Here is a 57,671-nt window from a genome sequence, read left to right on the forward strand (position 1 = left end):
ATTGAGCATTTAGCTGACGAGGTAGGTAAAGGCTGTAAGCCACGTAGCCAAGCTGATTACCAAGCGCTTGCAAGTTATGCCGCAACCTTAAATGCTGACATAGTCGCACTGCAAGAAGTGCAGTCAGAAAAAGCGCTTAAGCGCGTTTTCCCTGAATCACAGTGGCAGTATGTGATTTCAAGTCGTGCCGATAACGAGGCGTATGAGTGTCGTGGTCACGATGGTTTGTTTTCAACGCCGCAGCGTACAGCATTTGTTATTAAAAAAGGTATTAACTTCATCGCTCAAGATGACTTTAAAGCACTTGCCCTTGATAACCCAGGGTTACGCTACGGTACCTCAATTAGTCTCAATAATGGTCAACTAGAACTACTGAACGTGCATATGAAAAGCGGTTGCTTTGTTAGTGACTACCGCAAAGATACTAAAAAAGCCTGTACTACTTATCAGCAGCAAGGGCCTATTTTAGAAAAGTGGGTTAACCAGCGTGTTGAAAACAAGCAAGCGTTTGTTGTACTGGGTGATTTTAACCACCGTTTAGTTGACCAAAACAATCGCTTTTGGCAAGAGCTAAGCAAAGAAGACGGCGAACGTATTTTGTTAAGCAGCATGCAAAACTTAAAAAGTTGCCATCCTAAATACAAAGCACCAATCGATCACATTATTACTGGCCCAATTTCAACTCAGTGGATTGTTGATGGCTCTCAAAAAGTAGATGCGTTTGGTAAGCAAGGCGAGCTAGATTACAAAGATATGTTAAGTGATCACTGCCCAATAAGTTTAACGCTATCAATTAAATAGTTGAAAGAAAGCGCACGATAGTGCGCTGTCTTTTCTTTCAAGCCTTTCTCTACTCTTCGCATATAAATAAACCTGTATACCCAAGCTAACATCAAACTGGTGTTATATTGCTTGTTTTTTAGCTATCAGTTGAGCCAATATAATACGTACATAACGTGATTGGGCTTTTACATGGATGAATCTCAACTAAATCAAGCGGATGCTCAGCAGAGGGTGGATCAGATACACGCCTTTGAATCTGAACTGGCGCAATTACAACATGCCGGCGTGATCACCATGCCAGTTGAGCAGCAACAGGCTGTTTCTCAGTATCATCAGCAGCTTCTCACTCAGTTAGCCAAGCAATTTGACGTTGATACGACAGCTCAGTCTAAGCACCTAACATTAGGTATGAAAATCGCTTCGCTGTTTGGTGCCTTGGCGATGGCGGTGAGTTTATTCTTTTTGTTTTATCAATTTTGGGGCTATTTAAGCACAAGTGTGCAAGTGGGTATCTTGGTTACTACGCCCATTGCATTGTTCTGTGGTGCGATAAAGTTAGCTGAAAATGAATCCCACGGTTATTTTGCCAAAATAGCGGGTTTGGTTGCGTTTGCGGGGTTCGTACTTAACGTAATGCTGCTTGGGCAGATTTTTAATTTAACCCCATCTCCTAATGCGTTTTTGATTTGGGCCGGACTCGCCTTTATTTTGGCGTATGCTGTTAACGCACGAGTATTGCTGTTTTTTGCAATTGTGAATGTGTGCAGCTTTATTGCAATGAAGGTGGGCGCATGGAGTGGCATGTATTGGATCAGTTTTGGCGAGCGCCCTGAAAACTTTATTGTGCCGAGTATATTACTGTTTTTAGTCCCGCATTTTATCAATCAGCGTGCATTTAGTGGCTTTGCTGCAATGTATCGTGTTTTGTCTCTGATCATACTGTTTCTAGTTGTACTTATTTTGTCAAACTGGGGTGGCGTAAGTTATTTCAATTATGATGATGACCTTGTTGAAGGCGTGTATCAAGTTGCTGGGTTTGCGTTAAGTGCAGCGGTGATTTGGCTTGGAATTCGTAAAGAGTGGCCGGGCGTTGTGCAAACTGGCAATGTATTTTTTGTACTGTTTCTTTACACCAAGTTCTTTGATTGGTGGTGGGATTGGATGCCTAAGTATCTATTTTTCTTTGTACTTGGGTTATGTGCGCTGCTTGCATTATTGGTATTTAAGCGAATTCGTAAGTTAGCCAAACACACGAGGACAAGCGCATGAAAAAGTACTTAATTTGCGGTATCGCGTTAATTGTTTTTACCAATATTTTTATTTTAGGTGGTGTTTTTTATAATCGCTCTGGTGAGCCAACGGCTCAGCTCGTTTTATCTGAACGAGAAGCACGCTTGCCATATTTATCTGGTTTTGAAAAAGAAAACTCGGGCGTAGGGCTTTCAATCTCTTGGCGTGCATTGGCAAACAAAAAAGACGAGCTTGCTTATTACAACAACCGCAGTATAAACCTAACCAAGCAGCAGTTAATAGCGTTAGGGTTTACTGAACTTGAAGTCTCTGAAGATGGCTGGGCGCAGGAACGTACGTTATTTTTTGCGCTTGAATATAATGGCGAGCATTATCAAAAGTCATTAGCAAATGCGCAGAGTTATTATGAAAAAGCGCTTGCTCGTTTTGAGTTGGATACTAATGATGAACAGCTCAAATACGCCAAAGAGCGAGCTTCTGAGGCATATCAACAAGAGTTGCATCGCAATAGTCGTTTGTTCTTTTTAGAAGCGGCACAAGACTATAAAACACTTGCAACTAAGTATGCAGCGCAAAGCAATATCGTTATCGTAAAAGGAAATGCGAAGCCCTACTTTAATGATTATAGCAAAGATCACTCTTTGCATTTGCGTGCGCTATTGGTGAACAGAATTAATGTACCTGCTCATTTCGTAGAAACTTTGGCAAACCTAAAAACATCACGAGGACAAACAAAACCAGGCTATAGCGTGACGGTTAATTGGGGCAAACGTTTGGAGCCTTGGATTGTAGATATACAGATCAACTAATACAGTTTTAAAGCGTATCTCTAATAGCTTGTTAAAAACGCAAAATACAGTGCGGCTGCAAAGTTACGGCAGCCACATGTTTATTGTCATTTTCTTGCCGCAAATGTGACACTTAACTGTAGTCAGTTCTCAATATCGGAACGGTATATTTTCTCAAGGGACTATTACGCATCGGATGCGCCAATTCACAACTGAGAAAATATAACAATGAAAAGAGTAATTCTATTAAGCTTATTGCTGCCTAACGCACTATTTGCTGCACCCGAAGTTCACTATCAAGAATGTAAGACAACCTTTGACTATGCGCTGGCAAAATACCAAGGTACAACCGACAAAAATAATAGCGGTAGCCAGTGGTGTTATTTAAAATCACCGAAAGACGGTGAAAGTTGGGGCAATGTGCGCACTGAGTCTATTCCTGAGTTTAAAACCGTTTCAGGTAAAACGTGTTTAGCACCGTCTAGTTATCAAGGTGAAAAATTCTATGGCTGTACCACCCGCAATCATTCATCGCCATGGTGTTATGTTGCTGAAGGTGACTGGGAAGAATGTGACGCGCCAGCGCCTGAACCGCTGTTAACTCATACACAACCACAGCAAAGCAAACGTTTAGACAGAGTAGCATTAGGTAGCTGCTTTAAAACTAAAGGGGATATGCCAGCAGCATTAGCGCGTTTGATAGGTCATCAACCTGACCTATTTTTATGGTTAGGCGATAATATTTATGCCGATACCACTGATATGGCCTTAATGCGTCAGAAGTACGATGATAAAAAGCGTAACCCTGATTATCAGCAGTTTTTAAAGGCCAACATCCCAGTTATGGCAACATGGGATGATCATGATTTTGGGCGCAACAATGATGGTAAATATTATCAAAAACGTGCAGAGAGCCAGCAAGAATACTTACGTCACTTTGATGTTGAAGCATCGGATCCGAGACTTAATGGTCAAGCAGGTATTTACGAAGCTAAATTGCTCGGGCCAAGTGGTGAGCAAACTCATGTGATTACACTTGATGCACGATACTTCCGTTCACCCACTTTTAGTAACTATGGCACCTGCGAAGGTGATAACAGCACGATTTTGGGCGAACAACAATGGCAGTGGCTTGAAGCAGAGCTCAATAAACCGAGCGAAATTAAAATTATTGCCAGCGGTATTCAAGTATTACCTCCGCTACACAAAGGAAGAAGCTTAAATAGCTACTGTGCATATGGAAATGGCAACCAGTTTAATCAAGCGATTGCCAATTTAAATGAAGAAGCAATGTCTGGCACTAGTTACGAATCATGGGCAGAAATGCCCGCTCAGCGAGAAAAGTTGTTACGACTTGTGCAAAAGTCGGTAAATTCAGGCAAGACGAAAGCGGTTATTTTCTTATCAGGCGATCAGCATTGGGGTGAATTGTTACAAAAAGAGATACCGGCTAGTCCAGAATTTGGTGCACCCGTTACCGTATACGAAGTGACTGCATCAGGCTTTGGTCAAAATTGGCCGTATCATATTGAAAACCCGCTACGCTTGCCGATTTATGCCGATTCGCAAGGTAACGGTGACTATTCAAAACAATGTAAACTACCTTACAAATATGCGCTGGTTGAATACCATGGGTGTATTACACGTGATCACGATAAACCTTGGTGCTATACCGAAGTGGATGAGAACGGCAAAGGTATTGAAGGGGCGTGGGGTAACTGCGCACCAAGCGGCGCTGAAATTCCAACCGGTAAGGTTGGCGTTGTGAGTAGCAATATTAGTTCACTAACAACGGGTAATCGCCATTTGATTAATAAGTCGGGCAGCAACTACGGCATGCTTGATATCGATTGGCAAAAACGAGAAATAAAACTGTCAATTCAAACAGCCAAAGAAGAAGCCGTTTCTACGATAGTGACGTTTTAATACTGCTTAAAAGGGCAATAAAAAAGGCGCGAATGCGCCTTTTTTGAATGTAAAAATGCTTACTCAACCGTAACTGATTTTGCCAGGTTACGCGGTTGGTCAACGTCAGTACCTTTAATTACTGCTACGTAGTAAGACAGTAACTGCAGTGGGATGGTGTACACAATTGGTGCTAGTACATCGTCAACTTGATTGACGTTAATAACACGCATTGTGTCATCTGAGACAAACTCAGATGCTTTATCAGCGAATACATAAATAATACCGCCGCGTGCACGCACTTCTTCAACGTTTGATTTTAGCTTTTCCAGTAGCTCGTTATTTGGTGCAACAACAATGATTGGCATATCGGCATCAATCAGTGCCAATGGACCGTGTTTTAGCTCACCTGCTGCATACGCTTCTGCGTGAATATATGAAATTTCTTTAAGCTTAAGTGCACCTTCCATTGCGATAGGATATTGATCGCCACGACCTAAGAAAAGTGCGTGATGTTTATCTGCAAACTCTTCAGCTAAGTCTTCAATGCCTTCAGCAAGAGACAGTGACTCTTCAAGCTTGTTTGGTAACGTTTTAATAGCGTTAACAATTTCAGCATGCTCAAGGCCTTTTTCTTGGGCAATTGAAGCTACTAACATTAATAAACCAACAAGCTGAGTGGTAAAGGCTTTTGTTGATGCAACGCCAATTTCAGCACCCGCTTTGGTCATAAACGCAATATCTGATTCGCGCACTAGCGAGCTGCCAGGTACGTTACAAATAGTCATTGAGCTCATGTAACCTTGCTCTTTAGCTAAACGCAGGGCAGCTAAAGTGTCGGCTGTTTCACCTGATTGTGAAATGGTTACAAGTAAGCTGTTTTCATGAACAAACGATTTGCGATAGCGGAACTCAGAAGCAATTTCAACGTTACAGCTAACACCGGCATATTGCTCTAACCAGTAGCGTGCAACCATACCTGAGTGGTATGAGGTACCGCAGGCAATAATTTGCACATGCTTCACTTGTTTGAAAATAGCAGGTGCGCTATCGCCAAATGCGTCAACTGCAACTTTATCGCCATCAATACGCGCTTCTAGCGTATTGCGAACCGCAACAGGCTGCTCGTAGATTTCTTTGAGCATATAGTGACGGTACTCACCTTTGCCTGAGGCATCTTGGGTGATGTTAGATTCAACTACTTCGCGTTCAACAGCGTTGCCATCGATGTCGAAGATTTCAACTGAATCACGAGTAATACGGGCAACGTCGCCTTCTTCTAGAAAGATAAAGCTGCGTGTTACAGGTAGTAACGCTAATTGGTCAGAAGCAATAAAGTTTTCACCTAAGCCCAAGCCAATCACAAGTGGGCTACCAGAGCGAGCCACGATAATTTCATTTGGGTTTTCTTTATCAAAAACTACCGTGCCGTAAGCACCTTCAAACTCTTTTACCGCTGCTTGTACAGATGCAAGTAACGAATCATGACTTTGACGAAGCTGGTGGATTTTATGCACCATCACTTCGGTGTCGGTATCTGATAAAAACTCGTAGCCGTCACCGCGTAGTTGTGTGCGCAATTTATCGTGGTTTTCAATAATACCGTTATGTACAAGCGCAAGCTGTTGACTTGAAATGTGTGGGTGAGCGTTGGCTTCAGTCACGCCGCCATGGGTTGCCCAGCGAGTATGCGCAATTCCCGTTGTGCCTTTTACATCTGCATCGGTAAGTGCTGCATCGAGGTTGGCAACCTTACCTACTGCTTTTACAGTGTTAAGTGTTTTGTCGTTGTTGCCTAATGCTACACCTGCTGAGTCGTAGCCACGGTATTCAAGGCGCTTTAGGCCTTCAATTAAAATTCGGTTAACTGGGCGTTCTGCCACAGCGCCAACAATGCCACACATAATAATCTCCTTAAATTGCACGGTATGTGAGCGTTAAATGGGTTACAGGTTTGTTGTCGGAACCTGCAAATGCGTTATTTGGAGCAAATAACAGTAACCTGATGTTGTTCAATTGCCTGCTTAGTGTTGTCGTCTAAGCTATCATCCGTTACTAAATAATTTACTTGCTGCCACGGTATTTCTAAATTCGGTATTTTTTTACCAATCTTGTTCGATTCAACAAGCACAATTACTTCTCTTGCTGAATCAGCCATAACGCGACTCAAACCGATCAATTCATTGAATGTAGTAGTACCTCTATCAATATCAATGCCATCGGCACCAATAAACAGTTGATCGAAGTCGTAAGAGCGCACAACTTGCTCGGCAACTTGCCCTTGAAAAGATTCCGAGTGTGGATCCCAGGTGCCGCCAGGCATTAATAACGTTGGCTCATTTTCCAATGAAAGCAATCGGTTAGCTACGTTGATGGCGTTAGTCATAACGACTAAACCACGCTTGTGTGAAAGCTCAGGGATCATAGCTGCTGTGGTGCGACCGCTATCAATAATAATGCGGTTATGATCTTTAATCAGATCTGCTGCGGCTTTTGCTATTTGCATTTTGCGAATTGGATCAAGCTTTTCGTCGCTATTTGCAACGATCTCTTGCGGTAATGCCATTGCACCACCATAACGGCGCAGCAAGAGGCCGCTTTGTTCAAGTGCGGTAAGATCTTTTCGAATCGTAACTTCTGACGTTGCAAATTGTTCTGCGAGTTGTTCAACGCTCACTTCACCAAGTTCATTAACTTGCTGCAAAATAGTATGGCGTCTTTGTTGGGTGTTACGTTTCGTCATTTGCTTAATAAGTTTCGTTTCGAAAGTTATGATATTTTAATTGAAACTTAGTAGATCGCAAGCGCTTATTTTATGAGTCTGTTTTGCATCTAAATCCTGCTTGTGTGAAAATATTCAATGGAAGTAAAAAATTACAAGGAATCATAATGTTAAATGGATTTAAATCGATATTTCTCATCGCGTTATTATACTTATCTCCTAATGCACTTGCTGGTGCAACACAATGGATGGACTTTAAGTTAGAGCATGGCCATATCAAAGTGCCAGTAATTGTTGGTGGTGTTAAAGCACATGCTATCTTAGATACAGGTGCTAATGTAAACGCAATCAATGGACAGTTTGTTAGACATCATAATTTAGACCTAAACAAAGGTTCGAGTATTTATGTCAAAGGTGTTTTCGATACTGAAAAGCGTAAAACTTATAAAAATGTCCCGATCAACTTATTTGGCACCGATATTGAGTTAGACGATATGGTCGACTTTCAATTAGGCCCATCTGATGATGCTATTTTGCTTGGCTCTTCATTTTTTTCCCTTTTTATCGTTCAAATTGACTATCCCAACAATAAAATGCGTTTGCTAACGCGAGATACTTTTGACTTAAAAAAGCTAAAAAATATTGAAATGCATAATCAAAAGGGAACAGGTCTGCCTATCGTTAAAGTTAATTTCAATAAAAATGATTCTGCATGGCTGTTGTTAGATACCGGTAATACTGGCGGTATTATGGTTGAACGTAGCTATGCAAATAAGTTGGAATGGTTGGAAAGCTATCAGACAGAAACAGGTTTAGTTATTGGGGTAAATAAAATAAAAGGAACTGAAAGCTTTCGCATTGATTCACTGAAATTTGGACCTTATACCCTTGAAAATGTGTTGGTGACAGTTCCAGCAGAAGGAGAGCGAAGTAATTTGGAAAGTCGCTATGAGGTGAGTACAGGTTCTCGTTTGAGAGGAAGAAGAGTTAGAGGTTTGCTTGGGTACGACATTTTAAAGCATTTTGTTTTGACGATAGATTATAAAACAGGGTCTGCACATATTAGTTTACCAGAAGAATAGTCTGAAATATCAGATAGCTGAACATTGTAGTTATACAGTGATTTATTTATAGTGCGTAAAGCGTTAATAAAAACAACAAGATGCTATGAAGGAAAAAAAGCAATCCAACCTTCACTTTTCGCAAGATAAGGTGAATCTATTTTTGGCGCTATGCGCCATTATTATTTCAGCAGCCTCATTTTATGCCACTTTTTTACAAGCCAATGCGGCAGAAAAGCAGGTAAAAGCGGCAACTTGGCCTTGGATGCAGTTCGTTTCTGGTAATGCGAATATGGAAAAACGCAGCCAAGAGATTACCTTTACCTTAAAAAACTCTGGCGCAGGGCCTGCTCTTGTTAAATATTTGAAGTATACCTACCAAGGTAAAGAGTATTACGATGTTTATGACTTTATCACTGCATGTTGTTTTGACATTAAAGCCTATGAAACGGCGCTGCAAGAACTGCAAAAAAAGTCCCCGAAGGTCAATTTCTTTAGAGAATTTGGCTGGATCACCACCTCGTTTGCGCAAAACGCACTTGTGCCACCGGGAGGCTCAATTAGTCTTTTAGCGCTTGAAAAAACCAAGTACAACGAGAAATTTTGGCAGATTCTTGATAAAAAACGCTTTAAAGTAAAAGCTGAGGTGTGTTACTGCTCCATACTCGAAAACTGTTACATCAGTAATGGCAAAGGTGATACCCAAGAAGTTGAAGTGTGTCCAGCAATTGTTGAATCAAAACCAATTGTAAAAACCACACCCGTAGAAACAAAAAAAGCCGCAAATTAGCGGCTTTTTTAATATTATTGCTCTTAGCCTTTCTTTACAGGGCGCTGCCAACCATCAATGTTGCGTTGTTTGGCGCGTGATACCGCTAGCTGCTGATCCGCAACATTGGCTGTAACTACTGAGCCTGCGCCAATAGTGGCTGTTTGACCAATTTCAACAGGTGCCACAAGCGAGCTGTTTGAACCAATAAACGCGTTATCGCCAATAATGGTTTTAGATTTGTTTACACCGTCGTAGTTGCAAGTAATAGTGCCAGCGCCAATATTCACTTTTTCGCCTACTTCGGTATCGCCTAGATAAGTTAGATGATTCGCTTTAGAGCCTTTACCTAAGCGGGTCTTTTTCATTTCGACAAAGTTACCAATGTGCGAGTCTTCTTCCATAATGGCACCTGGACGAAGGCGTGCAAATGGGCCAAGTGTACATTTAGCAGCAACTTTTGCCTCTTCAACAATAGAGTTAGCTTTAATCACCACGCCATCGCCAATTTCGCAGTCTTTTAGCACGCAGTTCGGGCCAATAACAACATCGTCACCAAGTACTACTTTGCCTTCAAATACTACGTTAACATCAATTTGTACGTCTTGACCTGTGGTGACTTCACCGCGTACATCAATACGCGCAGGGTCAGCTAAACTTGCGCCATTTAGCATTAAATCTTCAGCTTGCCACGCTTGATAAGCGCGCTCTAATGCAGCTAGTTGCACGCGATTATTAGCACCTTCCACTTCCATTAAATCGCTTGGTTGGGCAGAGGTAATTTCAACGCCATCAGCGTGTGCCATAGCAACAATATCCGTTAGGTAATATTCGCCTTGTGCATTGTTATTTGATAAGCGACCGAGCCAATCACGTAACAAACCGCCGTTAACTGCCATAATGCCTGAGTTGATTTCAGTGATTTTTAGTTGCTCTGGGTTGGCATCTTTTTGCTCAACAATACCCACAATATTGCCATCTTTACGCTCAATGCGGCCATAGCCCGACGGATCATCTAAGTTGACGGTTAAAATAGCGAGGCCTTTACTTGGTGTTACATCAAGCAGTGCTTCTAATGTTGATTTTTTAGTAAGTGGTACGTCGCCGTATAGGATTAATACGGTATCGTCATTCGCGATATGCTCTTTTGCCTGTGCCACCGCGTGGCCAGTACCAAGTTGCTCTGCTTGTAATACCCAGTTCACATCGTTATGCGCTAGGTGCTCTTTTAATAACTCGCCGCCATGACCGTAGACTAAGTTAGTGGTGTTAGCGCCAAGCGATAATGCATTATCAATAACGTGTTGCACCATAGGCTTATTGGCAACAGGGTGCAGTACTTTCGGCAGTTTTGAACGCATACGAGTGCCTTTACCCGCAGCGAGAATAACAGTGGTTAATGCCATTAAATTAATTTCCTTTTTTCACATCGATAACAATCCAACATGGTTAGCGTTAAATAAACCCACTCCCTGTGCCGATTAAACTCACGTTTTAAGATGAGTACCTAAATCATACTGAATTGTAAAAACGGCGGATATTTTAACCTGCATTGCAATTAGTTAAAACAGTGTAAGCGTAATAATAAAACTCAGTATAAAATCGTATTATTGTCTTAATTTCACCATTTCTTTTTTAATTAAATACTTATTAATCGTTTGTTAAATACTGATTTTAAATGCTTTTTTAGTAATTTTAGATGTTGAAAGCCTAGAGCAGATACTTTAACCTTAATGCGAGTGCGAATAATTATCGTTAAGGAAAATGTAAATGAACTTCTCTCGTACGCTAGTTTCAACAGCCATTATTTTAGGCTTATCTACCACAGCGTTTAATGCACAATCCCAAAATAACAATGAAAAATCAGCAGGTGAGCAAGATATTGAAACGATTTCAGTATTTGGTCACAAGCTAACAGTTGCAAAGCATGATGCCGCTGCATCAATCTCACAAGTTAACGACGAACACATTAAGCGTAACCAAGAAGCTGAACTAAGCAATATCTTGAAAGAGTTACCGGGTGTTGATATGGCTGGCAGTGTAACGCCACTTTCAGGTCAACCAGCGATTCGTGGTTTATATGGCGAACGTATTTTTGTATCAATTGATAATGTGAAACGCAAAACAGAATCAGATGGCGGCAGCAATATTGCAACTATTAATAGCTTAGGTATAGACCCAGCCCAATTAAAGCAAGTTCAGGTACTGCGTGGCGCAGATTCGTTAACTGTAGGTTCTGGCGCAGTAGGTGGTAGTATTCGTTTGGTCACTAAAGATGCAAGCGATTACTTAAATGGTGAAGAAGGTTTTGGCGCTCGCGCTCAGGTAATGCACCAATCTGTGTCTGACTCGAATAGTTTTAGCGGTTCTTTATTTGCATTAACTGCGCACACAGACACGGTTTTACATGCCTCTTATGTTGAATTTTCAGATATTGATGTTGTACCAAGCGACGATAAAGGCGACGAAGTTGGCGAGTTAGCCAAATTGGAAAAAATCAGTAACGACTCAGCTAGAACCAACGCAACAATTAAAAACACGTGGTATTTCGCACCAGATCATAGCTTACAAACTAAATTAGATTGGAGTGAAACCGAATCGCTTAATCAGCCTTATGGGCAGCGTTTAGATTTAGCGCTGCGTTATCCTACATTGTCTGAAGACTATAAAAATGACTACATTGAATTAATGAGTAGTTATACCTATCAGCCAACCTCACCGCTTATCGATTTAGATGTGCAGGCGGTGTTCTCAAAGAAAAGTTACGATGAAGTAACCATGGGGTACATTGTAAATCGTGGTAATAAAATAGCGTTCGATAAATTAAGCGATGGCAGCAACACACGCACAGGCTTAAGGATTGCTAACTTATCTGAATTTGAAGGCGTGATTAATCACAAATTAGCGCTTGAGTTCAATTTTGAATACGAAGAATTTGAACAAAATGAGCTTGAAGAAGGTGTCAGCTCGACGTTTTACGGTAAAAGTGATTCAACTAATTTCTCATTTGCAGCAATTGACCAAGCCAGCTTTTTAAACGATACATTACTGACCACAGCAGGCTTGCGCTATGATGTCTTTGATCGCAGTAGTAACACATTTGATGATTACGATAATAGCGATAGCGGCGAGTTATCCAGTGAATTAGGCGTAACTTATAAAGCGACTGATTTCCTTAATTTTTATGCAAAATATGCAGAGGCATTCCGCGCACCTTCGGTACAAGAGCTGTATAAAAAAGATGAGTGGCGCTGCCACATTGGCGGCAAGATTTGCTATCAAGAACCGCAGCCTGATCTAAAGCCAGAGCTTTCAGAAAATATTGAAGTGGGCTTTGGCTTAGATTGGTCTAACGTTGCTTTTGCCGATGTGTTCACTGTTAAAGCTATGTATTTTAATAACGATATCGAAAACTTTATCGATAACGTACCGTTTATGTATTACGTCGACGAAAATGGCAATAAGCAGCTGGGTTCACCGGGCCCTAACCCTAGCAATGGTGTGCCGGTTGCCACGCACCGTGATTACAGTGCGAAAAATATTGGCAAACTTGAAAGCAGCGGTGTTGAATTAGAACTGCATTACTCGCTTAGTAAATTTGATGCGTATTTAGGGTATTCTACAATTGAAATGGATGCGTACGGCGTACCTAACTTCTTTTTAGGTACCATTGAAAATGACAAACAAGCCTACACAGAAGCGCCTGCAGATAAATTAACGCTTAATCTAAATTACCAAGTGCTTGATAGCCTTAATGTGGGTGTGCAGATGCTTGCATATGCTGAACAAAAACGCTTGCCAGAAGCCTATTTAGACCGAGGCTGGGGCACAGATTCATACCAACTTTATAATTTAAATGCGAGCTATCAAGGCGAAGGTGTGCTTTCAGGGCTAGGCGTTGTTGTGGGGGTGGATAATATTACCAACGAACGCTATTTACGTGCACCAGCGAGTAATGCAACAGATGCAGGTGAACTAGGGCGTAACTATAAAATTACGTTAAGTTATCAATTCTAATATAAAAAAGCAGGCACACAGTGCCTGCTTTACTTGTCTGTTTATAGCTTAGGTTTTACAAACTTAAGCGTGAAACGGTTACTTTCACCAATAGCTAGGTACTTGGCTTTGTCTTTATCACCTAGTGCAAGTGTTGGTGGTAATGTCCATACGCCTTTTTCGTACTGCGCTTGATCAAGCGGATTGGCATTCACGCCCGAACTGGCAACCAATTTAAAGCCCGCTTTTTTAGCAGCCGCTTCAACTACACTTTGTTTAATGTAACCCGATTGGCGAAAGGCTTCGGTGTCTAGGTTTTCAGGTAATTTGTGATCGACGACACCTAAAACACCGCCAGGTTTAAGCGCTTTAAATGCAGCATCAAGTGTTGATTGCATCATCTCGTCGCTAGTCATATAAAAATTATGTAAGTTTCGGAAAGTTAGCACCATGTCGGCACTGCCAGCAGGGGCCATTTCTGGGCTAAATTTAGGGTGAAATTCGGTGATTTCAGTTTTACTGAGTGCCGGTGTGTTTTTAATTTTTGCCTGATACTTTGGTAAATGTTTATTGAAGTAACCAATATCTGTACCTGACGGAAAATGCGCTGCAACAAACTTACCTTTTTCAGCCACCATAGGCGCAATAATTTCGGTGTACCAACCGCCGCCTGGCCAAATTTCTACCACATTCATATCTTTGCTTAAACCAAAGAAATTTAGCGTTTGTTGTGGGTTACGAAATTCATCACGTGCTTTATTTTTATCGCTGCGCACTTCACTTTTTACTGTGTCTTGTAGCGTTGTTGCATGAGCGACCGTGATAGATGCGGTCGCAATTGCTGCACTAATCGCTAGGTTAAGTAAGGTTTTCATGTTTAGTCCCTAAAGGTAAATTATCGGTACAAGCTAAACATAAAACTGTTGATTGTTTAAGCATTTTACGTTGTAACTTGTTGCAAAATATTTCTATTTAGCCAATTGCTAAATTTTTAATCGATTTTTTAGGTGGTTTTAACTCAAGCAAACTAGCTAATTAATCACGATTTTGTTTCAATTCGTTACAGAATAAACGTGACAACTAGAAGACTCCGAGATGAAGCAAATATTGAAGACCTCACTTGCGATGGCAGTGAGCTTAGCGTTGTGCTCACAGGCAGGCGCAGAAGAAGCGAAAAAAGAAGAGAAAAAAGAGTGGCAAGTTGAAGCGCCACAAGGTGAATTTTTAGATGCCAACATCAAAGTGCAACAAGGTACTTGGATGAACGTAGATGTAAGCCCAGATGGAAAAACACTGGCGTTTGATCTACTTGGTGATATTTACACAATGCCAATTTCAGGCGGTAAAGCAACTAAGCTAACGTCAGATATTCCTTGGCAAATGCAGCCGCGTTTTAGCCCAGATGGCAAAAAAGTCGCGTTTACGTCAGACCAAGGAGGCGGCGACAATATTTGGTTAATGAACATTGATGGTTCAAACCAAGTTGCGGTAACCAACGAAACATTTCGTTTATTAAATAGCCCTGTATGGAGCCCTGATGGTGACTTTATTGCTGCGCGCAAACACTTTACGGGCACACGTTCACTTGGCGCTGGTGAAGTATGGCTTTACCACAAAGCAGGCGGCAAAGGTGTACAGCTAACTAAGCGTGCAAATGACCAAAAAGATTTAGGTGAACCAGCATTTTCACCTGATGGTCGCTATGTTTATTTCTCACAAGACGCGACACCAGGTAAAACGTTCCACTACTCAAAAGATTCAGTTGCGGGCATTTATAAAATTAAACGCTACGACCGTGAAACTGGTGAAATTGAAACCATTATTGAAGGCATGGGTGGCGCAATTCGCCCAACACCATCACCTGATGGCAAAAAGCTTGCTTATGTAAAACGTGACGATTTCCAATCAAGCCTTTATGTATATGACTTTGCTACGGGTGAACACACAAAGCTATATGGTGCGCTTGAGCGTGATATGCAGGAAACATGGGCAATTCACGGTGTTTATACGACCATCGCTTGGACCCCTGACAATGAAGAGCTGATCTTCTGGGCGGGCGGTAAACTTCACAAGCTGGATGTTGAAAGCAAGAAAGTAAGCGACATTCCATTTGAAGTGGAAACTAGCAAAAAGCTACAAACGGCATTACGTGTTGCACAAAATCTTGATACCAAAGAATTTGACGTAAAAATGCTGCGCAATGTGCAAGTTTCACCAGATGGTGAAACTGCGATTTTTGAAGCTATGGGTCATATCTATAAGCGTGATTTAGAGTCGGGCAAAGTAAGACGCCTAACTAAACAAAGCGACCACTTTGAGTTCTTCCCGTCGTTTTCTCGCGATGGTAAGAAGATAGTGTACGTTACTTGGGATGATAACGAGCAGGGCACTATTCGTGTGGTGTCAGCACGTTCAGGTCGCGGCAAGGACATTGTTGAAACTAAAGGTAAATACGTTGAACCAACCTTTAGTCCAAATGGCGATACTGTGGTGTACCGCAAAATTAAAGGCGGTGCGATTCTAGATCCAAGTTACTCGGTAAAACCGGGTATCTATGCTGTAAGCAGCCGTGGCGGTGACGAAGAATTTATTACCAAGCATGGTATTCAACCGCAATTTGGTGCTGAGAACGACCGTATTTATGTAATGCAAGCATGGCCAAAACCATCGCTTTCTGTGGTTGAACTAGCCAGCAAAAAAGAGCGCAAACTATACGAAGCAAAACACGCGACTGAATTCCGTGTATCGCCGGATGGCAAGTACTTAGCGTTTGCTGAGCGTTTTAAAGTATTTGTAACGCCATTTGTGGAGCGCGGCAAAACCATTAATATCGGTCCGAAAGATAGTCAGTTCCCAGTGGAGCAGCTATCAGTTCGCGCTGGTGAAAACATTAGTTGGAATACGTCAGCTGATAAACTTTACTGGTCGCTAGGTCCTGAGCTTTACCATGCTGACTTAAACGGTGTGTTTGATATTGCCAAAGATGAGTCAAAGTCGTTTAAAGTTGAAAACGGCCAAAACATTGGCTTTAAACAAAAAATGGATGCACCAAAAGGTGTAATTGCACTGACTGGCGCACGTATCATTACCATGAAAGGTGATGAGGTAATTGAAAATGGCGTTATCGTAACGGACGGTAAGCACATTAAAGCGGTTGGCACTGTGGCAGATGTGAACGTACCAAGTGATGCATTAATTATTGAGATGAACGGCAAAACCATTATGCCGGGTCTTGTTGATGCACACGCGCACGGTTCGCAAGGTTCAAATGAAATTATTCCTCAGCAAAACTGGGAAAACCTAGCAGGCTTGGCATTTGGTGTAACGACAATTCACGATCCATCAAATGACACAACTGAAGTATTCGCAGCCAGCGAAATGCAAAAAGCCGGTAAAATTGTCGCGCCGCGCATTTTCTCAACTGGTACGATTTTATATGGTGCGAACATGCCTGGTTACACTAGTCATGTTGATAGCCTAGACGATGCGAAATTCCATATTGAGCGTCTACAAAAAGTGGGTGCGATTAGTGTTAAATCGTACAACCAGCCTCGTCGTAATCAGCGTCAACAAGTTGTGCAAGCTGCACGTGAACTGGGCATGATGGTAGTGCCAGAAGGCGGCTCATTACTGCAGCATAACTTAACCATGGTGGTGGATGGCCACACGGGTGTTGAGCACTCACTACCAGTGGCGAATATTTATGATGATATTAAGCAGCTGTGGAGCCAAACTAAAGTAGGTTATACACCAACGTTAGGTGTTGCCTATGGTGGTATTTGGGGTGAAAACTACTGGTACGATAAAACAGATGTGTGGTCGCACCCAATTCTGTCGAAATACGTACCTAAGAACAAGCTACTACCGCGCTCAATGCGCCGCGTTAAGGCGCCTGATCATCATTATAATCACGTAAATAACGCCCGTGTTTCGAAAGAATTACAAGACTTAGATGTACTAGTAAACATTGGTGCTCACGGTCAACGTGAAGGCTTAGCGGCACACTGGGAAATGTGGATGTTCGCGCAAGGTGGCATGGCACCACTTGAAGTGATCCGCACTGCAACCATCGACCCTGCAACGCACTTTGGTTTAGATAAACACATTGGTTCACTTGAAGTAGGTAAGCTTGCTGACTTAATGGTGATCGATGGCAACCCGTTAGAAAATATTCGCGATACCGATAAAGTAACGCACACTATGATTAACGGTCGTTTATTCGATACTGCAACGATGAATGAAGTAGGTAAGAAAAAACGCGAAAAGCTGTATTTTGAAAAATAAGCTTTACGTAATCTGATTTCAGATTAAATAACGAAAAGGCTGAACTTAAGTTCAGCCTTTTTTTATGTTGCAGCGTTATTCGTCTTGATATTTGTCTTTAATAGCGAGGATTTTATCGAGCTCTTGGTTAAATAAATCAACCAACTTAGGCTCAAAGTGCTTGCCTTTTTGCTCGTGTAAAAAATCCATAGTTTTTTCAATGCTCCACGCTTCTTTGTAGGGACGTTTACTGGTTAATGCGTCAAATACATCGGCCAGTGCAACAATGCGCCCTTCAATTGGAATATCTTCCCCTTTCAGGCCTTTAGGGTAGCCGCTACCGTCCCATTTCTCATGGTGGGTCAGTGCCACTGTTTTTGCTAACGCTATGAGCTCTGAATCGTCATCACCGAGTATTTCAACACCTATTTCAGGGTGTTTTTTCATAATTGCGAATTCTTCTTCGGTGAGTTTACCGGGTTTTAGCATGATGTGATCTGGAATGCCGATTTTGCCTAAATCGTGCATTGGGGCTGTGTGTAGTAGCAAGTCGGCACGCTGCTCTGAAAAGCCATAGGCTAAGGCAATAATTTTAGCGAAGTGGCTCATGCGCATAACATGCATGCCAGTTTCGTTGTCTTTAAATTCGGATGCGCGACCTAAGCGTTGAATGATTTGCAGTCGCGTTTCTCTTAGCTCTTCAACATTGACTAGCGATAAGTGGGTTGCAACTCTGGCTCTAACAATGGCAGGTGATACCGGCTTGGTGATGTAGTCAACAGCGCCAATTTCAAAGCCTTTAGTTTCGTCGGCTTCTTCTGATAATGCAGTGACAAAAATAACCGGAATGTTCTGTGTTAGCGTATTGGCTTTCAGTTGCTGACAGACGTCAAACCCAGTCATATCAGGCATCATAATATCCAATAAAATAAGCTGTGGTTGTTGGCTACACGCTAAACGCAGCGCTTCTTCACCACTTTTAGCAAAGGCGATACGGTAATCTTGGTTAAGTATTTGATTTAGTACTCGTAAATTAGCTGGCTCATCATCAACAACTAAAATCAGGGGAGTGTTATCTTGCATTGAGATACCTTATGTCAGCTTATTTAATAAATGCTCAATGGCTTCACAGCCGAGCGCGAAGTCAAAGTCGTTAATTGCATTACTAATGGCCATAATTTCATTATGGTAGTGTTCGTCTTGTAAGGCGAGTAACTGTGATAGTGCCTGTTCATCAATTTCGTTATGCTCTGCATGATGTTTCAAGCTGTGTAATACGTTTAATAACTGTGGTTGGATGTGTTTGTTATTTTGCTCTTCAGGTGTTTCATTCTGCTCTGCTAAGACTTTTTGCTTTACTTGATTGAAAGTGGTGTCAATTTGCTGCAATGTTGCCTCACCTTGTTCCGGGTGACTGCAAATAATTGATTCGAGCAGTTCAACTTTACGCATAAGTTGGGTAAGTGACAGGTTGCCACATACGCCTTTTAAACCATGCGCGATTTGCAATAATTCGGACCACTGTTGTTGTTTATAATGAGTCGATAGCAGTTCAACAGCACTTTGTTGCTCGGAAATAAAACGCGACAGTTCGTGATAGTAAGCCGTTTTACTGCCCCATAGCGCAATGCCTTTTTTCTCATCAATTAATTTATCATGGTTTTTGTTACTACTAACATGCGTGATTGAATTATTAAATCCTAGCACTCGGCTGATTTCATTAAATAGCGCGTTTTTATCAACGGGTTTATTGGCAAAACCATCCATACCTGCACTTTCTGCGGCTTTTTTATCGGCCTCTAACACACTGGCAGTAAAGGCAATGATAGGAAGTCGGGCTAAATTTTGTTGTTGCTCGATCGCTCGCCTTTTGGTTGCAGCGGTTAAACCATCCATTACTGGCATTTGAATATCCATAATTACAAGGTCAATGGCATCATCCGATGCCATTCGGATTAACGCTTGCTGGCCATCGCGAGCAGTTATTACTGTATGCCCTTCTCGCGACAGTAGCACGGATAGTAACTCGATATTTTGCTGAATATCATCGACGATTAAAATGGTTAACGGTGGCAGTTTTACCGCATCAGATGGTGCTGCAAGAGGTTTGGCGTCAGCTGTGGCACTTGCCGCCAGTGGCAAGGTGAAATAAAACAATGAACCTTTATCAAGTGTGCTGGTGGCGCTAATTTCTCCGCCCATTAACTCTACTAACTGTTTGCTGATTGTTGTGCCAAGTCCGGTACCACCAAAGCGGCGACTCATCGACGAGTCAGCTTGAGTAAACGCATCAAACACATGTTGTAACTGTGATTCGGTCATGCCAATACCCGTATCTTCGATAGCAAAGGACACTTGGTTATCTTTGGTTGGCTTTACAGTTAGTGTGACACTGCCTTGGTGGGTAAATTTAATGGCATTGTTAACTAAGTTCGTAAGCACTTGGCGAATGCGTTCTGGCGAACCTAAATAGCTGGCATTTAATTTAGGATCGAGATTTAAGTTAAGTGCAATGCCTTTGTTGCGCGCCTGCAACCATAGCGTGGAAACAACTTCATCGATTTCTTGCACAAGTGAAAAATCTCTAATTTCGAGTTCCAGTTTTCCTTTGTCGAGTTTGGCACTATCTAAAATATCATTGAGTAGGTGCAACAAAGATTTAGCTGCGTTATTAATCGTTGTTAGATGACGCTGCTGCTCTTGTTGCAAATCGCTTTCTAGTAAAATGTCGCTAAAGCCAATAATGGCATTCATGGGGGTGCGAATTTCATGACTCATATTGGCCATAAAGCTAGCTCTGGCAGCGGCTGCTTGTTCAGCACTTTCTTTCGCATTCACCAGCGCTTGTTCCATTTGTTTGCGCTCAGTAATATCCATAATAAAGCCATCTAACCAAGCTTCTTGCGTACTTTCATCGGTGGCATGTGTGCCTTGTTCCATCACCCAACGAACTTCACCATCACGATTTATTATGCGGTACTCTAAGCTGAATGCTCCTTGCTCTGGAATGCTGGCAAAAATGCGCTCTTTGTCGTCAGGATGAAACAAATCAGAAAAGCTGCGTTTGGGGTTTGGCATTAGAAAGTCGGCTGCATGATAGCCTGTGATGCTTTGTACAGCATTGCTGATATACATCATTGGCCACTCAGGTGTATTTTTACAGCGGTAGGCGATGCCCGGAATATTGGTGATCAGCGAGCGGAATTTTTCCTCGTTTTCTCTCAGCGCTTTTTCCATGCGTAGGCGCGGGCGGATATCACTGATAAAGGCCACGAAAAAGTCGTTTTCGCTTAGCATTACATGGCCAATAGCCAGACGAACGGCTACAGCGGTACCATTTTGATGTGTTGCTTCAACTTCATGTGCTTTACCAATCAGGTTATTGGTGCCTGTTGTTAGGTAGCGTTTTAAGTCAATATTGCTGGCCGTGTGATCAAGTTTTGGCAGCAATACATTAACGTGTTGCCCTATTAATTCAGACGAAGGCCAGCCCAGTAGTTGCTCGGTCGCTTGGTTTATTCCGATGATTTTACCTTGGCTATCTATGCTAATAATGCCGTCAATTGCGGTATCCATCATGGCGCGAATACGGCGCTCACTCTCAGCGGCTTGGCGCGAAATATCTTTGTAGCGATAAAGCATATTTAAGCCCAACACTAAGCAAATGATGATGGCTGTGGTAATTGAAATGCCCAGTGCGAGATAGATTGATACTTCTGAAGTTTGTTCACTGAGCTCAAGGCCAGGAGGCCTAACAAAACGCGCCGCTGCCATGCCGGTATAGTGCATACCAGTAATAGCGCAGCCCATAATAATGCTCGACCACACTTTGGCGTAAGGCAAGGACTTACCTTTTGCGCTAAAAACCGCAAGACCAAAATTAATCCACAACGACAACATAGCCAGTGACACGGCAACCACAATCGATAAACCAAATACCCAAGGTTCGTAGCGCAATAAAGGTGCCATTTCCATCGCTGCCATACCGGTATAGTGCATGGTACCGATGCCTGCACCGACTAACACACCGCCAATTAGCAGCGGAATAAAGCCTCTATGGTGGCTGTTTATAAAATTGAGCGCGACCCAAGAAGCAAAAATGCCCGGTAACATTGAGATAAAAGTAATTGCCCCATTGTATTCGACGCGTGTGCATAGATCGAACGCGAGCATGCCGATAAAGTGCATGCTCCAAATACCACCGCCTAACGCAATACTGCCAATTGCCAGCATGGAGTGGCGTCGTGCTGTTGAATGTGTTTTGCTCACCTGTGACGCGACTTGCAGTCCCATAAACGAGGCGAAAATGGCAATTAAAATTGAAAGAGCAACTAGCCAAGGGTTGTAGCTACCATAAATCAGTAAGCTGTCTGTAGGCACTGAAAAGTGTGAAAATATCCAATCAAGCATCTCTATTTACCAGGGTTGTAGTATAGAACGGCTGCTATATTTAGTAAGTTTAACACTTTACGGTAAAAACCATTACCGATTTGGTTAGCTGCTCTGATTAGTTGAGAACATGCAGCTATATTTTTGTTTAAGTTATATACTTATAGCCATCTAGATGCAGTAAGGTGTTGTGTGAAAGTGAATAGTGTCGTGCGTGTTTGGTTGTTTTTTATGCTGCTGATGTGGTCAGTATTTGCTAGTGCCAATTCCCATATGAAGGTTGTTTTTATTAACCCGGGTTATGCCACAGATAATGATTCTGGCGACTTTTGGCCAAACGTGAATCACTTTATGGTTGCCGCTGCAAACGACCTCAATATCGATCTCGTATCATTGCATGCTGAACGAAATCATATTCTGATGAAAAAACTGGTTAGCGACGCGATAGCGCTAAAGCCCGATTACTTAATTCTCGTAAACGAAAAGCAAATGTTACCGCAAATGCTAGAGCAACTTGTTGGCACCGAGATTAAAGTGTTTTTGCTGCTCAATAAATTTAGCCGTTCACAGCAGGCATCGCTGCCAAAGGCGATCACGGGTAAAGTAATAGGGTGTTTATCGCCGAACAATAAAGAGGTTGGTGAACAGCTTGCACAGGCATTAATTAAACGCGCTAGTAAGTTTAAAAAACAGGAGCTGACTATGTATGCACTGCTTGGTGATTACAATACACCAGCGGCAGAGGAGCGTCGCTTTGGTTTGCAGCGCGCCTTAAAAAAACACCCTCATGTAAGTTTAATAGACTCAACGGTTGCCAATTGGTCGGAGTCGAAAGCTTACAAAAAAACCTATGGCGTATTGTCAAAGCATCCCGCTGACATTATTTGGTCGGCAAATGATGCAATGGCGTTTGGTGCAATTGCAGCGGTAAATAAGCTAAAGCAATCAGACAAGGTCATTATTGGAGGCATTAATTGGGATGTTCACGATAAAGGGTATGTGACCGATGTGTCTTTTGGTGGGCATGTAACGTTAGGCGCAAAAGCATTATTGATGCTGCATGATAATCACCTTTACCCAGAAAGCGCGGGCGCTATGAGTCAGCAACTCGCAATTTTTGAGTCCTCGGACTCACCAGCTCGAGCGCCGTTTGGCAAACTATTACGTGAACAAGAGTTTGAACAAATCGATTTTTCGCGTTTTTCTGTATCGTCGCAGCAACCGCTAGAATTTAACTTGCAAAACTTGGTTAATACTCGGCATTAGAGTCTTGCTGTGAAAGAGAATTTTGACGCGTTCGATGCGTAATCTCGTAGCGACTTAGCGCAGGTTGCAAATCATTACGCCGATGATTTGCTCGGCGCTAATCGGTCCTATTTGGCAGCAGGCTAAACTGTTTGGGTCGTCACCAGCTAACCAATAAAGACCATTTTTATCTTGATAGGCAATGCGTTGAATTATGGCGCCAAAAATAGGGTGTGCGACTTTAACTATTTGCCCTTTTTTTAAATGTTTCATACTGCCAAAGCTATGTAATAGCACATAATTATTGGGCATTATTGCGGGCGACATGCTGTTGCCAGTTACTTTATTTATGCTTAATCCGAACATTTTTTGTGTTCTCTGTTTTAAGCGATGCGTCGCAATTTGCCGTAACAACTTCAAATTTAAATAGTTTATCGAGCTGAGTTAGAGCCCTGCTCAAGCTTGCTGCTTTTATCATATTCCCTCCTTAGCAAGGTTACGCATTTTTATCTTGTAACTGACAAAAACAAACAGTAATACCGTTGGTGTTATCCATGCTAAGTGAATGAACAGGTCAAACAATGGGCTATGATCATGCCCTGTATGTGCCATAAGGCTGTGCGGAAGCAATAAACATACTGCTATGATTTTGATGTATAAATTAGACATACCAACTTCCCTAACTAGTGCACTAACGCAGATTTTAATTTTGCGTTTTTAATATCTGCGGGGGCGGCACACACATGGTCAAGCACATCCATACAGCGAGTGTAATTTGCATGCTTTCCTTTAAATGCCGAAATGCTTTTAAATGTGACCGAAGACATCTGTAAGGCATGGCTTTGTGCGTGATCTGAGATCGCTTTATTGTTGGCTTGCTGTAATACGCGATAATGGGCGTGCAATAAACATTGCAGTGCACGTTCTAGCTGGCCTTGTTGTTCGTAGGTGGCAGCGAGGTTCTGATAGCCGCATACCCAAGCTTGCATCGCTTCTAAGTTGCTAATTTTTTGTTGCCATAGCAAATCAACCAGCTCAATAGCGCGATTATAGTAGCGCTCCGCCTCTAGCCAATTATGTGAATCAAAACACTCATTGCCTTTAATCATTGTGGATTGCCAGCTCATATTAAAATACCTAACCTACCAACTTAATGATAATGATTATTGATCGCGTTTGAGCTATTGTAAAGAAAAAAGGCTCAATTAGATTGAGCCTTGCGTGCTAGGGAACTTAGCTATAAGTTGATTTTACAGCTTAGGGTTTATAAAACTTAGACTGTTTAATGATTTGGATATCTGGTTGCTCAATAGCTTGAACTTTAAAGCGAACATCCGTCACTTTTTGTTTTAAATCATAGCCATCAGCCGTAATTGTGACTGGGAACTGGCTCATTTCACCAGCTGGAATAACAATGTTGTGTGGTGCGCTTAGTACAAAACGTGAGTCTTCGAGCAGTGTTAGCGTGTAATTCAGGGTATTTTGCGTTTTATTGGTAATTCTTAGCGTGTAGGTGTTCTCAGTTAACCCTTCGTAATTCACGCGATAAAGCGCATTTCGGTCACGTAGAATACTGGTTTCAATAGGTACGCGTAAATTCATCCAAATCAGCATAGTGACGATTACTAAGCCGGTAAAAAATCCATAACCTACTAGCTTTAAACGGAATTTATCTGTTTTTTGGCCGGCTAGTTGGTGTTCACTGGTGTAACTAATTAAACCTTTTTGGTAATTAAACTTTTCCATGGTTTCGTCACAAGCATCAATACATGCGCCACAGTTAATGCACTCGTATTGCATGCCGTTACGAATATCAATACCGGCAGGACACACTTCAACGCATAGGTTACAGTCAACACAATCACCTAAACCAAGTTGTTTCGGGTCATCTTTACGTTTGCGGCGACCGCGTGATTCACCACGTTTTTCATCGTAGGCAACCACATACGTATCTTTGTCGAACATTACTGCTTGAAAGCGAGAATATGGGCACATGTAAATACACATTTTCTCTCTTAAGAAACCTGCGTTACCGTAAGTACACACGGCAAATAGACCTACCCAAAACCAAATCAAGCCAGACCAATCTAAGGTTACTAAATTGCTATATAACTCCTTAACAGGCACAAAGTAGCTAAGAAAGGTGGTAGCAGTTAAAAATGAAATACTCAGCCAAGCTAAATGCTTGAGGCCTTTTTTGCGAAACTTTTCAAATGACATCGGTGATTTATCAAGCTTAATGCGTTTATTACGGTTGCCTTCTACTTTTTCTTCAACCCAAATAAACATCATCATCCATACCGTTTGCGGGCAGGTGTAACCACACCAAACTCGACCGAGCCAGGTGGTAACAAAAAATAGCGCAAATGCACCTGCCATAAATATCCATGCTAGCAAGGTGAAATCTTGCGGGAATAAGGTGGTATTAAAAAAGCGAAACTGCTGCGCGCCGATATCGAGCAATATGGCTTGCTGACCTTGGTAAGGAATAAAAGGGATTAAGATAAATGCCAACATCAATGCCCAGCCAATATAGCGGCGTAACTTTTGGTATTTACCTTTTTGTGATCTGACGTAAATTGGCCCCTCAGTTTTGTAGGGCTTAATGATCAGATCTTCTTCTTTGATATCAAACTTCATAATATTTCTCGACAGTAGATAGAGCATTGCGCTTATCTAGTGCTTAACAAATACTATGCCAAAAAGAAGTTGCCGTAACCTCGTGAAATATAAGGTTAATTGTTGTTTTTGGTTTTTGTCCAAGCCGCGTTATTTCGCGTGTCCGCGATATATCGTGGATTTTAGCTGTTCTTTTTATGATAAAAACAGCTAAAAACGTGATTTTATATTCGTGTAATACCGAGCTTTTTCATTTTTGAGCGCAAGGTGCTTTCTGGTAAATCGAGCAGTTTGGCCGCGCCATTGCTCCCGCCTATTTTACCTGAGCATTGTTCAAGCACTTGCTCTATGTAAGAGCGTTCCATTTCTGCTAGCGTAAGTTGTGCAAAGTTACTGGCATCTAAGTTGGCTTGAAAATCTTGCTTGATTTGAATTAGCGAACTCTGACTTAAGATGACTTCGCGCTCGAGTACGTTTTGCAGTTCACGAATATTGCCGGGCCAATGATAGGTTGCAAGGCGCTTTAAACTGGCCTTGCTGATGCCTTTGATTGGTTTGCTCAATTTGCGAGCAAGCTCTGAAATAATGTTATGACAAAGCAAAGGCAAATCATCTAAGCGCTCTCTAAGAGCGGGCATAGTAAGGGGAAAAACGTTCAGGCGATAATATAAATCCATGCGAAACTCGCCTTGCTGAACCATTTTTAATAGGTCTTTGTTCGTTGCTGCGATAACGCGAATATCAACCTTAATTGTTTGGTTACCGCCAACGCGTTCAAATTCTTGTTCTTGCAGTACACGCAGTAATTTGCTCTGTGCTTCTAGGCTTAGCTCGCCAACTTCGTCTAAAAATAAGGTGCCTTTGTCTGCCAGTTCAAAGCGCCCTTTACGTCTTTCGGTAGCGCCAGTAAATGCACCTTTTTCATGACCGAACAGCTCGCTTTCTAACAAACTAGGTGTAAAAGCCGCGCAATTTACTTTAACCAAAGTATTGTGGCAGCGTTTGCTTAAGCGATGAATATTACGGGCTATCAGCTCTTTACCTGTGCCGTTTTCACCTAAGATCAGCACAGTGCTGTCGGTTTTACTGACTAAACTTACTTGTTCAAGCAGTTGCTTAAATCGCGGGCTTTGGCCTACTAAGCCAGAATCGCTCCAGTTTTCGTCGATTTCACTTTGAAGATAAGTATTTTCTGCTTGTAATTGTTCAGATAAGGCTTGCACTTGGGTTAGTGCTTCACGCAGTGCGCGATCGCTTTCTTGCTGCTTAGTTACATCGCGGAAGATTGCAACAGCACCAACTATTTCGCCATTTTTATAAACGGGAGTTGAGGTGTATTCCACAGGAAAGCTTGAACCATCTTTGCGCCAAAATACTTCGTGGCTAATACTGCGCTCTTGTCCGTCTTGCATGGTGGCATAAATATTACATTCATGCGCTGGGTATGGGCTGCCATCGGCGTGGCTATGATGATGATATTGATGAATTTTTTCGCCGAGTAATTCGCCGGCTTGCCAACCTGTCATGCGTTCTGCTGCAGGGTTTATAAATACTGCTTTTCCTTCTAAATCAAAACCATAAACGCCTTCACCAACTGCATTTAACAATAGCTCTGAGTCTGCTAGCAAGTTTTTAAGATTATCCATATATCACAACCCACGAAATATCGAGGGCCAATAATGCCAAGCTTAACATCAAATTACCAGCAACTAATCATCTGTATTTTAATGATAAGTGGCAATATAAAATGACGAGCGATCTGTTTATCCCTTTGTTTACCCGTAAAATATTACAAACAATAAGAAAAAGCGGGAAAAACAATGACACAGGCAATGATCCGTGTGGAAGAGGTAAGTAAGCAGTACGCCTCAACTAAAGCGGTTAATCAGTTAAGCTTTGCGGTAAATAAAGGCGAAATTTTTGCCTTATTGGGGCCAAATGGCGCAGGTAAATCATCGCTCGTACGTATGTTAGTAGGTTTTACAAAACCTGATAGCGGAAAAGTATCAATTCAATTAGATGGTAGCTACTTTAGTGAAATTCCGGCGAATAAACTGGGCTACTTACCAGAAGACCGCGGACTCTATGGCGAAAAAACCTTACTGCAAAACCTTCATTACTTTGCTGCGCTGCATGGTGTAAGTAAACAACAAGCAAAACAAAATATTGATTACTGGCTAAAGCGATTTGATTTACTAGGCCGCGAAAATGAACCGCTTAAATCACTTTCAAAAGGTAACCAGCAAAAAGTACAGCTGATCACCGCAATTTTACACAGTCCCGAAATTGTTATTTTGGATGAGCCATTCTCTGGACTCGATCCGATTAACCAAGAAAAAGTTGTATTGTTTTTAGCAGAATTAAAGCAACAGGGAATGACGGTTATTTTAAGTGCCCACCAAATGGCCATGGTAGAAAAAATGGCCGACAGAATGATGTTGATGAACAAAGGCGAAGCTGTTTTATATGGTTCACTTAGTGCGATTAGAGAGCAAATTGGTGGTGCATTAGAGCTAGAGGTGAGCTTTAGCGGTGAATTAAATGCCGAAGCGCTGCAAACGCATTTTGGCGACATTAACTACCGCCTAAATAAAGCGAATACCTTGGTTGTTACGTTAAACGATAAAGCACAGCTAAATGATGCGTTAGCAATTCTGCCGAAGTTAGGTCAAGTAGAGCATTTATCAAGCCGCACCATGGATTTACATCAAATGTATTTAAAAGCAATTGAATCGCACCAAAAGCATGCGTTAACTGAGGAGAGTAGTGATGAATAACCAAGTAACACAAGTTGCTAAATGGGAGTTTATGCACTTTTTCAAATGGAAACAGGAGCTTATTAGCAAGTTAATTATGCTGGTAATCGCTGTGGTTGTGTTTTTTTGGCAAAGTGCGTCAAGTTTTACTAGCAGTGATTATCGCATTGCAGTTTTGGCTAATAGTGCTTTTGACATGACCTTGGACGGTTATGTGTTTACGCAAACACAAGACGATAAAGAAAAGCTTACCTCTGCCCTTGAAGCGCAAGAATTTGATGCTGTGTTACTCATTGATGAAGCCGTAAGCCCTGTAAACATTGAGTTTATTAGCAAAGGTAAAATGGCGTGGCAACAGACTCTGCAAAACGCGCTAAAACAGCACTATGTTGAAAAAGTCAGTGATAAACTTTCGCTTTCGGCGCAGCAATTAGCATTGATTAATAACCCAATTTCAGTTTCAGCTGTGTATTTAGACCAAAATATCAAAAGTGAAGAAAGCCATTCAAGTGCTACAGCAATAGGTGTTTTAGTGTTGTTATCGGTTGGTATTTTTATGTCGTTTGCTCAGGTATTTGTCTCGATTACAGGCGAAAAGCAGCAGCGTGTAACAGAACAACTCTACGCCACAATGAGCGCACAAACTTGGGTCGACGGAAAAATTCTAGGTCAAGTGTTACTGGCATTAAAAGCCATGTTAAGTACCGTTATTTCAGTATTGCTAGGCGTTGCATTTTTACAGGTGATTATTCAAGGACAAGCACTCGACTTGTCGTTTATTGATTGGTATTTGCTGCCTTGGGTATTGGCGTTTGCATTGCTCGGCCTTTATTTCTCAACGGCATTTATGGCGGCAATTGCAGCTGCAATTGATGATCCAAACCACAGTGGCAAGTCGTCATTTATGATGATCCCGCTTGTACCAATGATTTTAGCGTTTGTATTAATGGATAGCCCCAGCGGTTGGGTTATGACGTTTTTAAGTTACTTCCCACTTACGGCGTTTGCTGTAATGCCTGTTAAAATGGCGTTAGTTGATGTGGCGATTTGGCAACCTATTTTGTCACTGGTACTGACGCTGGCATTGTGCATCTATATGCGTGGTGTAGCAGGACGCTTATTTAAAATGGGCATGGTGATGTATGGTAAAGAGCCAAGCTTTAAACAAATGTTAGGGTGGGCGATTTCAGAACGCTAATATTAAAAAGAGGCTTCGGCCTCTTTTTTTAAGCATATTTACTGCCAATTATTTCTTGTTCGGTCGAATTTTTGAGCTAAATCAAGTTTCGAATCGGCTGGTAATTGGTTAGGAAATAAACTTGATTTAAGTCAATTCTCAATCTCAAAACGGGCGCATACTTAATTCCAGAAACCGATTTATCACCGATAAGTTGGATAGTTTAAGAAGGAATTTCGTTATGAGAAATGTGCAAAAATCAGAAATTATCGTTACGGTTATCGCAGTATTAGCATTAGTTGTTACTGTTGTGGGTCACTTAGCTGGTGCAAGCATTGCTAACTCAAGTTCGTTTGGCATTATTGCAGCGCCTGTACCTTTGCTACTATTTATTATTGCATTTGCAGCGTATAAGTATGCTGCATCTCATGACGAAGATTCAGGTCATTAAACTTGTCCCAATTAGTTTTACTTTACTTGCGACAAAGGCAGCGTTAGCTGCCTTTTTTCGTACTAATTTGAAAACAATTTAACTTAGTTTAAGTAAGCGTTTAACATCCAAACTAGTTTCTCTTGCTCTTTAATGTAATCACTCATTAATGAGGCTGTACCTTCATCCTCAGCGTCACCAGCTAATGTTAGTAATGAACGCTGTGTTGCAATTAACTCACTAAAGCCTGTTAGTAGGTTACTAATCGCTTCACGCCCCGCGCTAATGTTCTTTGCTTCAGTGATCTTGCTGTTGGCAAGGTAGTCTGAAAAACCGTGTAGCGGTTCACCACCTAACGTTAAAATTCGCTCAGCGATTTCATCGACTTTCAACAGTAAATCGTTGTAGATTTCTTCAAATTTAGCATGTAACTCGAAGAAGTTTTCGCCTTTAATATTCCAGTGAAAACCACGGGCATTCATGTACTGAATTTGGTAACTGCTAAGTAAGGTATTTAGTTCAGCAACTAAGTTGTTTGTAATTGTTTTGTCTAATCCAATAATTGAAACGTTTCTCATAACCCACCTCATATTCAATGTATTTAATATGTTTAACTTGTTTCGATGGGTTTATTATCAGATAAGTTTTTAATTGAATAAATCACTTAAAGTCGATTGCTGTATTCTGTTTTTGTGATGATAAAATGGACTCAATGTAATCCATTACTTTACGGGAATAAATGAGGCTGGTATGGCTTAAATGAAAGACTTTGTGCTCTGCCATGCCTTTGAGTTTGGTTTCATCAAGCAATACAGTGCCGTCAGATTCACTGTTTTTCTTAATAAGCGGCATTAAACCAAGTGGCAGATCACCTGCAATGCTGTAAAGCTTGGCGCTAAATGGCCAATCGTGGTTTTCAGATAAAAGAAACTCAACACTATTTTTTAAAAACAAGTCAAACCCTTTATCTTTCATGTGTTTGGCAAGTGTGGCGCCTTTGTGGGGAGTGCCTAATGTGATGACTTTTTTTACACTTGCTGCGTGTTGGCTATTGGCTTCAAGGTAGGCGCGTGCAATTAACCCCCCCATAGAGTGGCAAACAAACGCGGTATTTTCACCATCAATAAAGCTATCGATTTGCTGAAAAATAGTTGCAGTATTTGGCGATAAGCTTTGATAACTTAAATTCAGAGTATCAAAGCCAAGTTTTGTTATGCGTTTACTGAGCGGCAGCATAACAAATCCCGACATATACAGGCCGTGTAAAATAACTACTTTTTTTATCGCCATACTACTTTCACTTATAAAATGGTGATCGGCTCGATAAGAATTGAATCGGTATCGTTGCTGACCCAAACTTGACCATCTTGCACAGTAACAGACAACTGCATATGTCTTGCTGCTAATGGAATAAGTTGTTGAGACTGCTCAAATGGGAGGCTAAACACGCGTAAGTTGGTGTGCTGGAAAAACTTACCTTGGTGCTTTTCAAGCCACACTTTTTGGTCGCCGTCGCCATAGGTATATAAAATGGCTTGTTTTGACTGGTTGCAGGCTTTTTTCAGGCGTTTTTCGTCAGGTAAACCAAGATCGATCCAAGTTTCGATTTCGTCGCTTAATGACTTTTGCCAAATTTCAGGCTCATCGTCAGCGCACAATCCTTTAGTAAAGCTCAACGTATCTGTAGCATTTAATGCAAATGCTAGAATGCGGATCATTAAACGGTGGTCGTTTTCAGATGGATGTTGAGCAATTGTTAGACTGTAATCACCGTAGTGGTGTCTATCCATGTCGCTTAGATTAAGCGATAGCTTATGTACTTGTGACTTTAACGCCATAATTTCTATTAATGTAAGAAAGGTTACTGCTATTGTAACTGAATATAGTTAAAATACGCGTACTTTCATGCTTTGGAGAAAATAAATGGCGATTCAGTGGTTTCCTGGTCATATGAATAAGGCGCGCAATGAGATAAAAGAAATCATGCCGCAAATGGACGTGATTATTGAAGTGCTGGATGCGCGTATTCCTTACAGTAGTGAAAATCCTATGGTTGGCGACCTACGTGGTGATAAACCCGTGATTAAAATCTTAAATAAAGCTGACCTTGCCGACCCTGAAATGACCAAAGCGTGGATGACGTATCTTGAGCGTGAAGCGGGTGTTAAAACCTTACCGCTTGATAACAATAAATCGAGCGAAGTGCATTTAATCAACGACCTCTGCAAAAAGTTAGTACCCCACAAAGTAGGCGCAGATAAGCAAATTAAAGCCATGATTATGGGCATTCCAAATGTTGGAAAGTCAACGCTTATCAATACATTAGCTGGCCGCATTGTGGCTAAAACAGGTAATGAACCAGCGGTAACTAAGGCGCAGCAAAAGATCCGTTTAGAAGATGGCATTATGTTGTACGACACGCCAGGAATGTTATGGCCAAAAGTTGAAAATGAAAATTCAGGTTACCGTTTAGCGGCAACCGGTGCGATTCGTGATACCGCGATTAACTATGAAGAAGTGGCGAGTTACACTGCTGAGTATTTATTATCAGCCTATCCAGCGTTATTAAAATCACGTTATAAAATGGATGAATTACCAGAACAAGACTGGGAATTTATTGAACAAGCAGGGCGTAAACGTGGCTGCATTCGTTCAGGCAACCAAGTCGATACTCACAAAATGTCTGAAATTCTGATCAATGAACTGCGCGATGCCGTGATTGGTCGCATTTCGATGGAAACACCAGAGATGCGCGAAGAAGAAGAGGTTATGGTAGCTGAATTACGCGCCAAGGCTGAAGCTAAAAAGCAGGCTCGTGAAGAAGAGAAAAAACAACGCCGCGCTCGCGCCCGTAAAAATCGTCGCTAAGCTTGGATTTAGAGTAATTATTCACTACAGTTAAAACAGTGTTTAACTGTAGTGAATACGTAGTGCGTTGCCTATCTAATTGTTTACCCATTCTTTTTTTAATCAGTTTTGTTTGCTCAGCTAAGCAAGAAATTTATTTTGCCACTGACCTATTGCCAGAAGAAGGTACACGCAAAGCAGACCTCGTATCACAGCTAGTTTATTACGTTACCGATGAGCTTAAAAACGACTACCGAGTAACATTTCAGCAAACCAGTCGCGAGCGAGAGTGGCGACTAATTGAAAAACAAAGCAACATTTGTGTTTATAACAAAACCTACACACCCAAAAGAGCAAAACTTGCAGTATTTGCAAGCCAGCCATTAATTGTTTATGCGCCTAATCGCTTAATTTTAAATCGCGATATTGGTACGGCTCCATCGCTATCGTTAACAACAGCATTATCGCTTGGTCTAAATATTGGCGTTGTAAAAGGGCGCAACTACGGCGAAAAGCTTGATGAGTTAATTATGCAAAATTCTGAGTTGTTGTATGTTGGCGCGGGAAGTTACAAAGCAGAGCGTTTAGAAGTGATGCTCAAACAGGGCAAACTCGATGGCATTATTGAATATTCATCGGTATTCAAAAGCCGTCAGCCCGATGCCAATATTGGTAAAGACTATTTTATTTATGGGTTAACGGAAGCTCAGCACGCAGTAAAAGGTTACTTAGCGTGTGCAAAGTCAGATGTTGGTGAAAAGTTTGTTGCCGATTTTGAAAACGTTATGAACAGTGCTGGCTATCGTGCATTTGCCATAAGTAAATTTCACGAGGCAAGCGGTTTAATTGAGGCTGACTTTATTATTGAACAGTTGGGATACAAATAAAAAAGACCTCGTTCTGAGGCCTTTTGGTTTCATATCTACCGTCACCGATATGAGCAATGTAGCAAGTAATTCGTATAAAGTGGCTACTAGCAACTTAGCTTCAGGGGCGTGAAGCGCTGCTGCTAGCAGCCGTAGCTTGTTAATTAAGTATAAAAAGCTACTAAGGTCGAGAAACACAAAGAAGAGTGAGTGCGAGTTATGCTTCTTTGTTGAGATTGATTATCAATTAGATCTTGGTGGCTGTCAAATATTTTTTGATAATAATTCTCATTAATGTTGTAACAACTTAATTACACGATTAAAAATAAAAAAGGCCTCGTTCTGAGGCCTTTTGGTTTCATATCTACCGTCACCGATATGAGCAATGTAGCAAGTAATTCGTATAAATTGGCTACTAGCAACTTAGCTTCAGGGGCGCGAAGCGCTGCTGCTAGCAGCCGTAGCCTAAAAAGCTACTAGGGTCGAGAAACACAAAGAAGAGTGAGTGCGTGTACTGCTTCCTTGTTGAGATTGATTATCAATTAGATCTAAAAAACTGTCAATACCTTTTTGAGAATAATTCTCATTATTTTTAATGGTGTGGTGCTCAATCGATTTAATTTATTGATTTATATTAATTTTCAATATTTTAAAATGTTTGTTAGTTTTTCTTGTTTCTTAACTGGTTACAGGGTTGGGCGCTTTTTGTGCAGTGGTTTTTTCTAAAAAAAGCATAAAATTTTATATTCTGGTTACCCTCTTTGTAATAAAAGTGAAACTTACTGGCCGTATACTAATTTCAAATACTTCGCTGCTGAACGAACTATTTCCCTTAGGTTATTTGGCCGACTTCGCTTTTTGCAAAGTCGGCTTTTTTATGTCTAATTTATTTGAATTTTACTGTTTTTGTACTGCGGCTATAACTGCGAGATTCAGGTTTAGTCCACTCACCTTGTTTGAAGTAGCTGGTGCTTACCACTATTTTACCGTCGCTTAAACGGCTTGAAGATTTTACTTTGGTAATGCCATCTTTGTTGCCCGTAACATCCTCATACGCTACGAATTCATTTTCTGCCGTTATTTCCAATTCACCTTGAGTATAAAATCCAGCCGTAGTGAAGTAGAAAAATACCAGCTTTTGCTTTTTGTTATCCCAAAAAATTAACGACTCACCACCGTATGCGCCGTCATTAATTGAGTGTAGGGTGCGCAATGTTGTGCCATTTAGTGCGCTTTCCCAGTGACTTACATCAACGGCACCATTACTAAATGTTGACTCCCATGTGCCTAAATAAGGCTCGAAAATTTTTAGTTTTTCGTCTAATGCTTGGGCTTGGTTAGCGAATGTTTGCAGCAACAAACACATGGCTATAACAAATAGTTTTTTCATTGGGATTCTCTTTTGTCTTATTATTATTGAGTAAGTGTGTATTAAAAACACACAACTTGCTTTGCGATCACCTAAGCTTAGTTAAAATTAGGCAAAAGAAAAGCCCTAACATTTGTTAGGGCTTAGATATGCCGTATGGCATGAGCAAGTATTAAAGCGCTTTAAAGCGAATTGCTACGCCACCGCCCGCCGCCATTTTCAGGGCAAGTTCGTCATTTTGCGTAACGGTTTTGTTGTAGATCGCCATTTCGTATGGTTTGTCGACCCAATTAGCGTTTTCGCCATCGCTATACACTTGGGCAATGTATTTGCGATTTGGTTCGAGAAAGTTAAGGTTAATTTTCTCAGTACGTGCATTTTCATCGGTTACTGCACCTAAGTACCAATCATCAGAATGCTTATCTTGGCGAGCAAATATAATGTACTCACCTACTTCGCCAGCAATCGCTTTGCTCTGTTGCCAGTCTGTTGGTACATCTTTGATAAACTGGAACGCTTCTGGCTTTGCACGGTAATTACGCGGTAAATCAGCTGCCATTTGAATCGGACTATAAAGTACAACATAAAGCGCTAACTGTTTTGCTAGCGTGGTTTGCGGTCGATTAGTGTCACTTCCTAAACCATTAAACGATAAATCAAAAATACCTGGTGTAAAGTCCATTGGCCCAGATAGCATGCGGGTAAACGCTAGGGTAGGCACATGACTTGGCGGATTAGGCGGTGTTCCCCACGCATTGTATTCTTGTCCGCGTGCACCTTCACGAGAAATCCAATTTGGATAAGTGCGACGTAAGCCTGTGTCTTTAATTGGTTCATGAGTATTGATACTAATTTTATGTTTGGCAGCAAGTGTTACATTGGCTAAGTATTCATTTACCATAAATTGGCCGTCATGCCACTCACGCTTTACTTGGCCTTTTTCGTCTACTCGTTTGATATTGCCACCATCGGCAACGTAGCCGGTTTTAACTTGGCTAACACCGTGCGTTTGGTAAAGTGCAAAGGTATCTTGCATTTGGTTTGCGTAGTTGCTGACATTGCCAGATGTTTCATGGTGACCCACAATCGCCACGCCTTTGGCTTTGCCATAAGCTGCTAGCTCGGCAAAGTTAAAGTCAGGATATGCTTGGGTAAAATTAAATACATCCCCATTGTGGAACCAGTCTCCATCCCAGCCAATATTCCAACCTTCAACCAATACACCTTTAAAGCCATTTTCGGCAGCGAAATCGATGTATTCTTTGGTTAGCTGGGTTGTAGCTCCGTGTTTATCACCGCTGCCCCAAGTATTTTCGCCAATATGCATGCCCCACCAAATACCTACGTATTTGCTTGGTTCGATCCAATCAACATTCCCTAATTTATTTGGCTCATTGAGGTTTAAAATTAAGTCTGAATTAGCAAGGCCAACTGCCGAGTCGCTGATCTGAATAGTACGCCATGGTGTGGTAAATCCATCGTTTGTTTTGACTAATGTGCCATCGCTCCAAGGGGTTAAATCGGCACTAAATTGTCCATCGCGGCCTTGCTTTAATGTCATCGCAGCAAAATCAACGAGCGCTGCCTCATGGATGCTAATGTGAATATTGTCGTTACGTTTTAGGGTGACAGGTGTATGAATATGGCGTGCAGCATTGAGTGGTGTTTTGTTGTAAACATATTCATAACGGTTCCATTCACGGGCAGGAATCCACCAAGATTGTGTCGCGTGTGAGTCGGTAAGGTTAAATTGTGTCAGTTCTTTGCTGATTTCTGCACCAAGATAACCTTGTTTAGCAGCTAGTTCGTATCGAAAACCAATGCCATCATCAAATACTTTAAATGTGATGTTAAACGTGGTGCTAGCTTGTGAAAAAGTTAACGCTAGTTTGTTGTGATTATCTTGAACTGACTGGCGCTCCCCCCAAGGTTGTTGCCATGTTTCATTATGTGAGGAAATGGACGAATTGCTGATTTTTGCGTTATGGCCAAGACTTGGGTGCTGGCGAAAATCAAAACCAAGACTTGATGGGCTAATTAGTGTTTGATCGTTGAAAATTACTTGGTAGCTCGGCAGTTCTTGCTCATCGGATACAACTACTTTAATTTGCTGATTCGGCGAACTTACAGTAACAGTTTTTGCTTGCAGGCACGGTGCAAGCATAAGCAGTAAAAGCGCTTTTTTCATCTTGTTTCACTTGTTGTCAATGTGGGAGCATCAAGAGTAAAAGCTTGTGAAAAATCACACCAGCGCTTGCAAACGTATTCAATAACGCAAAAAGCCCTCAAAGAGGGCTTTTATAAAGTTATTAACTTGTTAGTTGTGCTTACTTAGCTAATGCACGCTTTAAGAAATTAGGTGTTGCTAGTGCGCCTTGATGAATACCTACGTTGTAGTATTCAGTATCAAATGCTGCATTTTCAACGTCTTGTGCTCTAAACGCAGTGAAGTTTTCGCCTTTGCGCGCCATCGTTGCTGACCATAAACCCGATGGATAAATTGGTTGTGGGAATGGCAGTGTTTGTAAATCGGCAAAACCAACGTCTAACATTGCTGCACGGGTTTCACGCAGTAATTGTTGGTGCATTAGTGGTGATTCGCTTTGTTGAATCAAAATGCCGCCAGTGCGCAATGCTTTTAAACAGCTAGTATAAAATGCATGGTTAAATAAACCCTCGCCTGGGCCTACTGGATCGGTGCCATCAACAATAATGACATCAATTGATTCTGGTGCAGCTTCAGCCATAAATTTAATGCCATCATCAAACATTACTGATGCGCGTGGGTCGTCGTTTGATTCACATAATTCAGGGAAGTATTTTAACGACATTTCAGTTACTACTTCATCAATATCAATTTGATGAACGGTTTCGATGTCCGGGTGTTTTAGTACTTCACGTAATGTGCCGCAATCACCACCGCCAATGATCACAACATTTTTTGGTGCAGGGTGTGAAAACAGCGCAGGATGGCTCATCATTTCATGATAGAAAAAGTTCTCGCGTGTACTTACCATAGTACAGCCATCAATAATCATTAAATTACCAAAGTCTGTTGTTTCGTACATTTCAACAAGTTGAAAAGGCGATTGTTTTGACTCTAGTTTTTTATTAATGCGCAGTGAAAAAGCACTGCCATCACGATCACTTATTTCAGTGAACCAAGTATTAGCATCTAAATTAGACATAGTAGTTTTCACTTACCATTTATGTGTTTAAAAATTGCGGCAATTTTGCCAGCGAAATGCGTGTTACTCAATTAGAAAATAAAATTATAGCCGAACAAATGAATTTTTATGGCTAGTGTGTAAAAAGCAAATTAAAATATCGCTAACTATCTGACTTTATGAAGACCTTACATTGGCTATAACTAACGCACGTGAAACATACAATATCGCTCATTGGAGTGAAGGCTACTTTGATATTAATGAGCAAGGTGAAGTGGTTGCATTTCCAGATAAAGATCACAGCAAACCGGGTGTTTCGCTGGCAACCTTAACAGAGCAATTTAAAGAGCAGGGGTTAACGTTACCTGTGCTTGTGCGTTTTACCGATATTTTGCAATCGCGTGTTGATACCTTAGTTAATGCATTTGCTGATGCTAAAAGTAATCGTAATTACCAAGGTAATTACACCTGTGTCTACCCGATTAAAGTGAATCAGCAATCATCCGTAGTTAAAAAGTTACTCGCCCACCAAAGCAACAAAGTAGGATTAGAGGCAGGTTCTAAACCTGAACTAATGGCTATTTTGGGTGTAGCGGATAAGCCTATTCGCATTGTATGTAATGGCTACAAAGACAGTGAATTTTTACGTTTAGCGTGTATTGGCCAAGCCATGGGACACGATGTAAATATTGTGGTTGAGAAGCTTTCTGAACTTGATGTACTGTTGCAAGAAATTGAAAAGTTAGGTATCGAGCCGGGAATTGGTATTCGCATTCGCTTAAATTCAGTAGGCAAAGGCAAGTGGCAAAATACCGGCGGTGAAAAAGGTAAATTTGGCTTAACTGCTAGTCAGGTGCTAAGTGCAATCGAGCGCTTAAACAAAGCGGGCAAAGGGCATTTATTAAATTTAGTGCATTTTCATATTGGCTCTCAAATTGCCAATATTCGTGATATTCATCGCGCTTTAAAAGAATGTGCGCGTCATTATGCAGAGTTATGCCAAATGGGCGTAGCTCTAAAAACCATTGACGTGGGTGGTGGCCTAGGTGTGGATTATGAAGGTTCAGGCTCGCGTAATTCATGTTCAATGAACTACACGGTTGCCGAATATGCGCGTAACGTAGTGAATACCTTTGCCGATACCTGCGAAGCACTTAACTTACCGCAGCCAGATATTATTACTGAATCAGGGCGCGCACTTACGGCGCACCACGCAGTATTGATTACCGATGTGATCGATGTTGAAGAAGCGCCAAAGTTACACAGCGATATTGTACTTTCAGATAATTCGCCGCAAGTATTACAAGAAATGTGGCAAGCCAAACAGCGTTTAACGCCGCGTCTAGCGCTTGAAATTTATCACGATGCAATGCACTTGTTCAGTGAAGCGCACGAACAATATGTACACGGTTTATTATCGATGACCGATTGGTCACAGATTGAAACCTTATATTTTGATATTTTGCGTGCAGTACGAGGCCAACTTAATGCCAGCGCCCGTTCACACCGAGAAGTGATTGATGATTTAAATGAAAAGTTAGCAGATAAACTCTTTGTTAACTTCTCTTTATTCCAATCATTGCCAGATGTATGGGGTATTGAGCAGCTGTTCCCGGTTATGCCAATTGAGCGTCTCGATGAGTCATGTTCACAGCGTGCAATTATTCAAGATATTACTTGTGACTCGGATGGTCAGATTCGTGAATACGTTGATGGTGCAGGTGTTGAAGCAAGTTTACCTATTCCGCCTTATCGTCCGGGTGAACAGTATCATCTAGCAATGTTTATGGTTGGTGCGTACCAAGAGATTTTAGGTGACCTACATAACTTATTTGGTGATACAGATTCAGTGCATATCGAGCTAACCGAAGACGGCTTTACTACCACTAATGGGCTGAAAGGCGATAGCGTTGAAGATGTACTGAAATACGTGCATTACAATGAAGGCGCATTAAAAGCGAACTATCAAAGTCGCCTTGCTGCGAGTAATTTATCAAGCGATACCCAACAAGCGTATTTCGATGAATTAGCCGCAGGCTTAAGTGGTTACACTTACTTCGAAGACTGACCTGTTGGTTAGGCTATTTATTGCTGAGTGAAAAAAGGCTAAAATATGGCCTTTTTTAGCTTGTTCATCCAGTAAATTCGATAAGTTGCGTGATGTTGTATTATATAAGAGCCGTTATTTCACTACTGTTTTATACCGTTAATACCTTATTTTGGTTTGTGCCAATTTTTATTTCTGGGGTATTAAAACTTTTACCGATCAAGTCATGGCAAGCAATGTGGAGTGCCGTTGCTAAGTGGTGCGCGAGTCGTTGGGTTGGTACTAACAGTATTATTCAATACATTTTCACGCCAACTAAAATGGTGGTAACGGGCGATCACGATTTTACCTATAAAGATTGGTACCTAGTGGTTGCCAACCATCAATCTTGGGTTGATATTTTAGTGATGCAGCGCGTTCTGCATAAGAAAATTCCATTTTTAAACTTCTTTTTGAAAAAAGAGCTTATTTACGTGCCATTTTTGGGCTTAGCGTGGTGGGCACTTGATTTTCCATTTATGAAGCGCGCGAGTAAAAGTCAGCTAAAAAAGAATCCAGCACTGCGCACCAAAGATATGGAAACGACCAAAAAAGCGTGTGCGAAGTTCAAGCATGTTCCTGTGAGCATTGTGAATTTTGTAGAAGGTACGCGCTTTACAAAAGATAAGCATACACGCCAAAAAAGTCAGTTTGATAACCTGTTAAAACCTAAAGCGGGTGGTGTTGCGTTTGTAATGGAAGCAATGGGCGAACAACTTAATAAACTTGTTGATGTGACTATTTGCTATCCAAACGGCACACCAAGCTTCTTTGATTACTTAGCGGGTAAAGTGCCAGAGATTCGTGTGCACATTGAGGTAAAACCTGTTTCAGCAAGTTGGGTCGGTAATTACTCGAGTGACTCAGAGTTTCGGGTGCAATTTCAAAACGAATTAAATGCGCTTTGGCAAGGTAAAGATCAGCAGCTTGTTGAGCTAAAACAACAGCAAACTGAGGGCGTCTAATGTTATCGAGATTCCTGCCAGGTGTGCTGTTAGCACCGATTATTTTTACCATTTTAGTCGGTAATGTCGTGCTGTGGGGCGGTATTATTTTTGTTATTGGCTTACTTAAAATTGTATTACCACTCCAAATTATCCGAGATATTTTACACATTGCTTATGCGGCTTGGTGCAAGGGCAACTATTTAGGCGTGTGGTTGGCGTGTGACAACTGGCAAGTTGACATTGAAGGTGAGCTCGACGAGAAAGCATGGTATTTGCTTATCGCAAACCACCAGAGCTGGCTTGATATTATGGTGTTGAGTGGCTTAGGGCGTTTACCTGCACCTAAGTTCTTTTTAAAAGATGAATTAAAATGGGTGCCTTTTGTTGGTGCTGGCGCATGGGCAATGGACATGCCGTTTATGAAGCGCGTAAGCAAAGCTAAAGTAGCTAAAAACCCAAAACTTAAAGGTATGGATGTAGAGCGTACTAAACGCGCTTGTCGTCATTTTAGATTAAACCCTACAACCATTATTAATTTTGTTGAAGGCTCACGCTACACCGAAGCGAAGCACAAAAAGCAGCGCAGTCCATTTAAATATTTACTTAAACCAAAAGCAGGGGGTATTGCCTTTGCCCTTGAAGTACTTGGTGAAAAAATGGATGGCTTGTTAAATACCAGCATTGTGTATCACGGAACATCCGAGACAATTTGTAAAGACATGCTGTTTGGCAAGCTCACTAAAATACATGTTGATATAAAAGTACAACCCATTTCTGCAGAGCTAATTGGTAATTATCAGCATGACCGAGAGTTTAGAGTTGAGTTTCAACAAAAACTTAATGTAATTTGGCAAGATAAAGATCTGCAAATTAGTTTAATGCAAGAAAACGAGCAGTTACCAACGATTAAACCAGCGCATTCGAGTTAAAAAGGATTTATATGAGCAAGGTAGAAAAGCTAATATCCCCTTGGGTTAAAGAGGCATTTCCACATTTAGACTGGCTGTCACAAGTGCTTTCTATTTGCTCTGGCGTATTGCTACTAGTCATTATTTACTATGTTGCACGCTGCTTGGTATTACCGGGCTTTGAAAAACTAACCGTTTATATTTCACCACATCGATTAGGCCAACTTAAGCCGCTATTTAGCAAACTTAATAGGCGCTTAGCTGGGTTTATATGTAGTGTGGTGTTTGTATCAGGCTTTCGTTATTTTTACCTGCCAGGTGATGAAGGCGAGGTGTTTTACCGCTCAATCGGCCAGATTATTGCCATTATCTACAGTGGCTTTATTTTTAGTTCGGTTATTAGCATTGCAGGGGCTGCATATAATCAGCTGAGTTTTGCGAAAGAAGTACCAATCTTAGGCATTATCCAAGTAGCTAAGCTTATTACCTTTATCGTAACGTCTATTCTCATCATTAGTGTGTTAATTGACGAATCTCCGGCTTATATTCTATCGGGCTTTGGTGCGCTAGCGGCGGTGCTGTTATTGGTATTTAAAGATACTATTTTGGGCTTTGTCGCGAGCATTCAAATTGCCGCAAACCGACTAGTAAAAGATGGCGATTGGATCCAGTTTGACCAATACGGAGCTGACGGTGAAATTGAAGAGTTAGGGTTAAATACGGTTAAAGTACGTAACTGGGATAAAACCATTACTACCGTACCAACCTATGCACTTATTTCTCAGTCATTTAAAAACTGGCGCGGCATGCAAGAGTCTGGCGGCAGACGTATTAAGCGGGCGATTCACCTTGATCTTAATAGCATTCGCCTTATCGACAGTGACTTCTTAGAAACCCTGAAAAGTAATGAATTTATCACCCAAGTGCTCAGCAATGAAGAGTTAAATAATGCAAAAGCACAGAGTAATGTGAAGTTATTCCGCGCTTATGCAGAAGAGTATTTGCGCCAGCATGAGGCGCTTAATCATAATTTAACTTTAATGGTACGCGAGCTTGCGCCGAGCGCAGAAGGTTTACCGGTAGAGCTTTATTGCTTCAGTGCAGATAAGCGCTGGATCCCTTATGAGCACTTACAAGCCGATATTATGGATCACTTGCTAGCAAGTTTAACCATGTTTGGTTTACGCCCTTATCAGCACGTTACAGGTCAGCTTACAGGCTAATAATCAGGCTTAATACCTTATTGTGATATTGAATGCTCGCTTGTTGGCTGGCAAAAAACTCAATGTAGTGGCTTTTTATTCGCGAAATAATAAGGCGTGGTTGATAACTAAAGCCTGTAACGCTCACAACACAATTTTGCTGTTCAAATGTAACGTTTACGTGCAGCGGTTGAGATACTTTCAAATTTAGCATATACAGCAAGTTGTAGACTAACAATGGCGGTACAGTGACCGATTGCTGTGCTAATTCTGGCGCGATCTTTACTGTTAAATCGCCTGCATTCGCTAGCCGTTGCATGTATGACAATGCACTTAGCTCTTGTTGTAATTCAACTAGATCTTGTTTTCCGGCTTGCAGTTTGTAACGCAGCAGCTCAGCTAAATCGGTAATAGACTCGCTTGCCTTATCGGCATCTTTATCCATTAACGCTTCTATGTTGTCTAAACATTGATAGAGAAATGCGGGTTGAACTTGCTGCGATAGCATTTTTAATGAATGGCTTTTAATGCTTTTTTCGATACTTGCTTTTTCTCTAATGGCTTGTGCACTGACATAACCAATAGTCCAAACAAGGCTTAAAAATAGGTTAAATTTGGTGAGTAATTTTACTAACTGCTGTCTGTCACTGGCCTCGACATACCAAATATAACTAAGCAAAGTACTTGGCAAATATAAAATAGCGACAGTAATAATCACTGCACTCAATACCACTAACGCACGATAAAACCGCTGCTTCTGCAGCATGCGCTTGATAAAGCTGCGGGTAACAAAGTGCCATACAGATACTAATAAAAGGGTATACAGCAACCATTCGTGAGCATATTTAAATAGTTTTTCTGGCGCAAAAAAGGTAACTGCAACTAACGGGAAAAACAAGATTAATACCGTGATAATGCCTTGTGCAACGTAATAATCGTACGACTTATTCACCTGTCTTGTCCTTTTTCAACGGGATCTGTAATTCAACGCTGAACTGGTCATCACCGCGTTCTGAATTGATTGTGAAATTATCACGATAAAGTAATGCTAAGCGCGCTTCAAGATTAGCTAACCCAGTGCGAGTGCCATCAGCTTGACGTGCGGTTTTATTAATTGGATTACTTACGGTGATTGACAGCTTTTTATCTTGTTTGGCAACGGAAATACTGATGGTACCGCCTGAAGGAATTTGCCCGATGCCATGTTTAATCGCATTTTCGATCAAGGTAAAAATACTCATACTTGGCACAAGCATAATTTCGCATTCGCTAGGCACCTTTAAGTCGACATTGAGGCGCTCTTCAAAGCGTACTTTTTCAAGCTTTAAGTAATGGCGGCAAAGCAATAGCTCTTGTTTAAGTGCAATACAGTGTTGTTTATTATCGAAATGGTGTTTAAACAGCTGACGGAACTCTAATAACAGCTTTTTAGCTTCGCTAACATCCTCGTACAGCATGCCGCGAATGCTATTTAATGAATTAAATAAAAAGTGTGGGTTAAGTTGATATTGCAGCACATCGAGTTGTTGCTGCTTTAGTTTTTCTTTTAATTTGTGCTTGTGCATAATGCCGTAAGCTTGCAGATAACACAGCATGTAAAAGCAGTAAAAAATACTGTGTAAAAACGCTTCAACGTAAAAATATGCCGGACCAAGCGGTTTGTCGTAACCCTTAATGCTGGTGCTAATAGTGAAGGTCATATACGAGTTATTTTCGCCTGAATGATCATAATCGGGGTCGGTTACTTGTTTTGTGCCACCTTCTATTTTAAATAAAAAGCTACCAGGCACAGAAACCGTATGTGTGTAAGTCGCGCTGGCAAGACCTGCTAATACGCACAAAATTAAACCTGCAAAATAAGCTTTTTTACCACTGTTTGACCTTTGCCTAATGAGTTTTAGTGGCAGATAGATAATCAGCAGTGGTAGCAAAATAATGTGTATGGTGTAGTGGATTAGGCGTTCAGAATCAACACCCTCAACTCGCAATGGGCCAAACTCCCAGATAAAACTGACAAGAAGAATAAGTGAAAACAGCAGTAAGTTTATACCTATTACTACTTTATGTTTTGTCAGCCAATGCAAGTGTCACCTAATGTGAGGGAAAAACTGTTTGCAAAATATAGCTTTTTAAAATAAATGGCAATAATTGATTGCTTATAGGGCTATGCCATAATTAATAATGTATGCTGAACTGAGCGCTAAGTTTTGTTTTAATCCGCGCCAAACGCAGCTATATCGTTGTACTACGGGTAAATTAATAAATATTTACATTTGTTTAAATATTGTAGCCTAGGGTTTTTTTGGGGGGGCTTTTTGGCTAGAATCACGAAGGTCTATTAAACTTTGTTGTTTTATTTGGTTTTATTGGGCAGTGTCTAGCGCAATATAATTGCTTAAATTACAATAGACTCTAGGTATGCAACCGCAGAACAAGGATTTTTTGCCACTCTGTAGTTAAGGCAGAATTGTGAAAATAAAATACGTAGCACCCTTTATCATCTTTGTTTCGCTTCTAATGGCAGCGCCAAGCTTTGCTAGCAGTCGTTTGGTGGTTGCTGTTGACCATGCACCTCCATACAGTTACACCCAAGGTGAAACCCGCCCCCGAGGTTTATTAATCGACATTATGATGCGCATTTCTAAGCAGCTTAATGTATCTTTACAGCTTATTCCATGTCCTATTTCGCGCTGTGTGCAGTTAATTAAATCAGGCCAAGCCGATATTGGTGGGGCGTTTATTAAAACACTAGAACGTCAACGTGATATGGCATTTCTTGAACCGGCCTACATGGTATTGAACTCACCATTTGTATTTTATGCACAAACCGAAAGCAAAACAGTGGTTAATACATTTGATGACCTTTACGGGAAGCGTATTGGTATTGTGCGTGGTGCGGCGCATTTTGCTCGTTTTGACAATGACCAGAAGTTAATGAAAATCGCGGTGCAAAGCGAAAAAGTAGCGATGGATTTACTTTTGAAAGGTCGTTTAGATGTGGTTATTGCTGTTGAGCAAACCGCTGACCATTCACTGAGTGTCTTAAATCAGCCTTCACACAGGCTTAAAAAACTAACCTACCGCCATGATGAGCCGATTCTCGGTTACGCAGTGGCTTCAAAGCGTTCAGAAAAGCAAAAGTTGATCGAGCAAGTGCAAGTTGCCCTGCTGGATTTAGCAAAAAGTGGAGAGTTGTCACAAATCGTTGATCTGTACGACTTACCACCAGTTGCAGTGAAATAACTTCGCAATTCAGCGTTTATTCAGACATACCACACTACATTTTTATAAAACTCCAAAGATAAAGAGAGAGACAATGACTTACTTCTCGTCACGTAAATTACTGAGTGTTTCTATTTTGGCTGCGGCTGTTGCAGCGTCAGGTTGTGCTACAACCAATGCGGAAAAAGGTGCGATGATAGGTGCTGTAACAGGTGCAGTAATCGGTAAATCAACCTCTAACCACAAAAATAAACGCGCGGTGATTGGTGCTGCTGTAGGTGCCATTGCAGGTGCCGCGATAGGTGATTATATGGACCGTCAAGAAGCAGAAATGCGTGAGCAGCTTTCAGGTTCAGGTGTTGAAGTAGTCAGGGAAGGCGATAACTTACGCTTAGTGATGCCATCAAACATCACTTTTGCGAGCAATCAATCAACCATTACGCCACAATTTCACGACACCTTAAACTCAATTGCGAATGTATTGAGCCATTATGATAAAACGTTTTTGAGCATTGAAGGGCATACTGATAGCAGTGGTAGTGAAAGTTATAACCAAACGTTATCAGAGCGTCGAGCACGTAGTGTGCAGCAATACTTAGTTAACCAGTCAATTATGCAAGCGCGTTTATCTGTTGTTGGCTACGGTGAAATGCGTCCAGTTGCGAGCAATGAAACCGCTTCTGGTAAAGCCAAAAACCGTCGTGTTGAAGTACAAATTGTACCTAACCAAGTGTAATTAAAAGCTATACCTTATCAGCTAAATTAAGGCTTCCAATCGGAAGCCTTTTTTATGCTTTAGCAAAACGTATCACATACATTTTCAGCTTTGCAGCTGATCACTGTGATCTTGTTATAACCAATACGTTGCAGTTGTTCCGCCGCTAAAGTAGCACGCCCGCCCGTTGCACAATGCAAGTAAATTGGTCGGTCTGCGTCTTTTTCAATTTCAACCAATTTCATTTCGAGCACGCCACGGGGAATATTAATAGCACCTACTGCATTTTTAATTGCGTGTTCAGCGGGTTCACGCACATCAATAAGTAAGCCATTGTTATTGGCTATTTCACTTTTTGCTTGTGCAGCATCCATTTTTACAACATGTTCAGATGCAAGTTTAATTAGATCTGGAATAGTCTTCAGCACAGTTAATCCTCCAAGCCAAATTTACGAAGTATCGTCATCATTGGGCACCACTTAGTAAACGCTGACTGTAATAAATTTACAGCGATAAATAGCGTGAAAAAGATCCAGTTAGGGTGCACAAAGTGCGTTAGTAACAGTGACACTATCAGCATCACACCGGCAATTAATCTTAGTGCATCATTTACTTTCATTCGAATAACCTACTTAAAAGTGGAGTTGCATTTAAATATATTAGAAAAATCTAAATTAGTAAATTCTAATATTAGACTTTTCTAATATAACAGCTTATACTTTGCTCAAATTTGAGAATAAAGAATTGACGCCTATGATGTTAGATATGGACAAAATGCTTGAAAATGCAGCAGAAGCAGAGCAGTTTTTAAAATTGATGGCAAACAAAAATCGCTTAATGATCTTGTGTACATTAAATCAAGGTGAGCTAAGTGTTAGCGAGTTGAATCAAGCTGTACCATTGGCGCAATCTGCATTGTCACAGCATTTAGCGAGTTTACGTAACTCGGGCTTAGTAGAGACGCGTCGTGAAGCGCAAACTATTTATTATCGTATCGTCGATCCGCGAGTGAGCGCCATGTTAAGCGCGCTTTACGATATGTTTTGTCAGCCTGAATAGCAAGGATAGGGTCATGAGCACATCACACCCAATTGATCGTTTAGTTGCAAGTTCACTGCAAGGGCGTATTCCACTGGTGATTTTTATTTTCGCTTTGTTAAGTGGCTTGTTAGCGCTTAAATTCACCGCGCGAGAAGAAGAGCCACAGATAGTGGTACCTATGTTGGATATTCTGGTATCGGTGCCAAATATCAATGCCAATCAAGTGGAACGACAAGTAACTATTCCTCTTGAAAAACTGTTGGCGCAAGTGCCAGGTGTTGAACATGTTTACTCAGTAACACAAACCGGTGGAACAACCGTTACGTTACGCTTTTATGTAGGCGAAGACCGCGAAAAAGCGATTTTAAACACTTACAATAAATTGTATGCCAATCAAAATTCAATGCCGAATATAGTGGCGAATTGGCAAGTAAAACCAATTGAAGTTGATGATGTAGCTATTATGATGCTCGGCTTATGGAGTGAGCAGCCGCAACTTTATGATGATTATGAATTACGCCGCATTGCACAAGAAGTTTCAACTCACTTACAAGCGATAGACGACACCTCTGAAGTAAAGGTTATTGGTGGTCGTCAGCGCAGCGTGCAAGTTTACTTAAATACCACTAATCTAGCCGCCTTTAATACAACCGTAATGGATGTTTATAACGCGATTAATGTGTCAAACCAGTTAGCAGCGGTTGGTGTGCAGGTATCGAATAGCGAATCTGTAGTGCTTGAGGTGGGTGATGTATTCAGACAAAGCTATGAATTAAATCATTTAGTAGTTAACGTAATAAACGGTAAGCCCGTGTATTTATCGGATGTTGCAACGATTCAAGATGGACCAAGCGAAGCAACAAGTTATCAGTGGTATAGCGAGGCAAGTACCAATTCAGCCGATCACCCTATGGTGACGATTAGTATTGCGAAACAAGCAGGCAGCAATGCAGTTAACCTTGCCAACAAAGTACTAGAAAGTATTGATGTGTTAAAAGGGCAGCTGATACCTAAACATGTCAATGTTGCAGTATTGAGAGACTATGGCGAAACGGCAAATGAAAAGGTTAATAACCTTGTTTCGTCATTAGCATTTGCAGTATTTACCGTGGTGGTATTTATCGGTGTCTTTTTAGGTTGGCGACCAGCCATTGTTGTTGGTTTAGCTGTGCCGATTTGTTATGGCTTAACACTTATTTTGGATATGGCCTTTGGTTACACCATTAACCGAGTCACCTTATTTGCGCTGATTTTATCGCTGGGTTTGCTGGTAGATGACCCAATTACCGGCATCGATAACATTAAACGTTTTATGCTAAAAGGCGACGGTAAAACGAGTCAGATAGTGGCCGCTATGAGTGAAATTCGCCCCGCTCTAATAATGTCTACAGTAACGATAGTGTTGGCGTTTGTGCCAATGGCCTTTATTACCGGCATGATGGGGCCTTATATGGCACCGATGGCGTTTAATGTGCCAGTTAGTGTGATTGTGTCTACTTTGGTCGCGTTATTCGTCACCCCGTGGTTAGCAAGTAAATTACTTAAAGATTCTACTGAACAACAAGAAAGCAGTAATAGTGGCGACCTTTACCATAAAATTTTAACGCCAATTCTAGCGTCGAAATCGCGTGCCAAAACAGCATTATGGTTAACGCTGGGGCTTTTTATTGCCAGTGCATTATTACCTGTTTTTCGCACTGTGCCGCTCAAATTATTGCCTTTCGATAATAAAAATGAAGTGCAAATACTTATCGATTTACCTGAGTCAGCCAGTTTAGAGCAAAGTGCAGCACTCTCTGGCGAAATTGCGCAGCAAGTAAAGCGTGTTGCGGAAGTTAAAGCGGTTGCCGTTTATGTTGGTGAGCCCAGTGCAATCGACTTCAACGGCATGGTTCGCCAATACTATATGCGTACACGAGAGAACCTCGCTGAAATACGCGTATTGCTGGTAGATAAAAGTGAACGAGAGCATCAATCTCATGGTGTCGTCTTACGCTTGCGAGAATTACTTGCGCCATTTAATAAAGATGGCGTGAATGTAAAAGTTGTTGAAGTACCACCTGGCCCACCGGTGCTATCAACGTTAGTTGCCGAAGTATATCGTGACCCATTTGTTGCACTCGAACAGCAACAATTAGCGGCACGCAATATCGCGGCGCGTTTGGCAAGTGAGCCACATGTAGTGGAGGTTGATACCACAATGCAGGCAAAGCAACAGATTAATCGCTTTGTGGTAGATAAAGAAAAAGCCGCACTTTCTGGTATCGCAACGGAAGATATTAAACGCACATTAATGATTGCAGGATTCGGCGTTGAGGCGGGCAGTATCGCCAATCAATATGAAGCTGAGCCTCTGGCAATAAAATTACGTATACCTTATCAAACGCGCAACCAAGCTAGTGAGCTTGATGGCCTGTATATTCGTGGCCGAGAGGGCATTGCGCAAACCGATTTAGGGCTTGGTTTAGAAGCTGCACCGCAACCATTAGTTGCCTTAAGTGAATTAGGCCAGTACCAAACGCTGAACGTTACTCAGCCTATTTACCGTAAAGACTTACAGTCAGTGATTTATGTCACCGCCGAGTTAAATGGTCGCACGCCTGCGGAAGTAGTCGCAGATATTAATGCTGACCAACGTGAACAACACAACGATCAGCAAACAAGCCATGTTGCTTGGCAAGACCGTCATTATCTTAATAACGGTGGTGGTGAGTTATGGTCAATTCCAAAAGGCACCTGGCTTACGTGGAGTGGTGAAGGCGAGCTAAGAATAACCGCGCGCGTATTTAGAGATATGGGTATCGCGTTTGCCTTTGCACTCACGGGGATCTTCTTTATTTTACGCTTACAAACTGGTTCTTATGCGTTGTCGGGAATTATTATGTCGGCTATTCCGCTGACTGTGATTGGTATTATGCCGGGCTTTTGGTTAATGAATCAGTTTGGTGAGCGAGAGATTGCAGCGAGCCCTGAACCTGTTTTGTTTACCGCAACTGCGATGATTGGCATGATAGCGTTGGCCGGTATTGTGGTTCGCAATTCACTTATTTTGGTTGAATTTATAAGTGCTGCACGTGCACAAGGTGCTGCGATAAAAGAAGCGCTATTAATGGCAGGCAGTGTGCGCATGCGCCCAGTATTGCTCACGGCTGGTACCACGTTACTTGGTAATTTAGTGATTATTCTTGACCCCGTATTTAGTGGTTTAGCGCTAGCAATTATCTTTGGCATTATTTCCTCTACCTTATTCAGTTTGATCATTGTGCCCGCCGTTTACTATCTGGTTTTCGACGACACAAAAAACAGCGCGCAAGACGCTCAGGAGCAATAAATCATGACAAAAAAAACGTTATTAATTCCGGTTGTTGCTATTCTCGCGTTAGTAGCAATGATCATTATGATGGCGGGTGGTTTCAGCGACAAAATTGCACCCAGTACCGCATCGCCTCAATTACAAAATGTGCAAACTATCACTATTGAACCTTACGCATATACCGATAGGCTTTGGTTGCCAGCTAACCTTATCGCAAAGCAAAATACACAAGTAGCGAGTCGTATTTTAGCAAATGTGACCTCAGTAAATGTTCGTGCTGGCGATATGGTGCAAGCAGGTGATGTGATTGCTGAGTTAGACAACCAAGATCTCAAAGCGCAAGTGCGTCAAATTGAAGCGCAGGTTGAAGCCGTTTCGGCTCAGTTAACGCAAGCGTCGTTACAATTAAAGCGTAATAAAGCGCTTCGTGAGCAGGGGTTGATCTCTGTTAATGACCTGGATTCTGTGCAGTCTACATTTGATCAATTACGAGCAACTAAACTAAGTTACGAGCAGCAGCGTGATCAAGCTAATGTAACACTAGCTTACAGCAAGATCATTGCACCGATAGCAGGTAAAGTGGTTGATCGTATGGTTGAACCGGGGGATTTAGTGAATCCGGGGCAAGCCGTTGTAGCGCTTTACAATCCGAGCAGTATTCAAATTAGTAGTTATATTCCTGAAAGCCAAGCGGTAACCCTAGCCTTAGGTCAAGCGTTGCAAGTGGAACTATCGGCATTGCAGCAAGTAAGAACTGCGCGGATCAGTGAAATTGTGCCGCTTGCTGACAGCGCAGCTCGCAGCTTTGAAGTTAAACTCGATTTAGCTGGTGATAATCTTGATGGTTCGGGTTTGATGCCGGGGATGTATGCCAAGGTGGGTATTGATAAGGCCACACGCGATGTTATCGCAATTGATAAGCAATATATTCAGCAATTTGGTCAGTTATCAAAAGTATCGGTATTGGAAAACAATCAAGTAAGCGAGCGATTTGTGCGTTTAGGTCAGCAGTTAGATAATAATCTGGTGATTATTATCTCGGGTTTATCTGCTGGCGAAAAATTGGTTATTTAGCTTATTGATTTAGCTGCCCTCTAACTTGCTATTGCCACATTACTAAAATAGCAGCGAGGGCAATGAGGATTAAACCGAGCAACTCATTTTTGCTCGGTTTTTGTTTTAGCCAAAATATCGCAAGTAAAATAGTAAACAGTACTTCTATTTGTCCCAACGTTTTAACATACGCGACGTACTGTAAACTCATTGCACTAAACCAGCCGATTGAACCAATACAACTCGTTACACTAATGGCGAATGTGGTGGGCAAGTGCTGTTTTAATTTGCTAAATGTATGCCTTTCTTTTATCGCAATGTGCGCAATTAAAATGATACTTTGCAGTGTTAATACCCAGAGTAATACCCATGCAGCGCTGTGTGGAAATGGTAAATCAAGGGCAATACTGGCTTCACGTACTGAAAGAGAGGTTAAAGCAAATGCGCTGCCGCAGCTCAAACCAATCAGCACGGTTTTTAATTGAAAGCCTTGATTGAACCTTAATCCACTTAAAACAAATACCGCCAAAGCGCCAATCAACACGCCAAACCAACCGAGCGGTGTAAGTGCACTACCAAAAAATAATGCACCTAAAATAGCGGCAACAAGCGCCTCACTTTTTGCCAGCCCAGCACCAATTGCGAAATTTTGTTGTTTAAATAAAACCACCATAAGTGCTGTCGCAATGATTTGCATGCCCGCAGCAATGGCAACATAACTTATGAATTGACGGTTAAACTCGGGGTGAGCGATTGGCTCAAATTGATAGAGCAAAACAAGGTAGGTAAGGGCTATCGGAGTGGCAAATAAAAAACGCGCTAAGGTTACACCGAGCGTGCTGACATCTTTACTTAACTTACTTTGCAGGCCATTGCGAAACGTTTGCATAAATGCTGCTAACACAGTAAAGAAGACCCAAAGCATTAATAAGTACCTTAATCAACAAAATAGCATAGTAACAGGTATTGCTAGGCTAGGTCGGTGAATTGCTATGGATGTGAAAAAAATTCATTAAAAGTGCGACATTATGTCGCAGGCAGTTTTTTATAGCTGTTTTATACTCTGTTTTGTAGCTCGCTCATTGCTACATATTTTCCACACAATGCTATTGTTGATTTGCCGCAAGTTTTGCGGCTTATTTTTTTCTTAGCTCGTCTATTTTTTATTCTAGATCAAAGTTTTTTCGGCCAAAAAATCTAAGCTACACCCAGCTTATATAAAGCTTACTCTTTTTTATTAATGTTTGAATCAACCCCTGATTTGGTTTAGCACAACAGCAAGGAATTGTTATGAATACCAATAAATTTTTAGAGCTTTCTTGGGAATACTTAGACGTAATTGTAACGACAGTATTTTTTATTGGCACTATGGCTTATCTAGCGATGAATGGTATGGAAAAAGCGTTACTACCGGGTGGTTTGATAGCAAGTCTTTATATGTATGTTCGATTCAGGAAGTAATCTGGGCTTTTGCTATTTCACAGTACTTGCCGGGTGTAAGATTAAGCTCGGCAAGAGATAAACTTGCTATTCTTACTCTCTTTAAATCAACCACATAATTACCACAATATTTTGTCATGCGGCGGATCTGACGGTTTAGCCCTTGCGTTAATATGATACGAAATTGGGTTTCGTTGATTTGCTCAACCTCACAGCGGCGGGTAATAACGCCTTTTACAGGCACGCCACCCATCATTTGCTGACAAAACTCATTGGTAATAGGTTTGCTCGTGGTGACGATATACTCTTTTTCTTTATCAAAGTCAGGATGATTGAGTTGTTGGCACAGCTCTCCGTCATTTGTAAGCAGTAATAAGCCGTGAGAGTCTTTATCTAAGCGTCCGATTGGAAACAGCCTGATTTGTTTTGGCAGTAAATGCACAAGGCTAGTGGGATCGCTCTCAATAAGTTTGCAGTCAACGCCAATCGGCTTATAAATCGCGAAATAGGATTTTGTCGTAAGCGCTTTAACCTTCTGACCGTTGACCTCAATAACATCACTGGCATCAACATGGTCAATATGATTTGCTGGGCGACCATTGACGAGCACACATTTATCGTCAATTAAGCGAGAAGCTTGGCGTCTTGAACACACGCCAGCATCGGCAATAAATTTTGCCAATCGTATTTTGTTCACAAAATGTAATTTATCCCGAGTGCAGGTTAGTTTAGTTAACTGTAGTAATTTGCAGGCACATGCTATCAGCATCGACAACCTTGATACGGCTGCCTTTATTTATCTGACCTTCAAATGTCACTTTCCAAAACGTATCGCCTATTTGAATACGGCCATGTCCACCGCTTAAGTCGTGCTCAACTACCAGTTCACGGCCTATCAGGCTGGCTGCGCGTTGATTCAGTGGGCCGTGGTCAGAACGGTTGTTAAATTCTTTAAAGTATTTCCAGTATGCGATAGAAAAACCAAGCGCAGACAGTGCAAACAAAATAATTTGTGTTTGCCAGCTTAGTTCTGCAAATAACGCGTTAATAATCGCAAGCAAAAAAGCAGCAATGGCCGTACCGAGTAAAAAACCAGATGCACCTAATGCTTCGGCACCAAGCAGCAATAAGCCGAGTGATAACCAGTGCCATGGTTCTAAATTATTTAATAGTTCCGAAATCATAACTGCTCCTAAAACACAGCACAGCGGCAAGCTGTGCTGTTGTTAAGTATACATGTTTGTATAGTTTATTTCTTGCCAAACGCTTCTTTTGCAATTTCAGCAACACCAGCAATCGACCCGAGCATATTGCTTGCTTCTAGTGGGATCATCATTACCTTGTTGTTATCTGATTCGGCTAATTTACCGAGTGATTCCATGTACTTTTGTGCGATGAAATAATTAATTGCGCGTGAGTCACCATTTTGAATTGAATCAGACACTAAGCGAGTTGCTTCGGCTTCTGCTGCCGCTAAACGTTCACGTGCTTCAGCTTCGCGTTTAGCTGCTTCTAATTGACCTTCAGCTTTTAAAATTTCAGCCTGTTTTTGGCCTTCGGCAACCTTAATTGCTGCTTCACGCTCACCTTCAGCTTCTAAAATATTGGCGCGCTTTTCACGTTCGGCTTTCATTTGGCGCGCCATGGCATCCACTAAGTCCATCGGTGGTGCAATATCTTTGATTTCGATTCGGGTTACTTTTACACCCCAAGGATCGGTTGCTTCATCTACCTTTACCAGCAGTGAACCATTAATTCGATCGCGGTTCGAAAGCATTTCATCAAGCTCCATCGAACCAAGTACTGCACGGATGTTGGTCATTACTAGGTTACGCATAGCGCGTTCTAAGTCATTTACTTCGTACGATGCTTTAACTGGGTCAAGTACTTGATAGAAACATACTGCATCGGTAGTAACTTGTGCGTTGTCTGATGAAATGACTACTTGTGGTGGTACATCAAGTACTTGTTCCATCATATTTTGTTTACGGCCAATGGTATCTACCAATGGGATAATTAACTGCAGGCCTGGCGGTAAAGTTCGGGTGTATTTACCAAAACGCTCTACCGTATAGGTGTAGCCTTGCGGCACCATTTTTACCCCTAGGGCTAAAATAATAAATACGACGGCTAAGCCAATTATTATCGTAATATCAAACTGTTCCATAATTGCATCTCCTGTTTAACTGGCTTCAATCTAACGTTTTTTAACATGAAATAACAGATTTAATGATGAGTGGGGAATGGCAGTGTTGAATGGTCTTTGCTTTTTTAATGAAATCGCGCAAGCTGGTATTAACACTAAACGGAGGGTTTATGAATTATCTTATTTTGGGTATTAATGGACATGTCGTTGCAATTAATAAAGACGATGGCAGTGAGCTTTGGCGTAAAAAGTTAAAATCAGGCACAATTACTGTTGTAAGCAGTGATAATACCAAGGTGTACGCATCTTCTTCTGGTCACTTATTCTGTTTAGATAAAGCCACAGGTGAACAAATATGGACTAATTCGCTAAAAGGCTTGGGTTACGGCACATGCATTATCGATGTCGGTAATCACGCAGCGTCTGTCAGCGGAACTATTGCGGGTAATGCAGCTGCCACTGCAGCAACCACGGCTGCGACAACAGCAGCTATTGCGGCGTCGGGCAGTGTCTCAGCTGGTGATGGTGGCTAATGGCTGTTTTCTAAATCTTGGTGAGTTAAAACTCATAACTCAATGTTGCGCGAACATTGCGTCCTGCCTGCGGGTATGGGTGTAATGTTGTGCCCCCTTGCTGATACTCGGCATCCAGTAAGTTATGCGCAGTTAATGCTAGGTTTAGGCTGTTACTTAACTGATAATCAAGGGCTGCGTTAAGTAATATAACGTCATCGACTTTATAATTAGGCGCATTAAAATTGGCACCTTGATTTGGATAAGGATCGCTAATTTCTTGGCCATTCGAAATAATATGAATGGGTGATGTTTGCTCACCAATGTAGCGCACAGTGAGACTCGCATTTGCATCTTCAAAAATTGGCCAGCTGGTAACTAAGTTTGCCATGATGCTAGGTACATTATTAATATCATCACCGCTAGTGGCAAAGCGTTCAGAGTCAATAACCGCTTGATAACCCAAAGTGGCATGCCATGTAATATTACGCTTGGTAATACGAGATTCTAACTCTACGCCCCAAGTGGTTAACTCGCCGGCATTAGAATAATTGGGTTCATTTGCACCAGCATAGTTATCGCGAAAGATAAAGTCATCGAGCTGATTGTAAAATACGTTAACGGCGCCATAAAACTGATGTTCAGGTAGCTTTATGCTAGGTGTCAGTTGTAATGAGGCGAGC

50 protein-coding genes (2 of these 50 running past the window's edge) are annotated in these 57,671 nt (G+C 41.5%); 25 read left to right on the plus strand and 25 right to left on the minus strand.

Features of this window, described 5'->3' with window-relative positions:
• From AC2IOM_RS04815 to AC2IOM_RS04830, 4 genes are all read left to right on the plus strand, one after another.
• Positions 1 to 801, plus strand: partial view of an endonuclease/exonuclease/phosphatase family protein gene (locus AC2IOM_RS04815; RefSeq protein WP_486359269.1) — the 3' portion only. Its footprint begins 126 nt before the window's first position; 801 of the gene's 927 nt are visible here — the last part of the coding sequence; its start codon lies beyond the left edge, outside the window; its stop codon occupies positions 799 to 801.
• Between the two features lie 171 nt (positions 802 to 972).
• Positions 973 to 2,052 carry a DUF2157 domain-containing protein gene (locus AC2IOM_RS04820; protein ID WP_486359270.1) on the plus strand — a complete coding sequence of 360 codons (1,080 nt, stop codon included), beginning with the start codon at positions 973 to 975 and terminating at the stop codon, positions 2,050 to 2,052.
• Positions 2,049 to 2,843: a DUF4824 family protein gene (locus tag AC2IOM_RS04825; protein WP_486359271.1), complete on the plus strand. Its 795-nt coding sequence runs from the start codon at positions 2,049 to 2,051 to the stop codon at positions 2,841 to 2,843. Before AC2IOM_RS04820 ends, AC2IOM_RS04825 begins: the two co-directional genes overlap by 4 nt.
• Positions 2,844 to 3,050: 207 nt before the next feature.
• A complete protein-coding gene (locus tag AC2IOM_RS04830; RefSeq protein ID WP_486359272.1) occupies positions 3,051 to 4,748 on the plus strand; it encodes an alkaline phosphatase D family protein in 1,698 nt (565 codons plus the stop codon).
• Positions 4,749 to 4,807: 59 nt separating this feature from the next.
• Here AC2IOM_RS04830 and glmS read toward each other — a convergent pair whose 3' ends face one another.
• Together glmS and AC2IOM_RS04840 are read right to left on the minus strand one after the other, a co-directional pair.
• On the minus strand, positions 4,808 to 6,631 hold the full coding sequence (glmS, locus tag AC2IOM_RS04835) for a glutamine--fructose-6-phosphate transaminase (isomerizing) (RefSeq protein WP_486359273.1): 1,824 nt from the start codon (positions 6,629 to 6,631) through the stop codon (positions 4,808 to 4,810).
• A gap of 74 nt (positions 6,632 to 6,705) precedes the next feature.
• Complete coding sequence (locus AC2IOM_RS04840) at positions 6,706 to 7,470, minus strand: DeoR/GlpR family DNA-binding transcription regulator (protein WP_486359274.1); 765 nt, start codon at positions 7,468 to 7,470, stop codon at positions 6,706 to 6,708.
• Positions 7,471 to 7,616: 146 nt separating this feature from the next.
• Between AC2IOM_RS04840 and AC2IOM_RS04845 the strand changes: the two genes are divergently transcribed.
• Together AC2IOM_RS04845 and AC2IOM_RS04850 are read left to right on the plus strand one after the other, a co-directional pair.
• A complete protein-coding gene (locus AC2IOM_RS04845) occupies positions 7,617 to 8,531 on the plus strand; it encodes an aspartyl protease family protein (RefSeq protein WP_100914393.1) in 915 nt (304 codons plus the stop codon).
• An 85-nt stretch (positions 8,532 to 8,616) separates the two neighbouring features.
• The gene (locus tag AC2IOM_RS04850; protein ID WP_486359275.1) at positions 8,617 to 9,300 is read left to right on the plus strand and encodes a hypothetical protein; all 684 of its coding nucleotides are present in this window, start codon (positions 8,617 to 8,619) and stop codon (positions 9,298 to 9,300) included.
• A gap of 23 nt (positions 9,301 to 9,323) precedes the next feature.
• Here the strand turns inward: AC2IOM_RS04850 and glmU are convergent, their stop codons facing one another.
• A complete protein-coding gene (gene glmU / locus AC2IOM_RS04855; RefSeq protein WP_486359276.1) occupies positions 9,324 to 10,685 on the minus strand; it encodes a bifunctional UDP-N-acetylglucosamine diphosphorylase/glucosamine-1-phosphate N-acetyltransferase GlmU in 1,362 nt (453 codons plus the stop codon).
• 364 nt (positions 10,686 to 11,049) lie between these two features.
• Between glmU and AC2IOM_RS04860 the strand changes: the two genes are divergently transcribed.
• Positions 11,050 to 13,296, plus strand: a complete 2,247-nt coding sequence (locus AC2IOM_RS04860) for a TonB-dependent receptor domain-containing protein (protein ID WP_486359277.1) — start codon at positions 11,050 to 11,052, stop codon at positions 13,294 to 13,296.
• Positions 13,297 to 13,337: 41 nt separating this feature from the next.
• Here AC2IOM_RS04860 and AC2IOM_RS04865 read toward each other — a convergent pair whose 3' ends face one another.
• Positions 13,338 to 14,150 carry a class I SAM-dependent methyltransferase gene (locus tag AC2IOM_RS04865; RefSeq protein ID WP_010561420.1) on the minus strand — a complete coding sequence of 271 codons (813 nt, stop codon included), beginning with the start codon at positions 14,148 to 14,150 and terminating at the stop codon, positions 13,338 to 13,340.
• Positions 14,151 to 14,370: 220 nt separating this feature from the next.
• Between AC2IOM_RS04865 and AC2IOM_RS04870 the strand changes: the two genes are divergently transcribed.
• The gene (locus AC2IOM_RS04870) at positions 14,371 to 17,559 is read left to right on the plus strand and encodes an amidohydrolase family protein (protein WP_486359278.1); all 3,189 of its coding nucleotides are present in this window, start codon (positions 14,371 to 14,373) and stop codon (positions 17,557 to 17,559) included.
• 75 nt (positions 17,560 to 17,634) lie between these two features.
• Here AC2IOM_RS04870 and AC2IOM_RS04875 read toward each other — a convergent pair whose 3' ends face one another.
• Positions 17,635 to 18,621, minus strand: coding sequence for a response regulator (locus AC2IOM_RS04875; RefSeq protein WP_486359279.1), 987 nt, complete (start codon positions 18,619 to 18,621; stop codon positions 17,635 to 17,637).
• Between the two features lie 9 nt (positions 18,622 to 18,630).
• Positions 18,631 to 21,948, minus strand: a complete 3,318-nt coding sequence (locus tag AC2IOM_RS04880) for an MHYT domain-containing protein (RefSeq protein WP_486359280.1) — start codon at positions 21,946 to 21,948, stop codon at positions 18,631 to 18,633.
• Positions 21,949 to 22,119: 171 nt separating this feature from the next.
• On the opposite strand from AC2IOM_RS04880, the gene AC2IOM_RS04885 reads away from it, so the two are divergent.
• Positions 22,120 to 23,193, plus strand: coding sequence for an ABC transporter substrate-binding protein (locus AC2IOM_RS04885; RefSeq protein ID WP_486359281.1), 1,074 nt, complete (start codon positions 22,120 to 22,122; stop codon positions 23,191 to 23,193).
• Between the two features lie 54 nt (positions 23,194 to 23,247).
• On the opposite strand, the gene sodX is transcribed toward AC2IOM_RS04885, so the two are convergent.
• The 4 genes from sodX to AC2IOM_RS04905 form a co-directional block, all read right to left on the minus strand.
• Positions 23,248 to 23,538, minus strand: a complete 291-nt coding sequence (gene sodX / locus AC2IOM_RS04890) for a nickel-type superoxide dismutase maturation protease (protein ID WP_010561425.1) — start codon at positions 23,536 to 23,538, stop codon at positions 23,248 to 23,250.
• Between the two features lie 317 nt (positions 23,539 to 23,855).
• The gene (locus tag AC2IOM_RS04895) at positions 23,856 to 24,299 is read right to left on the minus strand and encodes a hypothetical protein (RefSeq protein ID WP_486359282.1); all 444 of its coding nucleotides are present in this window, start codon (positions 24,297 to 24,299) and stop codon (positions 23,856 to 23,858) included.
• Positions 24,300 to 24,429: 130 nt separating this feature from the next.
• Positions 24,430 to 25,812: a cytochrome c oxidase accessory protein CcoG gene (gene ccoG / locus AC2IOM_RS04900; protein WP_486359283.1), complete on the minus strand. Its 1,383-nt coding sequence runs from the start codon at positions 25,810 to 25,812 to the stop codon at positions 24,430 to 24,432.
• A gap of 203 nt (positions 25,813 to 26,015) precedes the next feature.
• Complete coding sequence (locus AC2IOM_RS04905; RefSeq protein WP_486359284.1) at positions 26,016 to 27,437, minus strand: sigma-54 interaction domain-containing protein; 1,422 nt, start codon at positions 27,435 to 27,437, stop codon at positions 26,016 to 26,018.
• A gap of 174 nt (positions 27,438 to 27,611) precedes the next feature.
• On the opposite strand from AC2IOM_RS04905, the gene AC2IOM_RS04910 reads away from it, so the two are divergent.
• The 3 genes from AC2IOM_RS04910 (at position 27,612) to AC2IOM_RS04920 (ending at position 30,175) form a co-directional block, all read left to right on the plus strand.
• Positions 27,612 to 28,568, plus strand: coding sequence for an ABC transporter ATP-binding protein (locus AC2IOM_RS04910; protein WP_100914382.1), 957 nt, complete (start codon positions 27,612 to 27,614; stop codon positions 28,566 to 28,568).
• Positions 28,561 to 29,745 carry an ABC transporter permease gene (locus AC2IOM_RS04915; protein WP_486359285.1) on the plus strand — a complete coding sequence of 395 codons (1,185 nt, stop codon included), beginning with the start codon at positions 28,561 to 28,563 and terminating at the stop codon, positions 29,743 to 29,745. The genes AC2IOM_RS04910 and AC2IOM_RS04915 overlap by 8 nt, the downstream gene beginning before the upstream one ends.
• A gap of 220 nt (positions 29,746 to 29,965) precedes the next feature.
• Positions 29,966 to 30,175 (plus strand): hypothetical protein, encoded by a 210-nt coding sequence (locus AC2IOM_RS04920; protein ID WP_010561433.1) that lies wholly within the window; start codon positions 29,966 to 29,968, stop codon positions 30,173 to 30,175.
• Between the two features lie 83 nt (positions 30,176 to 30,258).
• On the opposite strand, the gene AC2IOM_RS04925 is transcribed toward AC2IOM_RS04920, so the two are convergent.
• The 3 genes from AC2IOM_RS04925 to AC2IOM_RS04935 all read right to left on the minus strand — a co-directional run bounded on the left by AC2IOM_RS04925 (position 30,259) and on the right by AC2IOM_RS04935 (position 31,992).
• Positions 30,259 to 30,732, minus strand: coding sequence for a Dps family protein (locus AC2IOM_RS04925; RefSeq protein ID WP_105173114.1), 474 nt, complete (start codon positions 30,730 to 30,732; stop codon positions 30,259 to 30,261).
• 82 nt (positions 30,733 to 30,814) lie between these two features.
• The gene (locus tag AC2IOM_RS04930) at positions 30,815 to 31,444 is read right to left on the minus strand and encodes a DUF7379 domain-containing protein (RefSeq protein ID WP_138631644.1); all 630 of its coding nucleotides are present in this window, start codon (positions 31,442 to 31,444) and stop codon (positions 30,815 to 30,817) included.
• 11 nt (positions 31,445 to 31,455) lie between these two features.
• Positions 31,456 to 31,992, minus strand: a complete 537-nt coding sequence (locus AC2IOM_RS04935) for a YaeQ family protein (RefSeq protein ID WP_054980909.1) — start codon at positions 31,990 to 31,992, stop codon at positions 31,456 to 31,458.
• 85 nt (positions 31,993 to 32,077) lie between these two features.
• On the opposite strand from AC2IOM_RS04935, the gene ylqF reads away from it, so the two are divergent.
• Both ylqF and AC2IOM_RS04945 read left to right on the plus strand, forming a co-directional pair.
• The gene (gene ylqF / locus AC2IOM_RS04940) at positions 32,078 to 33,022 is read left to right on the plus strand and encodes a ribosome biogenesis GTPase YlqF (RefSeq protein WP_010561437.1); all 945 of its coding nucleotides are present in this window, start codon (positions 32,078 to 32,080) and stop codon (positions 33,020 to 33,022) included.
• 62 nt (positions 33,023 to 33,084) lie between these two features.
• Positions 33,085 to 33,888 carry an ABC transporter substrate-binding protein gene (locus AC2IOM_RS04945; RefSeq protein ID WP_486359286.1) on the plus strand — a complete coding sequence of 268 codons (804 nt, stop codon included), beginning with the start codon at positions 33,085 to 33,087 and terminating at the stop codon, positions 33,886 to 33,888.
• Positions 33,889 to 34,753: 865 nt separating this feature from the next.
• Here AC2IOM_RS04945 and AC2IOM_RS04950 read toward each other — a convergent pair.
• The 3 genes from AC2IOM_RS04950 to speE all read right to left on the minus strand — a co-directional run bounded on the left by AC2IOM_RS04950 (position 34,754) and on the right by speE (position 38,424).
• The gene (locus AC2IOM_RS04950; RefSeq protein WP_054978273.1) at positions 34,754 to 35,257 is read right to left on the minus strand and encodes a hypothetical protein; all 504 of its coding nucleotides are present in this window, start codon (positions 35,255 to 35,257) and stop codon (positions 34,754 to 34,756) included.
• A 151-nt stretch (positions 35,258 to 35,408) separates the two neighbouring features.
• On the minus strand, positions 35,409 to 37,424 hold the full coding sequence (locus AC2IOM_RS04955; protein ID WP_486359287.1) for a glycoside hydrolase family 97 protein: 2,016 nt from the start codon (positions 37,422 to 37,424) through the stop codon (positions 35,409 to 35,411).
• Between the two features lie 139 nt (positions 37,425 to 37,563).
• On the minus strand, positions 37,564 to 38,424 hold the full coding sequence (gene speE, locus AC2IOM_RS04960; RefSeq protein WP_486359288.1) for a polyamine aminopropyltransferase: 861 nt from the start codon (positions 38,422 to 38,424) through the stop codon (positions 37,564 to 37,566).
• Between the two features lie 172 nt (positions 38,425 to 38,596).
• On the opposite strand from speE, the gene speA reads away from it, so the two are divergent.
• The 4 genes from speA to AC2IOM_RS04980 all read left to right on the plus strand — a co-directional run bounded on the left by speA (position 38,597) and on the right by AC2IOM_RS04980 (position 43,567).
• Positions 38,597 to 40,471: a biosynthetic arginine decarboxylase gene (gene speA, locus AC2IOM_RS04965; protein WP_486359289.1), complete on the plus strand. Its 1,875-nt coding sequence runs from the start codon at positions 38,597 to 38,599 to the stop codon at positions 40,469 to 40,471.
• A gap of 95 nt (positions 40,472 to 40,566) precedes the next feature.
• On the plus strand, positions 40,567 to 41,454 hold the full coding sequence (locus tag AC2IOM_RS04970) for an acyltransferase (RefSeq protein ID WP_486359550.1): 888 nt from the start codon (positions 40,567 to 40,569) through the stop codon (positions 41,452 to 41,454).
• Positions 41,454 to 42,365, plus strand: coding sequence for an acyltransferase (locus AC2IOM_RS04975; protein WP_486359290.1), 912 nt, complete (start codon positions 41,454 to 41,456; stop codon positions 42,363 to 42,365). Before AC2IOM_RS04970 ends, AC2IOM_RS04975 begins: the two co-directional genes overlap by 1 nt.
• 11 nt (positions 42,366 to 42,376) lie before the next feature.
• Positions 42,377 to 43,567, plus strand: coding sequence for a mechanosensitive ion channel family protein (locus AC2IOM_RS04980; RefSeq protein ID WP_100914374.1), 1,191 nt, complete (start codon positions 42,377 to 42,379; stop codon positions 43,565 to 43,567).
• Here AC2IOM_RS04980 and AC2IOM_RS04985 read toward each other — a convergent pair.
• Positions 43,557 to 44,498 (minus strand): histidine kinase, encoded by a 942-nt coding sequence (locus AC2IOM_RS04985; protein WP_486359291.1) that lies wholly within the window; start codon positions 44,496 to 44,498, stop codon positions 43,557 to 43,559. The genes AC2IOM_RS04980 and AC2IOM_RS04985 overlap by 11 nt on opposite strands.
• Complete coding sequence (locus AC2IOM_RS04990; protein WP_486359292.1) at positions 44,491 to 45,630, minus strand: sensor histidine kinase; 1,140 nt, start codon at positions 45,628 to 45,630, stop codon at positions 44,491 to 44,493. Before AC2IOM_RS04990 ends, AC2IOM_RS04985 begins: the two co-directional genes overlap by 8 nt.
• 385 nt (positions 45,631 to 46,015) lie before the next feature.
• Between AC2IOM_RS04990 and AC2IOM_RS04995 the strand changes: the two genes are divergently transcribed.
• Both AC2IOM_RS04995 and AC2IOM_RS05000 read left to right on the plus strand, forming a co-directional pair.
• Positions 46,016 to 46,789, plus strand: coding sequence for a substrate-binding periplasmic protein (locus tag AC2IOM_RS04995; RefSeq protein ID WP_138631531.1), 774 nt, complete (start codon positions 46,016 to 46,018; stop codon positions 46,787 to 46,789).
• 73 nt (positions 46,790 to 46,862) lie between these two features.
• The gene (locus AC2IOM_RS05000; protein ID WP_486359293.1) at positions 46,863 to 47,504 is read left to right on the plus strand and encodes a YiaD family glycine zipper/OmpA-like lipoprotein; all 642 of its coding nucleotides are present in this window, start codon (positions 46,863 to 46,865) and stop codon (positions 47,502 to 47,504) included.
• Between the two features lie 59 nt (positions 47,505 to 47,563).
• Here AC2IOM_RS05000 and AC2IOM_RS05005 read toward each other — a convergent pair whose 3' ends face one another.
• Both AC2IOM_RS05005 and AC2IOM_RS05010 read right to left on the minus strand, forming a co-directional pair.
• Positions 47,564 to 47,911 carry a rhodanese-like domain-containing protein gene (locus AC2IOM_RS05005; RefSeq protein ID WP_486359294.1) on the minus strand — a complete coding sequence of 116 codons (348 nt, stop codon included), beginning with the start codon at positions 47,909 to 47,911 and terminating at the stop codon, positions 47,564 to 47,566.
• Positions 47,912 to 47,913: 2 nt separating this feature from the next.
• On the minus strand, positions 47,914 to 48,102 hold the full coding sequence (locus AC2IOM_RS05010) for a YgaP family membrane protein (RefSeq protein WP_010561454.1): 189 nt from the start codon (positions 48,100 to 48,102) through the stop codon (positions 47,914 to 47,916).
• 134 nt (positions 48,103 to 48,236) lie between these two features.
• Between AC2IOM_RS05010 and AC2IOM_RS05015 the strand changes: the two genes are divergently transcribed.
• The 3 genes from AC2IOM_RS05015 to AC2IOM_RS05025 are packed head-to-tail and all read left to right on the plus strand — an operon-like array spanning position 48,237 to position 52,911.
• Positions 48,237 to 48,542, plus strand: coding sequence for an ArsR/SmtB family transcription factor (locus AC2IOM_RS05015; RefSeq protein WP_054978265.1), 306 nt, complete (start codon positions 48,237 to 48,239; stop codon positions 48,540 to 48,542).
• A gap of 13 nt (positions 48,543 to 48,555) precedes the next feature.
• A complete protein-coding gene (locus tag AC2IOM_RS05020; RefSeq protein ID WP_486359295.1) occupies positions 48,556 to 51,855 on the plus strand; it encodes an efflux RND transporter permease subunit in 3,300 nt (1,099 codons plus the stop codon).
• Between the two features lie 3 nt (positions 51,856 to 51,858).
• Complete coding sequence (locus AC2IOM_RS05025) at positions 51,859 to 52,911, plus strand: efflux RND transporter periplasmic adaptor subunit (RefSeq protein ID WP_486359296.1); 1,053 nt, start codon at positions 51,859 to 51,861, stop codon at positions 52,909 to 52,911.
• 28 nt (positions 52,912 to 52,939) lie between these two features.
• Here AC2IOM_RS05025 and AC2IOM_RS05030 read toward each other — a convergent pair whose 3' ends face one another.
• Positions 52,940 to 53,815 (minus strand): EamA family transporter, encoded by an 876-nt coding sequence (locus tag AC2IOM_RS05030; protein ID WP_486359297.1) that lies wholly within the window; start codon positions 53,813 to 53,815, stop codon positions 52,940 to 52,942.
• A 365-nt stretch (positions 53,816 to 54,180) separates the two neighbouring features.
• Between AC2IOM_RS05030 and AC2IOM_RS05035 the strand changes: the two genes are divergently transcribed.
• Positions 54,181 to 54,351, plus strand: coding sequence for a hypothetical protein (locus AC2IOM_RS05035; protein WP_157813518.1), 171 nt, complete (start codon positions 54,181 to 54,183; stop codon positions 54,349 to 54,351).
• Here AC2IOM_RS05035 and AC2IOM_RS05040 read toward each other — a convergent pair.
• The 3 genes from AC2IOM_RS05040 to AC2IOM_RS05050 form a co-directional block, all read right to left on the minus strand.
• A complete protein-coding gene (locus AC2IOM_RS05040) occupies positions 54,341 to 55,027 on the minus strand; it encodes a pseudouridine synthase (RefSeq protein ID WP_486359298.1) in 687 nt (228 codons plus the stop codon). The genes AC2IOM_RS05035 and AC2IOM_RS05040 overlap by 11 nt on opposite strands.
• Positions 55,028 to 55,058: 31 nt before the next feature.
• Complete coding sequence (locus AC2IOM_RS05045; protein WP_138631518.1) at positions 55,059 to 55,514, minus strand: NfeD family protein; 456 nt, start codon at positions 55,512 to 55,514, stop codon at positions 55,059 to 55,061.
• A gap of 65 nt (positions 55,515 to 55,579) precedes the next feature.
• Complete coding sequence (locus tag AC2IOM_RS05050; protein WP_010561461.1) at positions 55,580 to 56,497, minus strand: SPFH domain-containing protein; 918 nt, start codon at positions 56,495 to 56,497, stop codon at positions 55,580 to 55,582.
• Between the two features lie 149 nt (positions 56,498 to 56,646).
• Here AC2IOM_RS05050 and AC2IOM_RS05055 point away from each other — a divergent pair, with 149 nt between their 5' ends.
• Positions 56,647 to 57,009, plus strand: coding sequence for an outer membrane protein assembly factor BamB family protein (locus AC2IOM_RS05055; RefSeq protein ID WP_100914568.1), 363 nt, complete (start codon positions 56,647 to 56,649; stop codon positions 57,007 to 57,009).
• 25 nt (positions 57,010 to 57,034) lie between these two features.
• On the opposite strand, the gene AC2IOM_RS05060 is transcribed toward AC2IOM_RS05055, so the two are convergent.
• Positions 57,035 to 57,671, minus strand: partial view of a TonB-dependent receptor plug domain-containing protein gene (locus AC2IOM_RS05060; protein WP_486359299.1) — the final stretch only. Its footprint extends 1,496 nt past the window's final position; the window shows 637 of its 2,133 coding nt (coding positions 1,497-2,133); the start codon falls outside the window, past its right edge — the gene reads right to left on this strand; the stop codon is at positions 57,035 to 57,037.

Source organism: Pseudoalteromonas sp. NS-SX12 (genome assembly GCF_057367955.1).

Excerpts from the sequence above, each read along its gene's own strand:
- AC2IOM_RS04820 (WP_486359270.1), top strand. The coding sequence starts at position 973 with ATGGATGAATCTCAACTAAATCAAGCGGATGCTCAGCAGAGGGTGGAT.
- AC2IOM_RS04825 (WP_486359271.1), top strand. The coding sequence starts at position 2,049 with ATGAAAAAGTACTTAATTTGCGGTATCGCGTTAATTGTTTTTACCAAT.
- AC2IOM_RS04830 (WP_486359272.1), top strand. The coding sequence starts at position 3,051 with ATGAAAAGAGTAATTCTATTAAGCTTATTGCTGCCTAACGCACTATTT.
- glmS (WP_486359273.1), bottom strand. The coding sequence starts at position 6,631 with ATGTGTGGCATTGTTGGCGCTGTGGCAGAACGCCCAGTTAACCGAATT.
- AC2IOM_RS04840 (WP_486359274.1), bottom strand. The coding sequence starts at position 7,470 with ATGACGAAACGTAACACCCAACAAAGACGCCATACTATTTTGCAGCAA.
- AC2IOM_RS04845 (WP_100914393.1), top strand. The coding sequence starts at position 7,617 with ATGTTAAATGGATTTAAATCGATATTTCTCATCGCGTTATTATACTTA.
- AC2IOM_RS04850 (WP_486359275.1), top strand. The coding sequence starts at position 8,617 with ATGAAGGAAAAAAAGCAATCCAACCTTCACTTTTCGCAAGATAAGGTG.
- glmU (WP_486359276.1), bottom strand. The coding sequence starts at position 10,685 with ATGGCATTAACCACTGTTATTCTCGCTGCGGGTAAAGGCACTCGTATG.
- AC2IOM_RS04860 (WP_486359277.1), top strand. The coding sequence starts at position 11,050 with ATGAACTTCTCTCGTACGCTAGTTTCAACAGCCATTATTTTAGGCTTA.
- AC2IOM_RS04865 (WP_010561420.1), bottom strand. The coding sequence starts at position 14,150 with ATGAAAACCTTACTTAACCTAGCGATTAGTGCAGCAATTGCGACCGCA.
- AC2IOM_RS04870 (WP_486359278.1), top strand. The coding sequence starts at position 14,371 with ATGAAGCAAATATTGAAGACCTCACTTGCGATGGCAGTGAGCTTAGCG.
- AC2IOM_RS04875 (WP_486359279.1), bottom strand. The coding sequence starts at position 18,621 with ATGCAAGATAACACTCCCCTGATTTTAGTTGTTGATGATGAGCCAGCT.
- AC2IOM_RS04880 (WP_486359280.1), bottom strand. The coding sequence starts at position 21,948 with ATGCTTGATTGGATATTTTCACACTTTTCAGTGCCTACAGACAGCTTA.
- sodX (WP_010561425.1), bottom strand. The coding sequence starts at position 23,538 with ATGTTCGGATTAAGCATAAATAAAGTAACTGGCAACAGCATGTCGCCC.
- AC2IOM_RS04895 (WP_486359282.1), bottom strand. The coding sequence starts at position 24,299 with ATGAGCTGGCAATCCACAATGATTAAAGGCAATGAGTGTTTTGATTCA.
- ccoG (WP_486359283.1), bottom strand. The coding sequence starts at position 25,812 with ATGAAGTTTGATATCAAAGAAGAAGATCTGATCATTAAGCCCTACAAA.
- AC2IOM_RS04905 (WP_486359284.1), bottom strand. The coding sequence starts at position 27,437 with ATGGATAATCTTAAAAACTTGCTAGCAGACTCAGAGCTATTGTTAAAT.
- AC2IOM_RS04910 (WP_100914382.1), top strand. The coding sequence starts at position 27,612 with ATGACACAGGCAATGATCCGTGTGGAAGAGGTAAGTAAGCAGTACGCC.
- AC2IOM_RS04915 (WP_486359285.1), top strand. The coding sequence starts at position 28,561 with ATGAATAACCAAGTAACACAAGTTGCTAAATGGGAGTTTATGCACTTT.
- AC2IOM_RS04920 (WP_010561433.1), top strand. The coding sequence starts at position 29,966 with ATGAGAAATGTGCAAAAATCAGAAATTATCGTTACGGTTATCGCAGTA.
- AC2IOM_RS04925 (WP_105173114.1), bottom strand. The coding sequence starts at position 30,732 with ATGAGAAACGTTTCAATTATTGGATTAGACAAAACAATTACAAACAAC.
- AC2IOM_RS04930 (WP_138631644.1), bottom strand. The coding sequence starts at position 31,444 with ATGGCGATAAAAAAAGTAGTTATTTTACACGGCCTGTATATGTCGGGA.
- AC2IOM_RS04935 (WP_054980909.1), bottom strand. The coding sequence starts at position 31,992 with ATGGCGTTAAAGTCACAAGTACATAAGCTATCGCTTAATCTAAGCGAC.
- ylqF (WP_010561437.1), top strand. The coding sequence starts at position 32,078 with ATGGCGATTCAGTGGTTTCCTGGTCATATGAATAAGGCGCGCAATGAG.
- AC2IOM_RS04950 (WP_054978273.1), bottom strand. The coding sequence starts at position 35,257 with ATGAAAAAACTATTTGTTATAGCCATGTGTTTGTTGCTGCAAACATTC.
- AC2IOM_RS04955 (WP_486359287.1), bottom strand. The coding sequence starts at position 37,424 with ATGAAAAAAGCGCTTTTACTGCTTATGCTTGCACCGTGCCTGCAAGCA.
- speE (WP_486359288.1), bottom strand. The coding sequence starts at position 38,424 with ATGTCTAATTTAGATGCTAATACTTGGTTCACTGAAATAAGTGATCGT.
- AC2IOM_RS04975 (WP_486359290.1), top strand. The coding sequence starts at position 41,454 with ATGTTATCGAGATTCCTGCCAGGTGTGCTGTTAGCACCGATTATTTTT.
- AC2IOM_RS04980 (WP_100914374.1), top strand. The coding sequence starts at position 42,377 with ATGAGCAAGGTAGAAAAGCTAATATCCCCTTGGGTTAAAGAGGCATTT.
- AC2IOM_RS05000 (WP_486359293.1), top strand. The coding sequence starts at position 46,863 with ATGACTTACTTCTCGTCACGTAAATTACTGAGTGTTTCTATTTTGGCT.
- AC2IOM_RS05010 (WP_010561454.1), bottom strand. The coding sequence starts at position 48,102 with ATGAAAGTAAATGATGCACTAAGATTAATTGCCGGTGTGATGCTGATA.
- AC2IOM_RS05015 (WP_054978265.1), top strand. The coding sequence starts at position 48,237 with ATGATGTTAGATATGGACAAAATGCTTGAAAATGCAGCAGAAGCAGAG.
- AC2IOM_RS05020 (WP_486359295.1), top strand. The coding sequence starts at position 48,556 with ATGAGCACATCACACCCAATTGATCGTTTAGTTGCAAGTTCACTGCAA.
- AC2IOM_RS05025 (WP_486359296.1), top strand. The coding sequence starts at position 51,859 with ATGACAAAAAAAACGTTATTAATTCCGGTTGTTGCTATTCTCGCGTTA.
- AC2IOM_RS05030 (WP_486359297.1), bottom strand. The coding sequence starts at position 53,815 with ATGCTTTGGGTCTTCTTTACTGTGTTAGCAGCATTTATGCAAACGTTT.
- AC2IOM_RS05035 (WP_157813518.1), top strand. The coding sequence starts at position 54,181 with ATGAATACCAATAAATTTTTAGAGCTTTCTTGGGAATACTTAGACGTA.
- AC2IOM_RS05045 (WP_138631518.1), bottom strand. The coding sequence starts at position 55,514 with ATGATTTCGGAACTATTAAATAATTTAGAACCATGGCACTGGTTATCA.
- AC2IOM_RS05050 (WP_010561461.1), bottom strand. The coding sequence starts at position 56,497 with ATGGAACAGTTTGATATTACGATAATAATTGGCTTAGCCGTCGTATTT.
- AC2IOM_RS05055 (WP_100914568.1), top strand. The coding sequence starts at position 56,647 with ATGAATTATCTTATTTTGGGTATTAATGGACATGTCGTTGCAATTAAT.